The following is a 56906-nucleotide window of genomic DNA, read 5'->3' as shown; positions in this document are numbered from 1 at the left end:
CGTCGAAGGCTTCGTTGAATAACCATTGCAGCGTGCTGGCCAGGGTCGGGATTTCATCCAGTGTCAGCACCAGGTAATCCGGCAGAGCCGTCGCCAGGGCGTTGCCTGCGCCCCCGTCGAAGTCCAGGGACGCGCAGACCAGCTGTGCCTCGCTGTCCTCTGTGGCCAGCAGGCGGTGACGATACGGCCGGGGAAAAAAGATCAGCGTCGGTTCGGTGATGTGCAGCTCACGGTCGTCCGCAAGCCTTAAGGACAGCGCCCCCGCCTGGAGCAAATGCAAATGTCCGCAGGCCTGGTGGCCATCGAACGCCGTCGCGCCGCAAAACGTACCGCTGTGAAAGGTCCCGGCATTGACGCCGAAATGCGCAAGCAAGGTGGACAGGCGATCCATAAGGGCCTCAGGCAACAGTTTTGGACGATCTGTCGCATATCTTCGACGATTTGCACCCAATACACCAAGTCAATTCTCTAGCATTCATTCCGTACCCAGCGCATCTCGCGCATCGACTACGGAGAATCACCATGCCACGCATTTCCCCTCTCAGCCTCGAACACGCCACCGACACCACCCGCCCATTGCTCGACGGTGTGCAGAAAAAAATCGGCTTCCTGCCCAACGTGTTCCGGGTCTTGGCCCACGCCCCCGCGGTATTGGCCTCCTACCTGCAGAATTCGGCGGCATTGGGCAAGACGTCCTTGAGCGCCACGCAGAAGGAAGCGATCTTCCTCGCGACCTCCCAGGTCAACGGCTGCGACTACTGCCTGGCGGCGCACACGCTGTTTGCCGGCAAGGCAGGGCTTTCCAGCGAGGAGATCCTCAGTGCCCGTGAAGGCCAGCTAGATGCCTACGCGCTGCTCGCCCGGCAAATCACCGAGAGTCGTGGGCACTTGAACCGCGAGCAGATCGCCGCGGCCCGCGCCGCTGGGATCGATGACGCGAAAATCATCGAAGTGATCGCCCATGTCGCTTCGCAAACGCTGACCAACTACCTGAACAACGTCGCCCTGACCGAGATCGACTTTCCGGCTATCGGCGCCTGAACCCTTCTGCTGCAGAGGAAACATTTCATGAAGACGGTAACCCTGTACACCACCGACACCTGCCCGTACTGCCGCAGCGCCAAGGCACTGCTGGCCGGCAAAGGCGTGACACCGCAGGAGATCGACGTTCAGCGCACCCCTGGCAAACTCGAAGAAATGCTCAGCCGCAGCGGCCGGCGCAGCGTGCCGCAGATTTTCTTCGACAACATGCACATCGGCGGCTTCGACGACCTGGCCAAACTGGAGCGCCAGGGCGCCCTGATGTCCATGCTGGCCTGACCCTCTGATTGTAGGGAGCGAGCATACTCCGGGCGGCGTTCCGACGATGGTCGTCAACGATGACGCGGGGAGCCTGACACCCCGCGGTGCTCTCAGGTTTTTCGCGAGCATGCTCGCTCCTACAGAGGGACCGACATCTCAGTCATCCTCGTGCAACTTGATACCACGTGCATGCAACAGCGGTGGCACCACCAGCACCAACAGCGTCAGGGCCATGAAAGCCGCCGAAATGGGCTGGGTCAGGAATATCGTCCAGTCGCCCTCGCTGATCGACAAGGCATTGCGCAACTGCTTCTCGGCCATCGGGCCGAGCAGCATGCCGACGATCACTGGCGCGACCGGGAAGTCGAAACGCCGCATCAGCACTCCAGCCCAACCGATGGCCAGCATCAGCAGCAGGTCGAAGGAAGAATGGCGCATGCCGTAGACGCCGATGGTGGCGAACACCAGGATTCCGGCGTTGAGGTAAGGCCGGGGGATCTGCAGCAGCTTGACCCACAGGCCCACCAACGGCAGGTTCAATACCAGCAGGATGACGTTGCCGATGTACAGCGAAGCCACCAGGGTCCAGACCAGGTCGGCCGAGGTTTCAAAGAGCATCGGCCCAGGTTGCAGGTTGTAGTTCTGGAACGCCGCCAACAGGATCGCCGCCGTGGCGGACGTCGGGATGCCCAGGGTCAGCAATGGCACCAGCGAGCCGGTGGCGCTCGCGTTGTTGGCCGCTTCCGGGCCGGCCACGCCTTCGATGGCGCCCTCGCCTTTGTTGGCCGAAAACTCTTTCGGGTATTTGCTCAGCTTGCGTTCGGCGGAATAGGACAGAAAGGTCGGGATCTCCGCGCCGCCAGCCGGAATCGAGCCGAACGGGAAACCGATCAGCGTGCCCCGCAGCCACGCAGGCACCGAGCGTTTCCAGTCGGCGCGGGTCATCCACAACGACGTCAGGCGGTGCCGCCCTTCGGCTTGCTCCTGCTGATAGAGCAGGCTGTACAGCGCCTCCCCCACCGCAAACAAGCCGACCGCCACCAGCACCACCTCGATGCCATCCACCAGTTCCGGAACGCCGAGGGTGTAGCGGGCAATGCCCGACGTCGAGTCGAGGCCGATCAGGCCGATGGTCAATCCGATCCCCAGTGACGCAAAGCCACGCAGCATGGAAGCACCGAGCACCGCCGACACCGTGGTGAAGGACAGCACCAGGATCGCGAAATATTCCGTCGGCCCGAAATTCAGCGCCAGCCTGGCCACCACCGGTGCGAACAGGGTCAACAGGACGGTGGCAATGGTGCCGGCAACGAAGGAGCCGATGGCCGCCGTGGCCAGCGCCGGCCCTGCCCGGCCATTGCGCGCCATGAGGTTGCCTTCCAGCGCCGTGACCATGGACGAGGACTCACCCGGCGTATTGAGCAGGATCGAGGTGGTGGAGCCGCCGAACTGCGCACCGTAGTAGATCCCGGCGAACATGATCAGGGCGCCGGTGGGATCGACCTTGGCGGTGATCGGCAGCAGCAGGGCCACCGTCAGCGCCGGCCCGATGCCCGGCAGTACGCCAATGGCCGTGCCCAGCAGGCAGCCGATGAAGCCCCACAGCAGATTGATCGGCGTCAGCGCCGCGGAAAAACCCATCGCCAGGCTGGCGAGAATGTCCATGCTGTCGATCTCCTTGGATCAGATCCAGGCGTTGACCAGCGGCGGCAGGGAAACCCCCAGCCCGGCGTTGAACAACCAGTAGATCGGCAGGGTCAAGGCCATGCCGATGGCCAGGTCGCGCAGCGGATGACGACTGCCAAAGCCCCGCGCCGAACAGGCAAACAGCAACCCGGCCGCCAGCACGAAACCGATGACGTTGATCAGCACGGCCACACCGATCAACCCTGCGGTGACCCAGGCCGCACCAGCCTTGCCGCCCGCCACGGTGTGGGCTTGTTGGTTATCCAGTTCGCGAAAACCGCCACTCACCGCCTGATAACTCAACAACACGCCCACCGCCCCCAGAAACCCCGCGACCACCCAGGGGTAGACATAGGCCGGCAGAATCACGAAGCCCATCTCAGGAGGAAAGCGCCAGGCACCCACCGCCAGCACCAGGCTGAGGACAATCAGGCCAATGCCGATGGCGAGTTGGGCAGGCACCCCTTTGCGCGATCCGGCCATTTCAAAGCAACCCGACCTTGACCAGCATCGCGCGCAACCGCACGTGTTCTTCGTCGACGAACTTGCCGAAATCGTCACCGGTCAGCACGCTCTCTGTCCAGGCGTTGGTCTTGATGTTGTCCTGCCAGACTTTGCTCCGGGAAGCGGCCACCACCGCGTCAGTCACTTCCTTGCGCTGCTCGGGCGTGAGGCCCGCGGCGCCATAGACACCCCGCCAGTTGCCGATAACCACGTCGTAGCCACTTTCCTTGAGGGTGGGGGCATCGATCCCGGGCACGCGCTCGGGGGCACCGATGGCGAGCACGCGGAACTGGCCATTCTTGATGTATTGACCCAGTTCGGCGTAACCGCCGGTGATCACCTTGATCTGGCCGCCCAGGGCCTGGGCAACGATTTCACCGCCACCACCGGTGGCGATGTAATTCACCTTGTTGACCGGAACATCCAGCTTGCCGGCCAGTTCGGCGATGCCGATATGGTCGATCGAACCTTTGGAACCACCGCCCCAGGTAACGCTGGTCGGCTTGGCCTTGAAGTCCTTGATCAGGTCATCGAGGGTCTTGTATGGCGAATCCTTGCGCACCGCGAGCACGTTGTACTCGGTGAACAAACGGGCGATCGGCGTCACGTCCTTCAAGCTGATCTGCGGTTTGTTCTGCTCGATGCCCGCAACCATGATCGCCCCGACCACCAGCAACGCATTCGGGTCGCCCTTGGTGCTGTTGGCAAACTGCGCCAAGCCCAGCGTACCGCCCGCGCCCCCCTTGTTCTCGAACGTGACGGATTTGGCAACGTTGGCCTCGATCAGGGCTTTGCCGAGCACCCGCGCCGTCTGGTCATAACCGCCGCCCACGGAACCGGGGGCCATGAATTTGACGGTATCCAGCGCCTGCGCGGGGGTGGCGATTGCTACAGCGACAAGGCCCGCAGCCAGGCAATGGCCGACGCGACGAAGCAAAGCGGACATGGTGTCTCTCCCTTCAGCATTGTTTTTATAGGTGTCATCTGCGAGTAAGCGTAGAACATGGTTGCGACCAGGGCCTGTCGAGCCTGGCGAGCCTGCGTCACAGACTGAAACATTCTTTTGGTCGGGGGGTGATCCAGTGCCCAAAATGCGCCAACTATCCTGAGAAACATCGACCCGCGACCTCGGCAACTGGAGAACCTGTCATGAACTACATGCTCAAGGGCGTTGGCGTGGCATTGTTGTTGGCGGCCACTGCGGCATCCGCCCATCACGGCTGGAGCGAGTATGACGCCAGCAAACCCTTGCAACTGAGCGGCACCATAGAAGCGTCCGGTTACTCCCACCCCCACGGTTTCATCAACCTCAAGACGGCTGACAAGACCTGGAATGTGGTGCTCGCACCGCCCTCGCGCATGGAAAACCGAGGGCTGCCGAAGGACCTGCTGGCGGTCGGCACCCAAGCCAGCGTGGTCGGTTACCAGAACCGCAACAAACCCGATGAATTACGCGCAGAACGCATCACGATCGGCGACAAGACCATCGAGTTGCGCTGATGGAAGGCAATCGGGGCTGGCTGGACTGGCTCAATGACTCGTCGCTTGGCTCAGCCATGCGCGGTGACTTGTGGCTGTATCCGCTGGTGGAGGTGGTGCACATCCTCGGCTTCGCGATACTGGTCGGTTCGGTGGTGATGTTCGACCTGCGGGTGCTTGGCGTATCGCACAATATCCAGGTGACGGCCCTGGCCCGCCATCTCCTGCCATGGTCGGTTGCGGCATTGCTGTTGGTCGTTCCGGCCGGGCTGATGATGTTCAGCGCCCATCCTCACGACTTCGCTTCCAATGACATATTCATTCTCAAGCTGTGCCTGATTGCCACGGCGGGTCTGAACGCCGTGCTATTCCATCTTGGCGTCTACCGTTCCGTGACGGCGTGGGATGCCGGCGACCCGGCACCGGCCGTGGCCAAACTGCAGGCATTGTTCTCGATCGCGCTCTGGGTCAGCGTGATCCTCTGCGGCCGGTTGCTGGCCTATACCTGAAGGATCGCGCTGGTTCTGCACCGTTGCACGTCTGATCAAAAAAGCCTCGACAACCTGAGTCATGACCTAACCTCAAAGGCTGAGTGACACACAACCAGTCGAGCACTCCGATGCGCCATGCCTTGAGTTTGCTGATTCTCATCGCTTTACTGTTCGGGCCGAACGCCGCAAAGCTGTCGGCGGCCCAACCGCTGCAACCTCCTTCCGCATCTGCAACACCTGCCTCCGCCAGCGTTTCCGAAAGTGATCTGGACGCGCTGATGGGCCAACTCGGCAATCTAAAGCAGCAGGTCTCCCTGGCCACCAACTACAGTCAACTGGAGGGCCCGCAGGATCTGGTTCAGGCGCTGATCCGCGAAATTGACCGGCTCACGGCGCTGTTATTGCCCGAACAGACTCAGTTGCAGGCGCAACTGGGTGTACTGGGGCCGACGCCTTTGGCCGATGTAGGGCCCGAGAAAGCCGAAATTGCCAATCAGCGAATAGCCCTCAACGAGCAAAAGAACCGCGTCGACTCCAGGCTCAATACCCTGGCCACCCTCAAGGCCAGCGCCGCCGAACTGCTGATCCAGATTGCCGCCATTCGCCGCAGCTTGCTGGAAACCGAAGTGACCCAGCGGACCCGCAGCGTGCTCAATCCCTGGTTCTGGGCCACGTTGTTCAATCCGCCAGAGCATGACCGGCAAAAATTCAACGCATTCCTCCAACAGATCGGCGCCACGCTTGGCGCCACCTGGCGACCGGGCGAACGCCTGTTGACCAGCTTGTTACTCGTCATGGCCCTGGTTTTCTGGATCTTCGGTCGGCGGGTGGCCGAGCGCGGGCTGACCTGGTTGTGTATTCACCGGATGCCGGAAGGACGCCTGCGACGCAGCACCCTTGCGCTGTCCTCGGTGGTGGCCACGGTCCTGTCTGCCTGGATCGCCCTGCAGTTGCTGTTCTTTACCGTCACCCGCGAGCTGCCCCTGACGCCGCAACTCGCCGGGTTTTCCCAGGATTTCGAAAAGATCGTCTATACCTGCGTGCTGATTACCGGCCTGAGTCGCGCACTGCTATCCACGCAGCACCCTTCATGGCGCCTGCCAGCCTTTGCCGATCCGCTCGCCCTGGCGATCAAGCCCTACCCCACACGCCTGGCCCTGGCATTGCTTGTGCTGGTGTCGCTGGCGCAGATAACCAATGTCACCGGCATGACCCCAGGGCTGGTGATCTCGGTCCGTGGCCTGGTCGCACTGATCGTCTCGGCCATGATCGCCATGCTGCTGTTACGCGTTAACAAAACCCGCCGGGACATGGTTGCGGCGGGCATTGCCCCCGAAGCCGGGCGGACGTTGGCCGGGGTGATCTATGCCTTCGCCAGCATCGCGATCGCGATTTCCCTCCTGGCCCTGCTCACCGGCTACATATCGCTCTCGCGGTTCATCACCTACGAACTGGTGTGGTTTTTCATCATATTCGCCGGCTTCTATCTGCTGACCCAGCTGTTCAAGGACAGCTGCGAACACCTGTTTTCCCCCCGCCATTCCACCGGCAAGACCCTCAAGCAGCTGCTGGGCATTGGCGATACGCGTCTGGAACAGATTTCGGTCATCCTGTCCGGCGCCGGTCGCGCCGCCCTGTTGCTGATAGCGCTGATCACCTTGATGGTGGGCGGGATCGGCTCGACGCTCGAACAATTGGCCACCAACATCCTCGCCATGCTCGGCGGCGACGGCCTGCGCAAACTGAACATCGTCCCGGCCAACCTGTTGCATGCCGTGCTCGCCGTGGTCATCGGCCTCTACCTGGTTCGCTCGCTGCGGCGCTGGCTGGACGATGAGCTGCTGCCCAAAACCGAAATGGACCCAGGCATGTGCGCCTCGCTGAGCACGCTGTTCTCCAACATCGGCTATGCCTTGGTGCTCCTGTTGACCCTGTCCTCTCTGGGCGTCAAGTGGACCAACCTGGCCTGGATCGTCAGCGCCCTGTCGGTGGGGATCGGTTTCGGCCTGCAGGAGATCGTGAAGAACTTTGTCTCCGGCATCATCCTCTTGACCGAACGCCCGGTGAAAGTCGGCGACCTGATCAGCATCAGCGGGGTCGAAGGCGACATCCGCCGGATCAACGTGCGCGCCACCGAAATACAGCTGGCCGACCGTTCGATCGTGATCGTGCCCAACTCGCAATTGATCTCGCAGAACCTGCGCAACGTCACCCTGGGCGGCAGCGCCCAGGGGGTGGCAACACTGGAATTGATGTTCCCGCTGGACATCGACCCCGAGCAAGTGCGCAACCTGCTGTACGAGACCTTCAGCGAGCACGAGACCATTCTGGAAAAGCCGGCGCCGGTGGTGCGCTTCAGCCAACTCAAGCCGGAAGGCATTACCCTGACCGTTACCGGTTACGTCAACAGCCCGCGCATGGTCACCGCGATCAAGAGCGAGCTGTTGTTCGAGATTCTCAAGCGGCTGAGTGCCGCCGGGATAGAGCTGGCGAAACCGCCAACAGCGTAACGCGAATGCCTTTGTAGGAGCTGCCGAGTGAAACGAGGCTGCGATCTTTTGATTTTGCATTTAACAATCAAAAGATCGCAGCCTCGTTTCACTCGTCAGCTCCTACGGGTTGATCAGTGAGCGATGCACACCGATTTCAGCTCGGTATAAGCCTCGATCACCGCACGCCCGAACTCGCGGCCCATGCCCGATTGCTTGACGCCACCGAACGGCATCGCCGGGTCGAGCAATACGTGGGCGTTGACCCACACCGTACCGGCTTCGATGCGCGGCACCAGGTTCATGGCCTTGCCCAGGTCGTTGGTCCACAGGCTGGCGGCCAGCCCGTAGCGGTTGTCGTTGGCCAGCGCGATGACGGCATCTTCATCGTCGAACGGCATTACGCCCAGCACCGGGCCGAACACCTCCTCGCGCGCCACGGCCATGCTGTGGTCGATGTCGGCGAGGATGGTCGGCTGAACAAAGAAACCCTCGCCTTCCAGCAACTCGCCGCCCGCCACCACCCGCGCACCTTCCTGGCGGGCCAGCTCAATGTGCTTGAGCACGCTCTGCTGTTGCTTGCGCGACACCAGTGGGTTGATCGCCGCCTCGCAGTTCATGCCCGCGCCAATCGGCATCGCCGAGACCGCCGCCGCCAGGGCTTCGACGAACTTGTCGTGGATCGAGCGATGCACGTAGAAGCGCGAAGCCGCCGCGCACACCTGGCCATTGTTCAGCAAGCCACCGAGGATCGCACCCTGCACGGCTTTTTCGATGTCGGCATCGGCGAGCACGATCATCGGGTTCTTGCCGCCCAGCTCCAGGGAGAAACGTGTCATGTTTTCCATGCACGCCACGCCGACGCTCTTGCCCACGGCGGTGGACCCGGTGAACGACACCTTGCTCACCAGCGGGTGCGCGGTCAGCACGCCGCCGACGGAGGCACCGCCGCCGGTCACCACGTTGAACACACCCGCCGGAATGCCCGCTTCGAGGGCCAGTTCGGCCAGGCGCATGGCGGTCAATGGGGTTTCCATCGCCGGCTTGATGATCACCGTGCAACCGGTGGCCAGCGCCGGCATCAGTTTCCAAGCGGCGATCAGCAGCGGGAAGTTCCACGGCACGATACCCACCACGACGCCCACCGGCTCACGCTTGGTGAACGCGGTGAACTTGGCGCCCGGCGGCAGCGGGATCGACACATCGAAGGTCTGCCCTTCGATCTTGGTCGCCCAGCCGGACATGTAGCGCATGAACTCCACCGTGGCGTTCAGGTCCAGCGCGCGGGCCATGTTGATCGACTTGCCCTGGCTCAGGGTTTCCAGCTGCGCCAGCTCTTCGGCATGCTCCTCCACCAGGCGGGTGAAGTTCAGCAGGATGCGCTCGCGGTCCGCTGGACGCAGGCCCGACCACACGCCGGACTTGAAAGCCCGGTGCGACGATTGCACGGCGCGCTCGACGATCTCCAGGGGTGCGTCGAGGGTTTCGCACAGGGTTTGCCCGGTGGCCGGGTTGACCACGGTAATCTTCTGACCTTCGGCAAACACCCACTGGCCATCGATAAAGCAGCCGTGTTGGCGATCGAGGAATGCAGCAACCTGCGGCAGGATTTCAACGTTGCTCATGAATCACCTTTCAATTCAGATGGACGAGCCGGCTTGCCGGCGAAAGCGTCAATTAGTGTTGTTCTTTGAGGAAGCACACCACCGCCTGGCGATCATCCGCCGAGGCCATGCCCATGTAGGGCATGTAGGTGCCAGGCACATAGGCCTGGGGTTGCGTGATCAGTTGCGCGATGTTCTCGGCTTGCCAGTCGATGTTCTTGTTGCGCATGGCTTGCGAGTAGTTGAAGCCTTCCAGCGAGCCGGACTTGCGCCCCACCACGCCTGCCAGGTTCGGCCCCATCATGCCCGTCGTGCCTTTGCTCACCGCATGGCACACCCCGCATTCATTGGCGAACACTTCGGCGCCACGCTGCTGCAGCGGTGCGCAATCGGCGGCAATAGCAGCCTGCGCCAGAGTGACGGACAACACAGCAACGAGGGACAAACGCAGGGTGGTGAACATAAGAAAACGACCTTGAAAATCCACGCATTCGCTGGCAAAGCGAACGCCAACACTGAAAGTGCCGAGGCAATGGGCTTCGGCAGGTTGAGAGCGATTGTCGGTGGTCGCCGGCTAGCAGGTTTTGCCCTGCCTGCCAGTTGTGTTGGCGGTTCTGCCAAAGTGCCGGGTGGGTGCGATCAGCGATAGCAAAGCCTGATCCAAAGTTCTGCCTATACTGCAATCCAGCCGCCCTGATTACCTGCGCTGAGGAACTGCTGGATGAATGTGACCGACTATTTCGATCGAGCCAGAATCATCAACATCGCGTCAAGAAAGGATCGCCGCGTAGAAACGGTACAAGAATTCGCGCGCAACGGCTTTCCCTTTGATCACGAAAAAGTCAGCTTTTTCCAGGCGGTGACGCCCAGTGAAGACAACGGATTTCCAAGTATCGGCGCCAGGGGCTGCTTCATGAGTCACCTGGGGATTCTGGAAGAGGCGATACGCCTGAACGTGAAAAACATATTGATCCTGGAGGATGACATACAGTTTTCCAAACGCATTTCCCACTATGGAAAACAGGCCATCGAGTCCCTGCAAGGCATGGAGTGGGACATCGCCTACTTTGGCCATCCGTTCGAAGGCGACTCAAGCTCGCCCACCTGGAAAGCGGTCGACCAGCCCATACACTTGTCGCATTTCTATGCGGTAAACGGTAAATGCATTACCCGGTTGCGCGATTTCCTGCTGCAGATCCTGGAGCGCCCGCCAGGCCATCCAGACGGTGGGCCGATGCACTATGACGCCGCCCTCAATACGCTTATTCATTCGAACAAAGACGTTCAGGCCTACTATTTCACCTGGAACCTGGGCTACCAAAGGCCCTCGCGCACGGACTTGCATGCGCTGTCCTTGTTCGACAGGACGCCTGTCCTGCGCGATGTCATGGGCATGCTCAGGAAGTTGAAGGCCATGAACCTGAGAAGAATTCGATAGTGTCCCGCCCCGCCTCTCTCTAGCTGGAAAAAATCCCACACGCCCCTCTCAATCAGTGCACCCAGGTGTGCACTGTCACCCCGCCGTGCAATCTGGCAAGCACAACCAACTCTTTGGCACCGTGGCAACAAGGCGCAAAAAATCCCGGCATTAGTATCTGGAAGGACCGCAACCCTGCGCTCAAGAACAAGAACGGATGCCACACCATGCTCAAGTCCCCCTTGCTTCGCCTCTCGACCCTGGCGCTGCTGATCAGTGCCGGCCAGGCGAGCGCCTACGAACTCTACGCCAGTGACGACAGTCATCTGAACGCCACCCTGGAAGCGGTTTTCGGCGTCTTCCACAGCCAGGAAAACTACGCCCTGTCGGGTCGTCTCGATGAAGGTTCGTCGTCCTGGCGCGAGGGCTACATCAAGTACGGCCTGAGTTTCGACCAGAGCCTGGCGGGGGTCGGCACCGCCTACGGCGCGGCCAACCTGCTCAGCTCCGGCACCTGGGGCGACGGTGATGCCGCCGGCTTCACCGACGGTTCGGAACGCACCACCAAGTTCGAAGACGCCTACCTCGGCTGGCGCTCGAGCGATCTGTTTCCCGTGCTGGGTGCGGACGGCATCGACCTGTCTTTCGGCCGCCAGAACATCGTGGTCGGCGACGGTTTCCTGATCAACGGCGACGCGCTGAACCTGGGCAAGGGCCTGGCCGACGGCGAGTTCAATCGCGGTGGCGCCTACTGGCTGGCGGCGCGCAAGGCCTTCGATGAGACCGCGGTGCTGCGTATCGGCGGCAAGGAAGGCTGGCGCAGTGACCTGATGTGGTTGAAATCCAACAACCGCGCCCAGGCCAAGACCGAAATGTACGTCGGCACCCTGGAGCACGTGTCCGAGGCCGGTACCGTCGGCCTGACCTACATCGACACCACCGACATCGACGAGCAGTACGCCTCCCCCGTGCAACTCGAGCGCGATGGCATGAAGACCTACAGCCTGCGCGCCACCGGCAACGCCGGGGTCAAGGACCTGTTCCTTTCCGGTGAATACGCCAAGCAGGACAAACCCCACACCGCCACCGAAGACGCCTGGTACCTGGAAGCCGGCTGGACCTTTTCCGAGGCACCCTGGACGCCGTATGCCGGCTACCGCTACAGCCGATTCTCGGAAGGCTACGACACATTGTTCTACGGCTTCAGCCGCGGCTTCGGCACCTGGTTCCAGGGTGAAGTGGCAGGCAACTATGCCGGCCCGTTCAACACCAACTCACGCATCCAGCAACTCAAGTTCACCGTCTCGCCCCTGGAGAACCTGACCGTCGGCGCGATGTACTTCAACTTCGACACCATCGACCGCGACCTGGGCAACACCGACGGCCACGAAGTCGACCTGTACGCCGAATGGCACCTCAACGACCACCTCACGGTGATGCCGCTGATCGGGCTGTTCCAGCCGGACAAGAGCGCCGACCAGGGTGGCACGCAGCTGGGCAACAACGACAAGAACCTCTACAGCCAGGTGATTTTCGCCAGCGCTTTCTAAGTCATGCCGGGGCAGTGGCGCATCCGCTGCCCCCGCGGAAAAAGGCTTTTCCCATGCACAGAAGATTCCTCACGATCCAGAGCAAGATAGCCCTGCTCGCCGGCCTCTGCCTGGTGCTGGTGGTGGGCTTGCTGATGGGCCTGTCCCTTTACCAGACGCACAAGAGCAGCCAGCAAGTGGCCCGGGCCAGCAGCGACATGCTCGCCGACGCGGCCCGGGAACACATGCAGGCCCTGGGTAAAGTGCAGGCCATGCAAGTGCAACGCACCTTCATGCAGACCCACGAATTCGGCCAGGGATTGTCGCGGTATCTGTTGTACCTCAGGCAACTCCAGCATCAGGGCCATCTGACCCGCCCACAACTGCGCCAGGAGCTGAGCACCCAGCTTCAACAGGCCCTGATCGACAAGCCCGACCTGCTCGGGCTTTACGTCATTTTTGAGCCCGACGCGCTGGACGGTGCCGACTCGGGCTTCGCCGACAAGCCGGACCTGGGCAGCAACGAGACCGGACGTTTCTCCCTGTACTGGGTGCAAGGCAAACCCGGCGAATTGCAAGCGGTGATCGGCGATGAAGGCCTGCTGGCCAACACCGAACCAGGCCCCAGCGGCGCACCCTATAACGCTTTCTATATCTGCGCCCGCGACAGCCGCCAGGCCTGTGTGCTGGAGCCCTACTTCGACGAGGCGTCCGGCAGTCGCAAACTGGTGACCAGCGTCGCCTTCCCGTTGCTGGAAAACGGCAAGGTCATCGCCGTGGTCGGGCTCGACATCAACCTCGCCGCCTTGCAAAAGAACAGCGAAACCAGCGCGCTGCAACTGTTCGACGGCCATGGCCAGATCAGCATCGTCAGCCCCCGTGGCGTGATCTCCGCCAACAGCCAGGATGTCAGTCGCCTCGGGCAACCGATGGACAATGCCCAGGTGATGGAGGCCTTGCGCCAGGGCCAGCCGGAAGTGTTTGAAGACCCGCAGCAGATCAACGTCCTTGAACCGCTGCCACCGATTGCCGGTGCTGCGCCCTGGGGCGTGCTGGTGGGCGTGCCCAAAGACGTATTGCTGGCACCGGTCGCCACCCTGCAAAAGCAATTCGACGCCCAAGCCGTGCAAAGCACTGCGCTGGAACTGCTGCTCGGTGGCGGCTCGGCCCTGCTGGGCCTGTTGCTGATCGGCTACACGGCACGACGCATCACCCGGCCGCTGCAGATGCTGACCCGGGTCATGGAGGATATCTCCCTTGGCGAAGGCGACCTGACCCGGCGCCTGCAAGTGCAGTCACAGGATGAAATCGGCCAGTTGGCCACGGCGTTCAACCGCTTTGTCGAGCGCATTCACCAGTCGATTCGCGAAGTGTCGTCGGCAGCCCTGGGCGTCAACGAAGGTGCCCGCCGGGTGCTGGAGGCCTCCCATTCGTCGCTGAGCAATTTCGACGATCAATCGAGCCGCACCAACAGTGTCGCCGCCGCCATCAATCAGTTGGGCGCCGCTGCGCAAGAGATCGCGCATAACGCCTCCGATGCCTCACACCAGGCCTCCAGTGCACGGCAACAGGCCGAGGACGGTCGCCAGGTTGTGCAACGCACCATTGAAGTGATGCACGAACTGTCTGGGAAAATCAGCACGTCGTGCGCCAACATCGAAGTGCTCAACGACAAGACCGTGAACATCGGGCAAATCCTCGAAGTGATCAAGGGCATCTCCCAGCAGACCAACCTGCTGGCGCTCAACGCCGCCATCGAAGCAGCCCGGGCCGGTGAAGCCGGCCGCGGCTTTGCGGTGGTCGCCGACGAGGTGCGCAGCCTGGCCGGTCGCACCCAGTCTTCGGCGCTGGAGATCCAGCAGATGATCGAAGAGCTGCAAACAGGTGCCCGCGACTCGGTCACCACCATGACCGAAAGCCAACAGCACAGCGAAGAAAGCGTCAGCATCGCCAACCTCGCCGGCAGCCGCTTGAGCAGCGTGACCCAACGCATCGGCGAGATTGACAACGTCAACCAGTCCGTCGCCGCCGCTACCGAAGAGCAGACCGCCGTGGTGGAAGCTTTGAACGTCGACATCACCCGGATCAACACGCTGAACCAGCAAGGGGTGGAGAATTTGCAGGCGACGTTGCGGGCTTGTACTGAGCTTGAGCAGCAGGCGGCGCGGCTCAACCAACTGGTGGGAAGTTTCAGGATCTAAGCCTTTTGAGTGCTGATACACCGCCTTCGCGAGCAAGCCCGCTCCCACATTGGATTTCTGCGGTACGCAAATTTGTGTTCACCAGAGACTCCCTGTGGGAGCGAGCCTGCTCGCGATGAGACCAAAACATCCAGCATCACTGGCGTCTGACACTCAGTTTTCCAAGGCAAGTTATAGGGGCCTGGAGTGTTCTAGATTTCGGGGAAATCCATTCTGTAACCCGCCCCCGGGGCACCTTCATGCAACGCCGACTGAATTCGGGAATACAAGGCATTCGCCTCCGCGGTTGTGATTGACCGTGAACAGTCACGCAGTACAACGCGCAGTAGCACATTCTCCTGATCCGGCAATAATCCGAGTCGTTCAATGGCCTGGTCGGGCAAATCCGAGGACTGCCAACGCCCCTTGACCTGCATTTCTTCGATCCAGTCAGAACAGTCGCCAGCAGCCTGCAACATCCTTTCGGTCAACACCTCCTCGCTCAATCCCGGTGTTACAGCGAGCGAAGTATCACGAGCAATCGAAGGCAAACGCGATACGGCGCTCCACGGTTTCAGGTCGTGCATCTGCGCCTGTACTCGTTCGTTCTGGTCGCGCAGCAATCGAATGTCCGGTATGCCTTTGCGCAGCATAGTCAGTCGATCCAACCCCATCCCCAGCGCCAGTCCTCCATGTTGCAAAGGATCTATCTTGAGTCGCTCCAACAATGACGTCGCAATACGACCGCACTCCAGCACCTCGACCGGTGCGCCGTCATTCAACACATTCACCTCGATTCCCCCTTCCGTGTAGTGGTGCGGGCTATCGCTGAAGATCCAAGGCTTGTCAGGTACGGCCGATTTGAGGATATCGCCGACCAGACGCAACAAGTGTTCATGCTTCGCCAGTTCCGGATCACCGAGCACCCAGATATCCATCTGATGCGGTTCCGCACAATGCCAACGGTCCCGGCTATCGCGGCGGAAAGTGATTCCGGGTGCGGCCAGCAATATCGTCTCCCCCGGTTGCCGGACCTGAGCGGCACGCTGAAGCGCCGCCGGAATTTGACTGGTGGTTTGGGTGCGCAACAAAGAACATTCGTCGACCCAACGGGTGTGGGCACTTCCGAGGGTGATTTCTGTTGGGTCATAACCGAGCAAACCGTAGTTTTCCTCGGCGGACACAATCCGCGGCCCAGTCAGTATTTGAGCTTGGGGCCAGTCTCTTTCGGTCAGCCCCTGAAGGATCTCCTTAAGTAATATCCGAACCGCGTGATCGGGTGAGGCGGCTTCTGTTAGATCGACCTGCAACAGGGCTTGATGTACAGACGCGTCCGTAAGATATTTCTTTGATTCCTGCACTAAATAACCCCTTTTCCAAAATTTAATAACGCCCCCCCAAAAAAGAGAACCCACAAGACAAGCTAACTACTTCAGATCATCAAGCACAATCTAAAATCGACGACAATTGACATTTTCAGAATAGGACTACAGACACTACTTACACAAATAACCCGAAGGGCAACCGTATTAGCATTCTGAAAACTCAATGGCAGAAACCCCAACAAAACCCCTGGAAAAACAAACAGAATGTAGAAAATATAAAAACGAGAAATAACCTGCCAGAGGTCGGATGCATCAAAGGACCCGAAAGAAAAATAGGTCAGCAAGTAGAAAGTGACGCAGTAAATCAAGGCAACAAGCGAATATGCCAAAAACTGCGCTGACATAAACACCAGCTTCGCGTCTGGCGTGTAAACGAAGGACCTGATATAACCACTTTCCCTCCTCCCTACAATGTAAAAAGAAAATCCAAAAAAAGCGACACTTGAAGAAATATATGCATAAAACCAGGATGTACTTCCAATGTAGCTCACCCCCGAAGGAGATAAAACATCTCTAGAATAAGCGAGCAAATAATAGGTCGCCACTGGAGAAACAATCATCCAAAATAGCGCAACAGGTTCCTTTAACTGCTCCTTTATAAATAGTCCTGCGAGCGCCAGGGATCTTGACATGGTACAAATTGGCATATCTATCTCCTTTTATGGAAATGACACCATCGCATTTTTTCGCTCAGCGAGGCTGACCAGCATTTGAATTGCCCAACCTCAAGCAAATCAATACTGTACTTGCACAACGGGACTTAAGCCGTAATCCGACAATATTTCTTTGAATTCAACCATTGAGATATTTTTATAATTCTTTAGCTTCGTCAGCGCCGCCAACAAAGAAGGCAAGCGCATCCTTGACACCTCCTTCCTTGAGACAACCAAACTACAAGCTGAAAAATTCAGCATTTCATAGCTTTGTATATTTATCATTATAAAACCCCTCACAAACGGCCTTTTTGGAAAACACCACTAGCACTCAGTGACGCCTTTATATCTAGTAGCTACTGGACTCGAACGCAAGAGCCCGAATTTTTACGTGTAGGAGAATTCACTCAACCTCACGGGAAATTTCGTGCAAAGTCCGGGAGTGCTCTTTTTGTTGATTTAAAATTTAAAAAAACATGACTCAATTAATATCTTTTTAAAATCCTTAAAAAGTCGCCACATAGATTTCACAAAACAGAAACAACCTCAGCGGCGCTGAGTTGAACAACCTGTAGGACGGAGTAAGAAATTTCTTGATTTTTCCATAAATCTTTATTGAAGCTGCCTTTATCCAGTCGAAAAAAAGCGACAGACGGTAACCTTGATGACCGCTTGGCACGGATTCCAAGCCTATGACGGCAGCACCGGAACGCCTGCGAGGCAGCAGGATGCAATCCAAGTAGGCTCGCAAAGAACTCTCCTGCAACCACCGAACCCAGAAGAATTCTGGCATCCACAATCAACCACATGGCATGCCTGCAACATGCCCTGATGCACCCCGGGCGTAGTATCAAAGCCGACCTCAGGGTACCCCCACGAACCTTTAGCGGGTGCCGTTGAGCGGCAGTGCGCAGTGCAACGCCTGCCCCCTCCATTTCTCACAAAAACAATAAATCGACCTTCGGGTCGCGGGAGATTTCTGTGCTCAAGAAAAGTGCGTTGGGCTGGCCAAAGATTGCCGGCCTTGGAATTGCGTTGGTGGTGGCCGGGCAGTTTTCCGGCTGGAACTTTGGTTTGGCGGCCGGTGGCTGGCTGAACATGCTGATCGCCACCTTGATGATGGCGCTGCTGTGCGGTGGGCTGGCGTTATGCGTGGCGGAATTGTCCACCGCATTGCCCAGCGCGGGTGGTGTGTTCGTGTATGCGCAAAGTGCGTTCGGGCCGTTCGTGGGTTACCTGGTCGGGGTGGCGTGCGCGCTGGCCTTGACCATCGGCACCGGGGCCGCGGCAACGTTCATTTGTGCCTATACCGAGTCGATATTCGGTCTTGGCGGCTGGCCGGTGAAGGTCGCCCTGTTTGCGGTGATCATTGGCATTCACCTGCGCGGCGTGGGCGAGGCCATGGGCCTGACGTTCATTGCCGGCGTGATTGCAGTCGTGGCCCTGTTGACGTTCGGCGTGGCCATGGCACCGCACGTGGAACTGGCCAACCTGCTGGTGTTGCCGGCCAATGTCGCTACTCCCGTCAGCCCCGGCGGCATCTTCGCCTGCGTGCCGTTCGCGATCTGGCTGTTCATCACCGTCGAGCAGACCGGGTCGGCAGCGGAAGAAGCTGCAAACCCTGGCCGCAGCATGCCCCGTGGCATTCTGGCGGCCATTGGCACGTTGTTGGTCACCGCACTGGTGGTACTGGTCTGCGCACCGGGCGCCGGCGGTGTTGAACTGGTGGGCTCGGCGGACGACCCGCTGTACGCCGCGATGTCCAGCAACAGTGCGTTCGGTGAAGGCTCGTGGCTGGCCAAGGTGATTGGCTGCGGCGGCGTGTTCGGCTTGATCGCCACCTTCTTCTCCCTGGTGTACGCAGCCTCCCGGCAATTGTTCGCGATGGCTCGCGACGGCTTGTTCCCGCAGTGGCTGGGCAAGACCGGCAAGCGCGGCACGCCGTATCCGGCACTGCTGCTGATCGGCGCCATCGGCTTGCCGTTGTCCGCGATCGATCCGGCCACGGTGATGCTCGCGGTCGTGCTGCTGCTCAATGTCTGCTACCTGTTCATCTTCGGCGCATACCTGCGCATCAAGCGCAGCCAGCCCGACCTGCCACGGCCATTCCGCCTGCTCGGCGGCAAGCTGGTCGCCTGGCTGGGCCTGGCCCTGACGCTGATGGTCGTCGCCGCCTGCTTCCAGCTCGACGTGAGCATGCTGATCGCCCTCGGCGTGACCTTTACCCTGTGCATTTTCAACTTCCTGCTGCGCACTCGCCGCACCGCCCCCATCGAGGTTCCAGACCATGCCTGAACAAACCCTTTTGCAACGCCGTCACCGCGTACTCGGCAGCGCCTCGCCGCTGTTCTACGACAAGCCCTTGCACCTGGTGCGCGGCGAAGGCGTGTGGCTGTTCGACGTCGACGGTCGCCGCTACCTCGACGTCTACAACAACGTGCCTTGCGTCGGTCACTGCAATCCCCACGTGACCGACGCCATGCACCGCCAGGCCACCACGCTGAACATCCACACCCGCTACCTCGATGAACAAGTGGTGCGCTATGCCGAACGCTTGACCGCGACCTTCGGCCAACCGCTGGATACCGCGATGTTCACCTGCACCGGCACCGAGGCCAACGAACTGGCGCTGCGCCTGGCACGCTACGCCAGCGGCGGCACCGGCATTATCGTCAGCGATTACAACTATCACGGTAATTCCGCATCGCTGGCGCAGGTCACCACCGCCCTGCCCTCGCCGGAACCCTTCGCGGCCCATGCCCGCGCCGTGCCGATTCCGTGCCTGTACCGGGCACCGGCGGGCACCAGCGAGGCGCGACTGGCCGAGCAGTACGCAGCCAACATCGCGGCCGCCATCGCCTCGATGCAAGCCCAGGGCATTCGTCCCGCCGCGCTGCTGATCGACACCTTGTTCGCCAACGAAGGCTTGCCCCGGGTGCCGGCCAGTTTCGTTGCCAAGGCCGCCGAGTTGATTCGCGCCGCCGGTGGCCTGTTCATCGCCGATGAAGTGCAATCGGGTTTCGGCCGTACTGGCGATCACCTGTGGGGTCACCAGGCCCACGGCGTCGTGCCGGACATCGTCACCCTCGGCAAACCCATGGGCAACGGCTATCCGCTGGCCGGGTTGATCACCCACAAGGCGCTGGTCGAGTCGTTCGGGCGCAACGCCATGTACTTCAACACCTTCGGCGGCTCGCCCGTAGCAGCGGCGATCGGCATGGCGGTGCTGGACGAGATTGAACAAAAGCAGCTGCTGCAAAACGCACAAACCGTCGGCGCTTATGTGCAGCAGCGTTTGCAGGTACTGGCAGGCAAGCATTCGATCATCGGCGACGTGCGCGGCAAGGGCCTGTTCTTCGCCATGGAGTTGGTGCGCGATCACGCCAGCAAGGAACCGGCCGGACTGGAGGCGCGCAAGGTGGTCAACGACATGCGCGACAACGGCGTGCTGATCAGCAAGATCGGCGCCGGTGACAACATACTCAAGTTGCGCCCGCCGCTGGTGTTCAGCCGCGATCATGCCGACGTGTTCGTCGACACCCTGGACCACGCCCTGAGCGCGATTTGAGGCCCCTGCCATGACTGACTTCCACACGTTGAACCACGATCAGCAAGTCGTCCGATTACACGACCTGGCGCGCCATGCCCTGCGACACTGGGACGGCGACTTCGGCGACATCGAACTGGTGAAATTCCGCGAGAACGCGGTGTTCTCTGCCCGCCGCCACGACGGCCAGCGGGTGGCCCTGCGCATCCATCGCAACGGCTATCATTGCGAAGCGGCGTTGCGTTCCGAATTGCAATGGATGGAAGCCCTGGAAAGCGCCGGGATTACGGTGCCGCAGATCATCCGCGCCCGGGACCTGCGTCATTTAATCGAAGTGAGCCATGCCGACATCGGCGAACGCCATGTCGACATGCTCGCCTGGTTGCCGGGCACCACCGCCGGCACCTCAGAGGCCGGGGTACAGGCCGATACCGACATCGACTTCCTGTTTGCCGAGGCTGGGGCGCTTGCGGCGCGCATTCATGTGCATTCGACAGAGTGGCAGCAGCCGGACGAGTTTGTCCGGCACGCCTGGGATGAGGAAGGCTTGATCGGCGCCAATCCGTTCTGGGGGCGCTTCTGGGAGCTGCAACAGCTGAGCGATGAACAACGCGACCTGTTGCAGCAAGCCCGGCGTGCGGCGCGCAAGGACCTGCGCCAATACGGCCGGCACCTGGGTAACTTCGGCATGATCCACGCCGACCTCGTCCCGGAAAACCTGCTGATCGAAGGCCCGCGCCTGCGCTTGATCGACTTCGATGACGCGGGGTTCGGCTGGCATATGTTCGAGCTGGCGACCGCGCTGTATTTCTGCGTGGATGATCCGCGCTATGAGCACATCAAAGCGGCGCTGCTGGAGGGGTATCACAGGGTCAAACCCTTGACCGAGGCGGATCGCAAGACGCTGGCGTTGTTCCTGATGCTGCGTGGTACCACGTACCTGGGCTGGATTCACACCCGCCAGGGCACGCCGACGGCGCTTGAAATGGCGCCGATGTTGATAGAGCGCGCGTGCGGGTTGGCGCGCGAATATCTCCACCAGTAACAGCCCCCCCGCTGATCGTTCCCACGCTCTGCGTGGGAATGCCTCAACGGACGCTCTGCGTTCGGCTCTGGAAGGGACGCAGAGCGTCCCGGGCTGCATTCCCACGCGGAGCGTGGGAACGATCAATTGTCAGCAATGCGCGCCAGCGTGTTCCAGGCGATGGAACAACCGGTTGAAATACACCAGGCTATCGCGCGGTTCGCGCACGCCCACCTTGTCCAGCTCCACGAACATCACCGAGTGCGAGCCCACTTCCTTGCACTCGGTGATACGCCCTTCCAGCTGCACCAGAGCATCACGCAGCACCGGCACATCGGCGGCGCCGTCGTCCCACAGGTCCCAGGCAAAACGCTCGGCCATCGGCACCTGGGTCATGCCGGCGAAGTGACGGGCCAGTTCTTCCTGTTCGCCACACAGCACGTTGACGCACAGGCGGCCATTGCTGCGGAAAACGTCGTGGGTGGCGCTGTTGCGGTTGACGCACACCAGTACCGTGGGCGGCGAGTCGGTCACCGAGCACACGGCGCTGGCAGTGATGCCGCAGCGCCCGCCCGGGCCGTTGGTGGTGATGATGTTCACCGCAGCAGGCAGCTGCGCCATGGCGTTGCGAAAGTCGATTTGCTGCTGGCTCAGGTCGGCCATGTCGATGCCCCTTCCTTCAGGAGGACCGCTCTGAAGCGGCCCGTAGGTGATGGAACAAGACTAAGGCTGTGGGCACGGCGCAACCATTCCTGCGATCCCCATGGCGAGGTTAGGTTTCCGCTAGTCGACTAGGTGGTTTCTTTATCGCAAGGGCCCGCGACAGTGGGTATCCTGCTTACAGGCTGGACAAAACACAGCCGATGCGTGCCGCGCGTTCGCGTGCGAAAACAATAATTAGAAATTTCGTGGCAGCCCCTGATGGAAACCCGCAAACCGATTGTTTACATCGTTGACGACGACAAAGACCTGCGCACCTCGCTGGCCTGGCTGCTGGAGTCGGTCAGCGTGCAGGCGCAGTGCTTCGCTGGCGCCGAAGAGTTCCTCAGCCAGTACGACCCCAGGCAGCCCGCCTGCCTGGTGCTGGATGTGCGCATGCCGGAAACCAGCGGTTTCCAGCTGCAGGAGATCCTCAACCAGCGCGGCAGCACCTTGCCGACCATTTTCGTCTCGGCCCATGGCGACATTCCGATGTCGGTCACGGCGATGAAGAACGGCGCCCTGGACTTCGTCGAGAAGCCCTACAACCCGCAGCAGATGATCGACCGCATCCAGGCCGCGCTCAAGACCGCCGTGCACGCCCAGGCCGATCAGCAGCAGCGCCAGAACCTGCAGGGCAAGCTGGCGCTGCTGACCAGCCGCGAGCGTGAAGTGTTGATGCTGGTGATCGATGGCAAGGCCAGCAAGGTGATCGCCCGGGAGCTCAACATCAGCGTGAAGACCGTTGACGTGCACCGCACCAAGATCAAGGAAAAGATGGGCGTGAGCAGCATTGCCATGCTGGTGCGCGAGGTGTTGCACCTGCCGGTGGACGAGCCGGCGCGGCATTGATCTACACCCCGGCGCCGCCTTCTGTAGGAGCCGGCTTGCTGGCGAAGGCGTCGGATCAGTCACCGAAGATGTTGGATGACCCACCGCTATCGCTGGCAAGCCAGCTCCTACAGGGGATGTGTTGTATCAGTGCTGGCTATAGCGCTTGCGATAAGCACCCGGCGACACGCCAAAACGCGATTTGAACGCCGACGAGAAGTAGCTGGAATCGGAAAAACCCCAGGCGTAACACAGCGCCGACAGCTTCTGTTCGACATCGGCCCGGCGCAGGTTTTCCGCGCAGAAGTCCAGGCGCCGGTGCTTGATGTATTGCGCCACCACCAGGCCGCGCTTGGAGAACATCCGGTACAGGCCGCGCACGGAAATCCCCACCTCGCGGGCGATCAGTTCAGGGCACAGTTCTTCGTCGCTCAGGTGCGCGTCGATGAAGGCGATGATCTTGCGGAACTGCCGCTCATGGGGATCGGCAACGCTGTCACGGGCGCTGATCCCCGGCAGCAGCAGGCTGGCCAGGGCGTCGAGCACGGCCTCGCTTTCCTGCATGTCCAGCCCTTCCTGCTGGCGAGTTTCCAGTATGAGCTTGTTGGCCATCGCGGCCAGAGGGCTGTTGGCGCCGATGCGCGTGGCGCAGTTCACCGCATTGAAGTGCGAACCCCGCTCCACCACCTGACGCGGCAGAATCAGCGACAGTTGGCGCGAGTCATCGTTGTAGGTCATGTCGCTCGGACGGCTGGCGTCGATCAGGGCGATGTCGCCACAGCCCAGTCGCGTGCGGTTGTCGCCCTGTTCAAGGTGCGAGCTGCCGCGCAGCTGGAACACCGCGTAATAGTGGCCGTCGCTGCTGGTGCTGACGTCCTTGCTGGTGCGATACAGATGCACATGCGCCATGTCGACCACACTGAGGTTGATCGCGCCGCTGCGAAATTCCGTCAGTTGGCCGTAGAAGTCGCTGTCCAGCGCCCTGGCGTCAAAACGCCCGCAGGCCTGGTTCACCTGGCTCAACCAACTTTCGAACGCCTCATTGCGCACCGTCGATGCTGTAGTCATGTCCGCAAAGCCTCACAGTTTTGTTGTTATTCTCGACCGCTTCGCCGAGCGGTTCGGTAAATAGTGTTTCGTACTCCAGCCATCCCCTCCCTTGGCGGCCGCCGGGCCTCATTCAACAGACTCCGGCGTCGGCTTTCCAGCGTGCAAAGCGATTAAATGTCCAATACCAGACGAGCGGAAAGTGCCCGTGAAACGCAGGCGCAAATCTGCTGGTTGGAGGCCTTTTCCTTGTTGGAAAGGCAGTTGTCGCGGTGCTCCGGCACGCCTTCCAGCACTTCGACGATGCAGGTGCCGCAGATGCCTTCGCGGCACTCGGTGTCGATGTCGCAACCGTGGGCCTGCAAGACGTCCACCAGGCTGGTGTTGGCCGGCACTTGCAGCACTACGCCGGAACTGGCCAGCTGCACTTCGAAACTGCCGGCCGGAGCGCTGTTGGCCGCCGGATCCGCAGCGAAGTGTTCAAGGTGAATGGCCTCATCGGCGCGACTGCGCGAAGCCACTTCCACCACTTTGTTCATGAACGGTGCCGGGCCGCAGGTGTAGACGTGGGCCGTCGGGTTGGCGCGATCCAGGCATGCGCTCAACGCAGCGTCCAGATCGCCCGGTTCGACGCCGTAGTGGAACTCTACGTGATCGGCGAAATGCGTTGCCAGCAGTTCGGTAAACGCGGCGTACTGCGCCGAGCGGGCGAAGTAATGCAGGCGATACGGCTGACCGCTTTCCGCCAGTCGATAGGCCATGCTCAACAGGGGCGTCACGCCAATGCCGGCGGCGAACAGCACATGTTCGCGGGCATCCGGATCGAGGCGGAACAGGTTGCGCGGCGCGCCCATTTCCAGCTCCATCCCCTCTTGCACTTGCTCATGCAAGGCCTGCGAACCACCGCGCGACTGCGGCTCTTTTTTCACCGCCACCAGGTAGGCGCGGCGATCCTGTGGGGGGCTGCACAGCGAGTACTGGCGGGTCACCCCGGTCGGCCCGGTCAGGTCGACGTGGGCACCCGGTTCATAGGTGTCGAGCGGCTGGCCGTCACTGCGCACGAGGCGAAAGGAACGGATATCCTGCGCTTCTTCGACGATCCTTTCGATTTTCACCTTCATCATGGCATCACCTGAATACTGTTATTTTGGGTACTGCATCCTGTAGGAGCGAGCATGCTCGCGATGAACCTGAGGTCGCCACGGGGTGTCAGGTTTCCCGTGTCATCGTTGACGACCATCGCGAGCGTGCTCGCTCCTACAGGGGGCATTTTTCTGTGGCTTAGCGCATGAACAGGCCGCCGTTGACGTCCAGGCACGCGCCGGTGACGGACGTTGCGTTGTCGGCGATCAACAACAGCACGCTGTCGGCGATGAACGCCGGGTCGCCGAGGGTGCCGGCCGGGATCATTTTCAGGATCTGTTCCAGACGCTCCGGGGCCACGGTTTCACGCACGACCGGCAAGTCCAGCGGACCTGGCGAAATGCTGTTGACCGTCACCCCTTGCGGCGCCAGTTCACGGGCAAAGACTTTGGTCAGCGTCGCCACGCCGCCCTTGGCCGCGGCGTAATGCGCGCCGGTGGCGGTGCCGCCGTTCTGCCCGGCCAGGGAAGCGATGTTGACGATGCGACCAAAGCCGCGCTCGGCGAAGTGCGCACCGAACACCTGGCAGGCGACGAAGGTGCCGCGCAGGTTGATCGCCATCGAGTCATCGAACTCTTCGGGCGTGATGTCCATCAGCGCCGCGACTTTCGACACCCCGGCGTTGTTCACCAGGATGTCGCAGCCGCCCCAGTGCTCGACCAGCACGTCGCGGGCATGCTGGAAATCAGTCTTGCTGCGTACATCCAGCTCAATGGCGATAGCGCTGGCACCGCTGGCATCCAGTTCGGCAGCCAGTCGCCGCACGCCATCGAGGCGCACATCGGCCAGGGCGACGCGATAACCCGCCCCGTGCAGACGGCGGGCGATGCACTCGCCCAGTCCGCGCGAGGCACCTGTTACAAGGGCTACTCGACTCATGATGTTGCCCTCAAAGGAGGAAGCCGAGCGCGCTCAGGCTGTCGGTGGAGTTGATCAGCCGTACCACTTTGCGCTCCAGGGTCGGCACGCCATCGGTGAAGCGGATGCGGTGGTTCAGGTCGGCCACGAACGGTGTGTGCACGCCGCGTTTGTAGGCGTACAGCAGCTGCGCCGAGTTGACTTCGACGATGTCGCCGGCGGCTTCGACCAGGCGGAAACGCGAGACCGTGCGAATGGTTTTCGCCGCATCCACCGCCGACGGCGAGTAACCGGCGGTCAGGCGTTCGATGCGCAGCTCACGCATGCGTGCGTCGTCGTAGGCGTAGTTCAGCGTCGCCTCGAAGTCTTCGGTGTCCGGGTCGATCGGCACGATGTACTTGCCGCTTTCGCTCCACAAGGTCGCCCACTCGGCATAGTGCTTGTGGTCGAGCAGCTCGGCTTCGCGCCAGATGAATTCGATAGCCTGGGCCAGCGGGCCGGAAAAACCGTTCAGGGTGTCGTGATTGCTCATTGGCTCATCATCCTTTTCCACATGTCGTAGGCTCCGCGCATGCCGCCCTCGTCGGTGGCGTGGCTGACCTTGTCGCCGTTTTCAGCGGTGATTTCGCGGTTCAGGCCGCGGTTGACCAGGATTGGCGCATCGACGCCGGCGTACGAGCCACGCTGCACGCGGTCCCAGGCTTCGGCATCGTCAGGGCTGCCGAAACCGAACGGGCCCTGGAAGTGTTCGTGAATGCGCATGCGTTCGCGGTTGGCGATTTCCGGGCCGCCGTCCATGCCCAGGGCAACGTGACGGATCTCGGTTTCAGTGACCGATACCGGACGCAGCACGCGAAAGAACGACATCGACATGGCCACGTTGGGGAACAGGTTCAGGTTGAAACCGGCGCCGTGCAGCGAGCGCACGATGCGACGCACCTGATCGGCCGGCAGGGTCTTCGACAGTTCTTCGGTGACGTGGGCGAAACGCTCTTGCAATTGTTCGGTGCCGTCGTCGTGATCGAGGTCGACGTGCTCCGGCACCATCACCATCACGCTGTGGCCGTTGCCCAGGGAGTGAGTGACGGCCTGCTCGTCGGTCATGAACGACAGCATCTCCGAGGTTTCTTCATCCACCGACGACATGAACGACTTGTGCACGATCGGGAAGTGGTAACCGTCAGTGGTGTTTTCCAGCTGGATCTTCCAGTTGCCCTTGAAGCTGAACTTGTGTTCGCCCTGGGTCTTGATCGGGTAACCGGCGCCCTGCTTCATGAACAGGTCCATCCAGTGTTTGGCGCCACCGAGGAAATCTTCCAGCGGTTCGATCTGGTCGTTGTAGCTGGCGAAGATCATCCCGGCGTAGCTCTCGACGCGCAGGCTGGTCAGCGGCAGTTCGGATTTTTCCAGGATGCCTTCATAACCATCCGGATACGGCAGCGCACGCAGCTTGCCGTCCAGGCCGTAGGACCAGCTGTGGTACGGGCAGGTGAAACCGGTAGCGTTGCCCTTGTGCTTTTCACACACGGTGGCACCGCGGTGCCGGCAACGGTTTTCCAGCACGTTGATGTTGTTCTTCTTGTCGCGAACGACGATCACCGGGCGACGGCCAATGGTAGCGGTCTTGAAGTCGCCGCTGTTGCGCACTTCGCTTTCGTGGGCGACCCACACCCAGGTGCGGTAGAAAATTTTCTCGAGCTCGGCTTCGAACAGCGCCGGGTCGTTGTACAGCGAGACGTCGACGCGGTCATGCTGGACCAGGTCTTCGGGGCTTTTCGACGTTGCGATCAGCCGGTATTCATGAGTGCTCATGCGGTTCTCCTCATGGCTTCTTGTTAGATTTAAAGGGTTGAGGCTTGCAGTTGCGCACCAAAGGCGCAGACCAGTTCGTCCTGACCTTTGCGACCGACAATCTGCAGGCCGACTTTCAGCCCGCCGCAATCGAGTTCCACCGGTACCGTCAGCGCCGGATGGCCACTGAGGTTGAAAGGACGCGCCAGCGGGGTCATGCCGGCCACGGCCTTACTGGCGCTACGCGCTTCGCTCAGCGTGGGTGGGAGGCTCGGCAGTGTCGGCAACAGCAGCACGGCGAAGTCTTCCAGCGCTGCATCCACTTGTTGGGTAAAGCGAGTACGCACGATTTCGGCCTCTGCGAGCTCTTCACGAGTAGTGCGGCTGGCTGCGAGCAGACGGGTTTCCACATCGGCGCCGATCAGGCCCTTGCCGGTCAGGTGGCCGAACGCTGCCCAGTTTTCGAAATTGATCACGGTCAGGCCGGCGGCGAACGCCGCTTCGAATTCGCTCAATTTCAGGTGGCTGCGGCGCCAGCCCGCGCGGTCGGCAGCAGCACCGAGGCTGGCCTGCAGGTGCGCGTCGCAGGCCACGTCGAGGAAGCCGACTTTGGCGCCGTCACCTGGCAAACCTTGCAGGTTGAAACCTGGGCAAATCACCTGCATGGCGGCGATCAGGTCGTCCATGGTCCTGGCGAACGGCCCCACGCAATCGAGGCTGGAGGCCAGCGGATGCGCGCCGATACGACTGACACGGCCGTAGGTCGGCTTGAGCCCGGCAACCCCGCAGCACGCAGCAGGGACTCGCACCGAACCACCGGTGTCGGTGCCGATCGCGATGTCCGCCAGGCCCGCCGCGACGGCAGAAGCCGAGCCGCTGGAGGAACCGCCGGGCACCCGATCAGGTGCTTGAGGATTCACCGGCGTGCCAGTCCAGTCGTTGATGCCGGTAACACCAAACGCCAGCTCATGCAGGTTGGTCTTGCCGACGATCTGCCAACCCGCGTTGAGAATCGCGTCCACCACTTCGGCGTTTTTCGTCGCCGCCGGTGCGTCGGCGAAGGCGCGGCTACCGGAGCGGGTCGGATAACCGGCGATGTCGATGGAGTCCTTGATGGCTACGCGCTTGCCATTGCCACCGAGGAGAAATTCGCTGATGAAAGTACTCATGCACCCTTCTCCTCTTTGTACAAATAAGTGCTGAACAAGCGTTGCGTGCGAAAATGCGCGATCCGCCAGACGCCGTCGACACAGCGGAAATCGATGTTCAGGCGAGTGCCGAACAGTTCGCTGCGCTGATCGGCGTAGGTGGAAATCTGCTGCATGATCCACTGCCCCTGCGCCGTGCTGCCGTCGACCACGATCGACTCGCTGGTGAGGTAATGCAGGTTCAACTGGAAGTGATCCGACGGCGGCAGGTAACCGCCGACAAACGCCGCCACGGCCTCGCGTCCACGATGCTGGCCGAAGGTCTGCGCGGTCTCGCGCCCCACGCCTTCCCAGATCGCATCGACGCAGAACAGCTCCGCCAGTTCGCTGACCTGGGTCGGCGCCCGCGGCACGTCGCAGAGGTCCATGTAGCGCGCCATCAAGCGACGCACAGCGCTTTCCCCTTCGAGCGTCGCCAGACGCAGCAGCAAGGCCTCGTCCATGGCTTACACCCTGGCCGCGTCAGGGATGGTCAGCGGACGACCGATGCGCGCTTCGACCTTGGCGTAGCGCCACAGGCTGTATTCGTTCACAGGCGTTGTGCGGAACAGGTTGCAGGCGTCGATCACCGACTGGTGGCAGTCGACGTCGGCCATGATGTACACGGTCCAGGGCGAGGTGGTCGACGGGCCGACCATCAAGCGGTCGTCATCCATGGCTCCGAGCACGGTGATGCCGGGCATCGCGCCGAGATCCGCCATCATCCGGCTGAAGCCCTTCCATACGCTCAGGCCTTCGCCGGTAGGCAGGTCGAAAAAGTTCTGGGTGATGCCGATGCAGAAGACGACGCGCAACGGTTCTTGAGTGGTTTGAGTCATGTGTGTTGATCCTTGTAAATGAAGCTCTGAAATAAAGTGTTCAGATGTAGCCCGGGAACGGCGCAACGCCGAGGAACACCGAACCGGCGCCGTCATACAGTCCTTCGCTGAGGAACGCGTGCTGGGTCACCACCATCGAGTCGCGCAGGTAACGCTGCAGCGGATGGCGCAGGTAAATGGCGGTGGTACCGGCCAGGCCGTAGGCGCTCTGCACCACCTCGGCGCCGGCCTGGGACACGTGAATGGCGGACAAGCGCAACAGGCTGGTCTGCTCCGGGGTGACCGGATTGCCGGCGAGGATCGAGTGCCATACCTGTTCGGTCGCGCTGTAGAAGAAGCCGCGAGCGGCGCTGAGCTTGGCTTCGGCCTTGGCGATTTCGATGCGCACATAAGCGCGGTCGGACAGTTTCGGCGCACCGGTGATGCCACCGCCACCCGCCATGCGACTGATTTCATCGAGGGCAGCGCGGGCAAGGCCCAGGTTGACCACCGCCAGCACTTGCGCGGCGTAGGCAATCGAGGGATAGCGGAACAGCGGCTCGTCGATGGTCGCGACACCGCCACGGATGAAGGTCCAGCGCTCGTCGACGCGCTTGTCGGACACCCGCAGGTCGTGGCTGCCGGTGCCTTTGAGGCCGACTACGTCCCAGTTCTCGATGATCTCTACCTGCTCCGGGCGGAACACGGCGGTGCGCGGCTTGCCGCCTGCAGCACCGATGCCCACGCCCAGCAAGTCCGCGCCCTTGCAGCCGCTGGCAAATTTCCAGGTGCCGTTGACCTGATAGCCGCCCTCTACCGACTCGGCCGGTTGCAGTGGAAACAGGCCGCCGGCGAACACCAGGTCCGGGCTATCGGCATAGAGTTCAGCCAGGGTTTCGCGTGGCAACGCCGCGAGGTAGACACCGGCACTGCCAAAACTGGCCACCCAGCCAGCGGAGCCGTCGGCTTCGGAGATGCGTTCGATCATGTGCAGAAACTTCGCCGGCGCCAGGGCGTCGCCGCCGTAGCATTTCGGCGTGGCGGCGCGGTAGATGCCCACCTGCTTGAAGCGTTCGATCATGTCCCGTGGCACATGGGAAACGCTGTCGAATTCGTTGCGACGTTGGCGCACTTCTTCCAGCACCTGCGCAAAGGCCGGGCTGTCGACGACATTCTCGTCAACACCGATCGGTGCGTCTTGTTGCACGACCGCTGAACGCAGCATGGGCTTTCTCCGTTTTGCTTATTGTTAGTGGGGGCCACACCGCACCGCTGTCTGTAGGAGCTGCCGAAGGCTGCGATCTTTTGATTTTGTTTTTGGATCAAGATCAAAAGATCGCAGCCTTCGGCAGCTCCTACAGATAAAGGCGTGGTCACCCTTGCATTGCGGTCCAGTGTAAAAACCGGATGCCGGCGCAACTATTGGTGCGTGCAGCCCCCCGCCTAAAGAAATCCCCTAGATCCACACCGGTTACCTCTGAGCGCATGCCGCTGTGCGAGCAGGTATAAAACGCCATACTGCAAATCTCTGCCGCCAGGGGCCGTGTGATGTACCAGCCAAAACCGAACGACTTCCATGCGCTGATCGAAGCCATGCCGCTGTGCATCATTCTTCACGATGCGCAGACCAAGGAAATTCTCTGGGCCAACGCTGCCGCCCTGGCGGCGCTGGGTTTTACCCTGGAGGAACTGACGCCGCTCAAGGCCCCGGACATGACCCGCGACGCACCGAAGTACCGGCGCTCGGTGGGCCTGCGCTGGCTGGAAGGTGCTGCGCGCACCGGCCAGGGCGCCATCGAGTGGTGCTATCGCTCCAAGCAAGGGGTGGAAATTCTTTCCGAGGCCGTGGCGACCCTGGTGCACCTGGACGGTCGGGATGTGTTGATGGTGCAGTTCCGCGACATCTCCAAAGAGGACAAGGTCAAGCGTGACCTCAAGCGTTTCGAAAGCCGGCTCAAGGCCTTCATGCAGGATCTGGCCGAAGGTGTGGCGGTACTCGGTCCCGAGGGCGATATCGGTTTTATCAGCGACTCCGGCGCGCACTTGCTCGGCAGTGAAGTCCACCCGTTGATGGGCCAGAACTTCCTGGCCTGGTGCGACGAGGCCTCGCGCCAGCGGCTGCTGCAAAAATTCGCCCATGAGACGCCGGAACACACGCCCTTCAACGTGCATTACCAAGTGCGGCGGCGGGACGGGGAATGGCGCTGGCATGACGCAACGTGCCGTTATATAGAGATTGAAGATGACCTGGTCGGCCATCTGCTGCTGTTCCGCGACGTCACCGAGCAGGTGCAGGCCGAAGACGCGCGGCGGGTCAGCGAGCAGAAACTCGAATACCTGGCGCGCTACAACGCCATGGGTGAAATGGCCGTGGCCATCGCCCATGAACTGAGCCAACCGCTGGCCGCCACGCGCAACTTCATCGAGGGCGCGGTGATTCGCCTGGGCAATGCAGCTGACGCCGATCAAGGCGTCACCTGGGGTTTGCAGAGCGCTGTGCGGCAGATCGAGCACGCCTCGGTGATCATCAAGAGCGTGCGCGATTACGTCGTTAAACTGGAGCAAAGCGAAGAGCTGATCGACCTCAACGAACTGCTGCGCGAAACCCGCTACTTCATCAGCCTGCGGGCCGACCCGAGCCAGGTGCGCGTGGAAGTCGTGACCTCGCCCGCGCCGCTGCAGGTGAGTTGCGAGAAGGTATTGATCGGCCAGGTGATCCTCAACCTGGCGTTCAATGCGATCGAAGAAATGGCCGACCTGCCGCTCGAACGTCGGATTCTGCGCATTCATGCCAGCGCCGCCGACGGCGTTGCGCTGGTGCGCATCGAGGACAACGGCCGCGGCATCCAGGCCGAGGCGCAAGAGAAGCTGTTCGACGGCTTCTTCTCGTCCAAGGTCAGCGGCAACGGCATTGGTCTGGCGCTGTGCAAGAACATCATCGGCCGTCACCGGGGCGATATCTGGGCGCAAAACCTGGAACCCTGTGGTGCGGTGTTCAGCTTTTCCCTCCCCCTGATCCCCCCCGCACTCTGATCCCCCCCGACACTGGCACAGATACACAAACACTTGGCAGGCAGGGCAATTCCCGCGATTGCCGGGCGAGGCACTATTCGATGGTCAGAATCTGCCCACTCACCCGCGATCCGCGTTACCAACATTTCAGGAAGTTCCCCTTATGCGAACAAACAGGATCTCCGTACAGTCAGCGCTAGGCCTGAGCCTGCTTGTACTCGGCTTGAACAGTGCCCGCGCGGATTTGCCCGCCGACACCGGCATCGGCCAGACCACCCTGGCCTTCCCCGCTGAACCGCACCGGGCATTCGTCGTCGATGTCGAGTTCGAAAGCTTCGTCGCCGGACGTGTCACCGTGGTCGACCCCGACCAGAAACGCGTGCTCGGCATGGTCCCGACCGGCTTTGCCGCGCCTTCGGCCCTGAGCCATGACGGCAAGCTGATCTACAGCGCCGACATCTGGTATTCGCGCGGCACCCGCGGCACCCGCACCGACGTGTTGACCGCGTGGGACAGTTCGACCCTGTCGCCGGCCTGGGAAGTATTGATCCCGAACAAGCGCGCCGAATCGCTGACCCAGCGCTACGGCCTGAAGACCAGCGGCGATGACCGTTTCGTCTACGTCTACAACTTCACCCCGTCGACCTCAGTCACTGTGGTCGACACCCAGACCAAAGCGGTTGCCTCGGAAATCGCGATTCCCGGTTGCGTGCTCAACTACCCGGTGGGCAAGCGTCGCTTCGCCTCGCTGTGCGGCGACGGCAGCCTGCAGGTGGTGACCCTCAACGATCAAGGCCAGGAAACCGCGCGCAACCGCACGCCGTTCTTTGACCCGAACGCGGAAAAACTGGTGGAGCGCGCGGTCAACGTCGGCGACACCTACTACTTCACCACCACTACCGGCACCGTGCGCGCCGTGGATTTCTCCGCTGACGCGCCGAAAATCCTGCCGAGCTGGTCGCTGGTCACCGACGAAGAGAAGAAAGCCGGTTGGGCCCCGGGCGGCTGGCAGCTGATGGCGGTCGCGCCGAAGCTGAACCGCTTGTACGTGCTGATGCACGACGCCCACGAACCGATGAAGTGGGAAGACCCGAGTCCCTTGATCTGGGCCTTCGATCTGAAGACTGGAAAGAAAATCGCCACCCTGGAAGCACCGGTACCGGTGTGGAGCATGCAGGCCACCGGCGACGACAAGCCACTGCTGCTGGGCACCGACGTTGAAGGCGGCTTGCAGATCTTCGACCTCAAGACCAACCAGCACACCGGCAGCATGGCCAAGGTCGCAAAAACCGCGACTCAGGTCATGAGCTACTAACAGAGATCCGGCCATGCAATCAGATCCGATCTTCATCATTGCCAGCGCCATCGCCATTGCGGTGCTGCTGGCCAGTGCCGCGACCCACAAGGTGCGAGCGCCAGCGCGCTTTCGCAAACAACTTGCCGATTATCAACTGCTGCCCGACGCGCTGGTGCGCCCGAGCGCGCGGTTGATCCCGCTGCTGGAACTGGCCATTGCGTTCGCGTTGCTGGTGCCGGTCAGCCGCCCCTGGGCAGCGTTGAGCGCGGCCAGCCTGCTGGCGCTGTACGCCACCGCCATCGGCATCAACCTGTGGCGTGGGCGTCGCGACATCGATTGCGGTTGTGCAGGGCCCGACCAGGCACAACCGCTGCGCCCTGTGCTGCTGCTGCGCAACAGCGTGCTGGTGGCGCTGGCATTGCTGGCAAGCGTAGCGCCGGTAGTGCGCGACATGACTGTGTTCGATGGCTTCGTGACCCTGGCTTCGGCCGCCGTCGCGCTGCTCATCTACGCCGCGGCCGATGGCCTGGCGGCGAACTCCCCTCTTCTGCTCAAATTGATTGGTAGGTAATCACAATGGAAGGCTTGATCGTTTCCAACGTTCTGCTCTGGGTATTGCTGGTGGCCGTGGCGTTCGTCGTCATGGGCCTGGTCCGTCAGATTGGCGTGTTGCACGGCCGTCTGGCCCCGGCCGGCGCGCTGATGATGGACAAAGGCGTGGCCGTCAACGAAGCCGCACCGCAAGTGACCGCTGCCGATCGTAATGGCCGCCCGGTGAACTTCGGTTATGCCGGCGAGAAATCGCAACTGCTGTTCTTCCTCTCGCCGACTTGCCCGATCTGCAAATCCCTGCTGCCGGCGATCAAATCCATCGCCAAGGAACAAGCCAGCACGCTGGACGTGGTGTTCGTCAGCGATGGCGACATGGACGCCCAGCAAGCGCTGATCCGCGAGCACAAACTCGAAGACGCCACTTATGTAGTCGGCCCGGAAGTGGGCATGACCTACCAGATCGGCAAGCTGCCGTACGCTGCCCTGATCGACAAGTCCGGCACCCTGCGCGCCAAAGGCCTGGTCAACTCCCGCGAGCACCTGGACAGTCTGTTCGAGGTCGAGCACCTCAAGCACGCGACGCTGCAGCAATATCTCAATGCGCAACCCCACGACCACGCTCATGACCATAGCCACGGCCATAGCCACTGATAAGGCAGGGAGACCTTCATGAAACTGCTGGATCTGTTATTCGAACGCTCCTCGCGCCGTGTTGCCGACACGACTTCGCGCCGCAAACTGCTGGCTCGCATGGGCTCGCTGATCGTCGCCGGTGCCGCCCTTCCCGTGCTGCTGCCGCTGGATCGCACCAGCAAGGCGCTGGCCGCCACTGACCCGAAAGCCGGTGATCCGGGTGATCCAAACAGCTGTGACTACTGGCGCTACTGCTCCATCGACGGCTTTCTGTGCAGCTGCTGCGGCGGTTCGGTGACGTCCTGCCCACCGGGCACCGAAGCCTCGCAAGTGACCTGGATCGGCACCTGCCGCAACCCGGCCGACGGCAAGGACTACATCATTTCGTACAACGACTGCTGCGGTAAACAAAGCTGCGCCCAGTGCGCCTGCACCCGTAACGACAGTGAAGAACCGGCCTACCGCCCGTTCAACAACAACGATGTGAACTGGTGCCTGGCCGCCAAGTCGCACATCTATCACTGCACCGTTTCGATCATCCGCGGCGTGGCGGTCTGACACGCACCACCGCCGGCTGCCCTGGCACCGGCATCGGTCCCCTGAAGGAGCGAGCATGCTCGCGAAAAATGTCCAGACAACGCGCACATCCAGACAGGGCGCGTAATCGTTGACGTCCATCGCGAGCATGCTCGCTCCTACAGGCCCCCCTCCAAGGAGACATCTGATGCGCAAGTTGCTGGTCCTCGGTCTCGTCTGCGCCCTGACCACCCCGCTCGCCCAGGCCCGGGCCATCCCCGACCCGACGCAGCGCCACGCGCCGGGCAACGAGGAACTGCAAAAGCCCATCGCCGAAGCCGGCTACAGCGTGGGCGTTAACTATCAGTTGCAATGCGCCGGTTGCCATCTGGGCAACGGCATGGGCTCTGCGGCCAATGACACCCCGAGAATGACGGGATTTGTCGGCAACTTCCTGAAAGTCCCGGGCGGCCGTGAATTCCTGGTGCGCGTGCCAGGCATGTCGCAATCGGCGTTGAACAACGCGCAGCTGGCCGACCTGCTCAACTGGCTGATGCGCGAGGATGGCATGGCCGGCAAAAGCCGACCCGCCGATTACCAGCCCTACAGTGCCGACGAAGTGGCGGCGTTGCGCGCCAAAACCATGCTCAACCTGCCAGGCACTCGCGCTGAACTAATCAGCAAGATGCGCGCCCAAGGCATCGCCATCGAAGACGGGATGAATAACTGACAGCGCTGCCCATGCGCTGCTCACCCATGCTTCCCTGCCCAGGCAATCCAGGTACTACCGATGGTCGTATCACCCTCCCAAAAGCAGGCCGCCCGGTGCCTGCGTGCATGCCGCAGACTAAACTTCGTCCATTGCGTGAATGAATCCACACTGCTGCTAAAGTGATAGCACGGGATGCCGCGTTCTCCCCAGCTTTGCGAATTTCGGTGGACGGTGGATTTCTCGACTATAAGTAGCTTGCCGTTGAGGCTAAAGCTCTGAAACGAAGGTGGTTTTGACCTGGATCGCGTTCGGGTTGGGCGCGAGGGGGCAGCAAAAATGGGATCTGATCATGATTTTTGAGCCGAGCAGTAGCCGTTCCGTACTCCAGCGAAGAAGCAGTACCAGTATCTTTATCCAGGCAGGCCTCGATAGCCTCGCTGTCACCGGTGTCGCGTGGTACCTGATTGTTTATCACATAGGTTTCATCACCCAGGCTTATGTGATCATGGTCCTGTTGCTGCTGGGGGCGCTTGCGGTCGTCTACGACCACTACGCGATTTATCGAAGCAATGTCGTGTTTGCCGTCAAGGCCTTCAAACTGTTCAAGGCGTGGACCGCCGCCTTTTGTTTTCTCGTCGCCATGGCCTTTCTTACGAAACAAAGCGAACAGTACTCACGCTTGCTGGTCGGTGAGTTGTTCGTCATCGGGTATTTTGCCCAACTGCTTTTGCACCTCGCGACCCGTGAACTGCAAAAAAAATTCCTGGCCCACCCCACCCAACGGGACAACGCGCTGATCATCGGCTCGGGAGAGCTGGCGGACTTCCTGCACCAGAAAATCAGCAACAATCCCTGGCTGGGTGAACGGGTAGTCGGCTCCGTGTTGATCGGGGCGGCCGACGACCGGGGCAAGGATGGTTCGGAAAACCCCAACCGCCTGGCGATACTGGGTCATATTTGCGATCTTGACGACCTGGTCGTCCAGCATTCGATCCGCACCGTCTACTTCGTCACGCCACTGGACGGCTCCCAGGTGATCAAGGATGTGTATCTGAAGCTGTTCGACAAGCACATCTCGGTCAACTGGGTGCCAGACATCTTTTCCCTGCGCTTGATCAACCACAGCGTTCGCGAGATCGCCGGCATTCCCGTGCTGACCTTGTCCGAGACGCCACTGATGGGCATGCGCCTGCTGCTCAAGAACCTTGAAGACCGCGTGCTGGCGTTTCTGCTTTTGCTGATTGCGGCGCCAGTGCTGGCCATCGTGGCCATTGCCATCAAGCTCGACAGCCCGGGGCCGGTATTCTTTCGCCAGCAACGGATGGGCTGGAGTGGCGGACCGTTTCGCATCTGGAAGTTCAGGAGCATGGTGGTCCATCAGCCCGAAGACGGTGTAGTCAAGCAAGCACAAAAGAATGATCCGCGCATGACCCGGGTCGGCGCCTTCATTCGACGCACCAGCCTGGATGAGCTACCGCAGTTGTTCAATGTACTGATGGGTGAAATGTCCCTGGTCGGGCCGCGTCCGCATGCCATCCAGCACGACGCGCAGTATTCACCCGACATCGCCGACTACTTTGCCCGCCACAACATCAAGCCAGGCATTACTGGCCTGGCTCAAGTGCGTGGCTATCGCGGTGAAACCAAAGACATCGAACAGATGATTCGCCGGGTGGATTCGGACATCGAATACATCAACAACTGGTCCCTGTGGCTCGACTTCGTCATCCTTGCCCGGACAGTGACGGCCTTCTCCGGCAAACATGCCTACTAGTCATACCTTGATTGCATGAGCCGCCCGGTAACGCTGACGACCAGCGTTACCGGGTTAAGCACGAGGCTGCAAAAGCATCAGGCCGGGAACAGGTCGAGGGTGCGCTCAACCTCATCGGGATCGATCCGGAAACCTTCGCCGTCGGGGGAGCCCACCACAAAACCGAAGTTTTGCCGGTCGCGATCCGTCAGGTATTTGAAGAAGCAGACGAAACGGTCAGGGGGTTGCAGGACCAGCAGTGAGCCGCCGGGTGCAAGGACATTGACGCCGTGTATGAGCTGACTGCCTTCGATGCCGATCACGGTCCTGGCGCCGGCACAAGCCGCGACGATGGTCGCCACATCGGATTTCGAGGGGTCGATGATGCGAAAGCCGCGGCGCTCGCGCAGACGTTCAGCCAACTCCAGTTCATTGCGCAACAAACGCAACTCACCCTTGTTGCCCCGCAGCACGAACACCCCTGGGTGAGAATTGACGTTGACATGGGACAACAACTTTTCCGACATTGCGCGAAAGCGCAGGTGCTTGTGGCGGTTCTGGCTGATGTCGTCAAAGATCACCAGTTCACGAAAAAAAGCGTTGCGCATACGCAGCGGATTCATGCCCAGCCACTTTTCATAACCGGGGGCGTGAAGTATCCCGTGCCGGGTTGCGCTGACTTCGGTTTCAGCGAGTTCCGTGGTCACCGGAACCCCGAGCTGGCTCGCCATGGGATAGGTGATGCAATCATCCACCATCCACGATCCAAACCACTTGTTGCCGCCCACGGTGCAATACATCGCGGCGCGATCGATTTCGTGTTCTATGCGAATCTTCGGCAACCAACCGGCCCTGGGCGATAACCAGGATTTGGCATCACCTTTGTAAAGCGCGCCGTCGATCAGCCAGGCGTCCTTGAGCAGAAAGGCGCGAGTCGGGCCGTGCTGCACGAGACCGTTGCCCTCCATGGTGCGACGGGGATGTTCGAAGGGATAAAACTGCCATCCCGTCACGCGTTCAAGCTGGTTGGGCAGGTAAAAAGCCGGGGGTGCAATCGATTCATCGGGGGGAGCCACGTTCCAGGTTTTCACCGCGACACTCTGCAGGTCCAGCGGTGCTTTCCTGGCAACTTTCTCCTTGAACATGTGTTTATACGCAGCAAAACTCCATTTCGCCCCAGCGCCGCTCACCAACATATTCGATTGCGACATAAGGATTACCACTCTAATGCGTTTAAATACAATTAGCGCTTGTCGTCCTTGTGCGCACTATCAAACTCCAGTCAATTACAAATGATATTTTCCATGACAGGCGGTGCCTTCAGATGACCGTATCGAGCGCGTAAAGTCTCGAGCAGTTGTTCCGGTGGCGCCTTGGCGCAATGAAGATAGACCTTGCTGAGACCGCCAAATCCCATTTCGCGATAGCGCTCGGCAATGTCCTCATCACTTTGCCCGTCCGGCAAACCCAGATGCAGGGTGAGTTTTTTACCCTCTACGGCAAACAAGGGTGTTTCCCAAAGAAATTGCGCGACGCCCACCTTGGGCAGCCGGACAAACAAATAGCCGTGGTTATTCAGGGTATCGACATCGCCGCCACGCCTTCTTTTCCATTCCAGCAAGCCGTCGTCCGGGCGCGCCAGGCAAGTGCCGATATCGTAATAATCAAAGCCGTTTTCCAGCGCCCATTCCAGCGCCATGAAGGTGGTGATCGAGTTGATTTCCCTAAGCTTTTTCGCATCCGAATAGACTGTTTCGGGGTAGCCGAAACGGATCGTGCTCCAGTAGCGCTTGCCCGCGCGGGTAATCACGCAGCCAAGGTGACAGGCGACCACCTCGTCTTCCAGCAGCACCAGGTCCAGGCGGCCGGCGGTTTTGGCCACCCTTCGCACCTCCTGCTGCTCAATCTGCGAAGCAGAAGTACCATGCCTTGCACTGGCATAGGGTTGCAGCATGCCTTGGTCGGCGCTTTCGATTTCATCGTCGTTCAACGCCTGTTTAAGGCGATAGCGCAAACGGTTCTTGCGAAGATTGCGCCGCAGCTCAGAGTTATATCTTGCGGTGATGTCCTCGATCGAGCGGCCCAGGGGAACTACGGCGCTGAGATATTGCGGCACACAGAGTGCGCCCGGCGTCGGTATTTCACTGACGAACACCGTTATGCCTGATTTATTCGCCTTAAGTTGCTGATTGGCTACCTGAGGTTCAGCACCCATGAGAACTTTCACGAATTCACGCTGTGCCTTACGCCCCATATAGAGAATGTCGTAAGGACTCTCTTCGCGCAGCTTGAACCTGACAAATTCCCAGCGCCAAAAACAGGCTCGACCGGCAATATCGCGCAGCCAGGCATGGGCTTTCCTCAGTTCAAAGCGTACCGACGGCGTAATCAACTGACGCAACAGTGCCTTTACATATTCTTTCATTTGGCATTAACACTAAATGATTAAGGAAGATTATTCGAAAGTTCGAATCAAGGAATAACGAACTGAATTCAGGCTTCAACACGATGGTGGCCGGCGTCAAACTTTCGTCGCCATACGCATCAAAGGCGAAACAAATCATTACCGCGTCAGCAAGTCGTCGCTTACATGAGCAGTAAAGATGCTACGCCGGAGTTTTGCAAGATATTACGGTGCCAAGCCTGTTCCTGCGGCACGCACCTCACCCCCGAGTCGGTACCGGGCAGGCAAGCGTTCTCAATATGAACAGAGGGTTACCGACCACATAACGGCTGAACAGCCGCTTGGGTTCACTGAGCAGCCTGAATACCCACTCGCAACCCAGGCCTCGCACCCATTGCGGAGCGCGACTCACCTTGCCGCCGAGAAAGTCCAGGATCGCCCCGCCACACACGATCAGGCAGGGCACGCCGCTGGCCGCCAGCCGGGCGGCAACGATTTCCTGCTTGGGCATGCCCATGCCCAACACCACCAGTTCCGGCTGATGTTGCCGGGCAAGTTCAAGGTAGGTCTGCACATCGTCGAAACCATGGTGGACAGACACGACATTGACTGCCAATGCCGTTTGGCAATGCTTTGCCGCATGGGCCAGGAAAGGCTCTTGCGTGCCCCATAACGCCACGCGCCGTCCTTTATAGGCCGACAGTAACTTGGGGATGAAGTCCGTGCCGTTCATGTTCAACCCCGGCTCCCTGCCCATTCGTCGAAACAGGATCGACATGCCGGAGCCATCGCGCAGCAACACGTCGGCGGCGGACAGTGCCTGGTAGTAGGCATCGTCCCTGGCAACCAGGTTCATCGCATGGGCGTTGACGAACCCGAGCACCGTTGCCCGTTGCGGCCAGGCCAATGCCTCGATCAAGCGCTGCTCTTGATCGCTATCGGCGATGACCTTGAGTGACTGGATGATCGTTTGCCAGTTGTGCTGCCAGGCTAATGCACGCATCAGGAGTCATCTCGCTTGGAGCGCACCCATTCAACCTGGCGTTTAACCAGGAAGCCCAGGTACAGGGGGATTTTCTTCAGTGCGTATAACGGTGCATACAGCAACGCGGAAAACGCGATGATGGCGCGACCGAACTGACTCCACGCCAGCAAGATGGTGATCATCAACATGACCACCCCCACCGATGCGATCAATGCCGGCAGCCACGCACCGAACAGCAGCAACACCAACCAGGACAGGACAAACGCCGCGCCCAACAACAACGTCAGCAACGCCAGTGGCGGCACCAATAGATCCAGGGTCATGGCCAGCAGGTTGAAGTTGCGTCGGGCAAGCGACTCCACCAGTAATTTGGGCGCGTCACCCAGGATCACGCCCAGGTGACCATGCTCCCAACGCGTACGCTGGGTCGTGAGGCCTTCGTCACTGCGGGGGAAATAGCTGGTCACCAGGGCATCGGGGCAAAACATCGGTGGCTTGCCGCTACGACAGAAATCCAGGCCCATTTTCAGGTCTTCGACAATGTGACCACTGGCAAGCGTGATCAAGGGCAGGTCCCGCCAGACGAACGCCATGCCCGTGCCCATCAGCTGACAGGGCAGCCCCAGCCGGGCCCAGCCTTGCGGTCGCACCCGATTTTTCACGCACCAGGCAAACTCGGCGATCTGCACCTTCAGCCCCGCACCCGCTGGCGCACGCATCAGGTCAAGCGCCTGGGTCGGCCGCCCCGAGTCGATGCACTGAATGGCCAGGCGTTCGATGAAGCCCTCGTTCACCTGGCAATCGGCATCGACAATGATCAGCACTTCCGGCGCATCGCTGGCCAGGTGACGCGCGCCAAAATCCAGTGCATAGCCCTTGCCACGCTGCTGGGCATTGCTGCGCTCCACCACCTCGGCGCCGGCCGCCCGCGCCATCGCGGCGGTGTCGTCCGAGCAGTTGTCGGCGACCACCAACAGGCGGTCGCCCTCCTGCAGTTGCGGGCGCAGGCAATTCAAGGTGGCCTGGATAATCGAGGACTCATTATGGGCCGGCACCAGCACCGCGACCCGAGGTCGCGGGCGTTGTGCGAGTGCTTGCGCACGCACCGGCAAGCCCGCCAGCAGCACCTGCACGAACAGCACCAGTACCGGCAGGAGGATGATCGCCAGCGGTACGCCGAGTAGCCAATTGAGGAATGTGATCATGCTTGCGCCTTGAACAGGTGAGCCAACTTGGTCGCTTCGGTATCGATATCATGGCGCTCCAGCACACGCTGATAAGCCGCTTCGCCCATGCGCTGCAACTGCTCGACCGGCTGCGCCAGGCAGTCCGCCAGCGCCACCGCCAACTCTTCCACCGCGCCCGCGGGAAACAGCCAGCCGTTCTCACCCTGGCGCACCAGCTCGGGAATGCCCGCCACATACGTGGTCAGCACCGGCCGGCGCAACGCCATGGCTTCCATGATGACCACCGGCAAGCCTTCGGCGAAGCTGGGCAACACCAGGGCCCGCGCGGCGAGAATTTCCATGCGCACCTGTTCGCTGCTGATCCAGCCGGTGATTCGCACACGCGATTGCAGGCCGTGCCGGGCAATCAATTCTTCGATCTGCGGGCGCATTTCGCCGTCGCCAGCCAGGACCAGCTCGAATGCCACGCCTTGTTCGGCCAAGCGGCGAGCGGCCTCCAGCAACAGCAATTGGCCCTTCTGCTCACACAGGCGCCCCACGCAAACCAACCGCGGCGCGGACGGCACCGCCACTGCGGGCACATCGTGAAAGGCCCGCTCCAGGCCACAATGCACAACCTTGACCCGAGCCCAATGCGCCGGGTCGACCCAGCGATACAACTGGCTGCGCCCATAGGCACTGATGGCCGCGACAAACGCCGAGCGCCGGACTTTCTCGCCCAGGTGAATGAACTGCGGTTTGTCGAACTCTTCCGGACCGTGCACGGTAAAACTGTACGTAGGCCCGCCCAGTGCGTTGGCCAGCATCACCACTTCGGTCGAGTTGGTGCCGAAATGGGCATGCACGTGCCGGGCACCGAACGCCTGCATCCAGGACAGCACGCGGCAAGCTTCGAGCAAATAGACCAGATGGTACGGCCAGGAACGATCGGCGCGCCGCCCCATGCGCAGCGCCAGCCAAAGCGTCGAAAAGAACCGCCGCGGTTGGGTACGCAGCACCTGCAGCGCAGGTCGCAGCAGCGCTTTGACGCCACCCGCCAGCACGTATTGGGTCTTGCTGCGTTCGGACTCGTCCTCGGCGTCCACCAATTCGGCATCCCAGCCTCGCAACGCGATGCGTTGGACCTCAAAGCCCTGGCGCTCCAGCGCCAGGATCTCGCGACGAATGAAGCTATGGCTGACCTTCGGGTATTGATTGATGAAATAAGCGATACGCATGGGCACCCGGCTTGAATGTCGTCGAAGTTGTTACTGCAGGTACCCCCACAGTAGTCCAGTAACCGGTCACGTCAATTCACTGCGTAGCTGCCTTTCAGCACCTGGTCGATCCTGGTGAAGGTATCGTCCAGCAGCTCATAGCGCCGGCGATACATGGCGCGTTTTTTTGAAGCAATGGTTTCCAGCGGCTTTCTGGACGAAGCCATGGGGATTTCAAAAAAGTCTTCGCGCGCAGACGGTGTCGCCCCGTGCTCAAGCCAGATCGAATCATAATTGGCGGCCAGCTCCTGGGCTTTGTGCGCACCAAAATACGGGTGGCGATGATGACGATAGACATCCCCTACCGCGTAGATTTTTCCGACGCCGATATGGCTGGCGATGTACTTGATCACTTCAATCAGAAAGCTCCTGGGTCGCAGGCCTTCGAAGTCCTTGGTGACATCCCGGTAGATGGCCAGCGATCTTTCGCTCTCGATGCCTTTATGGATGCCCTGCACGGCACCGATGAAAATGCACAGCTCACCCTCCGTGCAACACAAGGTGAAGGCGATCGAGGCAATGCGCAGATCGCCCTGGAACAAATTCAGCACCAACTCGCCTTCACGCATGAACCAGAACGGGCGGTCCAATACCAACGTGCAACCTTCGGACCACGCCGTCAGGTCGCTCAGGACCAGGCTGTCGTCGCGCCCGAACAGCAGTAATTGCGGGCAGCTTTTCGTGACCACCTCGTAATGCGAGGCCATCACGCCCAGTTTGTCCTGGGAGTTCCAGCTTTTGCTGATGTAGGGCCAGTGGATGACGCCCAGGCAATCGCCACCGAGTCTCTCGATGCCGGTATCGCCCAGCGCGTTGGACATGCGCCCGAAAAACAGATTCAACTCGGTCCAGTTCTTGCCCACCAATAGCACAAACTTCAGTTTGTTCTTCAATGCCCTCAGGGAATAGCCAGCGTGCACGGAGAAGACGCTTTTGACGATCATCCAATAGTCCATCGAAGTCTCACTTGTATTCGATCAATGCGGATTTGCCGGCACCGAACCTGTTCAAAAGAAACTTGACCTGCCCGAACATCTCGGGAAATTTGCCCAGCACGAGGAAGAACGCCAGTAACCAGTTTTGCCGCGCAGGGCCAGCGCCCCGCCGGGCCAGGCGCGCGACCTGCAGCGGATAGATCAACAGCAGCAGCAACCCGGGCCAGCCCAGCAGCAGCGTGGCAATGACCGTTGCCAGCGGTACGCCCAAGCCCCAGAACCAGGCCCGTCGCGACTCACGGCGCCAATGGCGCTCCGGTGCGCCGCCATGTAGAAACGCGCCCTCGGCGAAGGCATAGCCGCCACGCAAGGTGCGCCGCCACCATTGGCCGAAGCGGGTCATGCTCGCATCGTGCAAAGTCATTTCCGCAGGCAAGCGCCAGACCTTCCAGCCCTTGGCTCGCAGTCGCACGCAGAGCTCCGGTTCTTCCCCGGCAATCAGATCCGGGCGATACCCGCCCGCAGTAGCGAAGGCGTCCGCGCGCATCAGTGCATCGCCACCACAGGCGCTGGTCGCGCCAGTTGGCGTATCCCATTCGAGGTCGCACATCAGGTTATAAATGGAACGCTGCGGAAAACGTTCCCGGCGCCGCCCGCAAACCACCGCCACCTCAGGCCGGGCCTCAAGAAAGGCCTGTGCATGGGGTAGCCAACTGGCGACCACCTCGCAATCACCGTCGACGAACTGCACATGACGCATCGATGGCAACAGCCGTTGCAGCCGGGCGAAACCTTCATTGCGTGCACGTGCGGCCGTGAAGGCAATGCTCATGTCCAGTTCAACCACCTCGACACCAAGCCTTTGCGCCATCTGTACCGAACCGTCGGTGGAGCCCGAGTCGACATAGACGATCTGCTGCGCCGCACCGACCAGCGAAGCCAGGCAGCGCTCGAGTCGCTGGCCCTCATTGCGACCGATGACAACGACCCCAACCCCCGTCGTCACCGCGTTCATGAGCATTGCTCGGCATCGGCGAGCTTGCGCTGCTTGATGGTCGCCGGCACGCCGACCGCCACCGAATTGTCAGGCACATCGGTCAACACCACGGCATTGGCGCCGATCACCACATTGTTGCCGATGCGGATATTGCCCAGCACCTTGGCGCCGGTACCGATGTCGACGTTGTTGCCCATCACCGGGGCGATCGGCTCCTTCACGTTCTTGAGCCCGACGACTACGCCGTTGCGGATCCGGCAGTCATCGCCGAACTGCGCATAACCACTGATCACGATGCCGCCGAAATGATCGATGACGAAGTTGCGCCCGACCACCACCTCACACGGCAGCTCGATGCCCGTTACGATCTGCACCAGCTTGAACAGCACTTTGTAGATAAAGGACAGCAATTTGCGCAGCAGCGCCGGGCGCACGCCGTAGCGCCAGCGCCCGAAGCGATACACCAGCATCACCCAGAAACCCTGGGCGCCCCAATCACCCTCGTATGCTCGCAAGTCCGCACGTATGTTTTCGAACATGGACTGACCTACCGTGTGGGTTGGCTACCGAGTTTGGTTTTACGCAACAGTGCCCAGGTCACACGTGTGTGTTGCCAACACGCCTTGATGGCGGCCCGACCGCGACCTTTCAACAAAGCCTTGAGCCCCAGGATCAGGTCACACAGGCATACCAGCAGCATGTGCAAGGCCAACCCCGGCAAACCGTGATGCTTGCGGAAGTACAACAGCTCGCTTTCGATTTGCAGGGTCTGCAGCTGTCGGCCGTCCATGTTCAGTTTGTCGACCGACTTGGCACTTTCGCCCCCGATATGCACCACCGACGTATGGGGGTAGTAGACCACCTTCCAGCCCGCCTCCTTGACGCGCCGGCAGTGATCGACTTCCTCGTAGTAGAGGAAATAGCGCGGATCGAACAAGCCGACCTTGTCGATCACTTCACGGCGGATCAGGTAATAGCAGCCGGGTACCCAGTCACACTCGCGCACCGAGGCATGATCCCAGTCCAGGTCGTCGACCAGTTTCACCCAAGGGAAAAAGCGCTCAAGCCCGGCCGTCACGAGGAAGACATTCAGCGGCGTCGGAAAATAACGGCAGGACGGTTGCATCTCGCCGTCCCGACCGACCAGGCGTACACCGAGGATCCCACAATCGGGATGAGTCTCCATGTACTCCAGGGTCTTGGCCAAGGTGTCGTCGGACACAAACGCGTCGGTGTTGAGCAGCAACGCGTACTTGCCCTGCAGGTGTTCAACCAGCTGATTATTGGCCCGGCCAAAGCCGACATTGTCTTTATTGGCCAGCAATACGGCCTCGGGACAAATATCGCCCAGGCAATCGAGCGAGTTGTCCGCCGAAGCGTTGTCCACCACCAGGTAGCGTGCGTGGTCGGTACTCTTGGACTGGCGCAGCGCATTGAACATGGGCTGCAACAGACCCGCCGTGTTGTAGTTGACGACGAGCACATCCAGCGGCGCGCTACTCATTGGCTTTCTCGCCAAAGAAATACTGCGCCCTCATGGCCTTGAGCTTGGGCTCGTAGTCCGGGTCGAAGTGAGTGCCGCGCTGGCGGATGAGTTCCATCCACGGATAGGCTTCGCAACGTTCTTCGATTTTCTTGATCAGGTCTTCAACGGTGCAGAGCACCTTCGCCGGGTTCCCCCCCACCACGACACCGGGCGGAACATCCCGGGTGACCACGGCACCGGCGGCGACGATTGAGTTCGGACCGATTTTGCGGCCTGGCATGATGATGGACTGATAACCGATAAAACAGTTGTCGAATATATCGACCGCACCGACGGAGTCGAGCGTTTTACCGGCGCTGAGCTCGAATACGCCAATGAGCCCGTCGTGCCCGAATATCGTGCAGTCGGACAAGCCAACGTTGTTGCCGATGCGCAGCAGCGAAGGGTCGGGGATGTTGGCACCGGGATTGATCCATACGCCTTTGCCGACCGAATGTATGCCCCCCCAGCGCGCCAGGTAGTCCGCCCATTCATAGCCGGTGGGGTGGCAAAATCTCTTGAATAAACCCTTCCCCCGACCCGTTTTATTGACGTAGTAACGTATTGCACGCTTTGCTAGCCCAATCATCCTGTCAGCCTCACAAATTTCAGCGTTGACATCGGTACCAAGACCAGATGCACCATGGTTGTTGTTTTTGTGGCACCCCTAGTTGCTTGCTCTCCCTAAGGCTGTTTCACTCAAGAATACCTGCCTGCCGCAGGGCCCATTTGATGGTTGAGGTAATCCGCCAACCGCAGCGTCAGCTGCAACAGCGGCATGGTTGGATTGCTCGCGCCGGCCGTTGCAAACACACTGCTGCCAGCGACGTACAGGTTATGGGTGCCGAACACTTTGCTGTTCTCATCGACCACCCCGAATTCAGGGGAGCTGGCCATCCGCGTAGTGCCCATGTGATGGGCATGCGGCACGACTTTGAGCGGCAGGGAAACGTCATACACCGCTTCCTCCAACTTGACATAGCCAAGCCCTTCTTCGGCAAAACACTTTGCCACCTCCAGGCCGATGCTTTTTATGGTCTCCCTGTCTTCAGGGGCGAGCTCCCAATGGACGTTGGCCGTTCTCATCCCCAGGTCATCGTGTTCTTGCGTCAACGAGACGCGACTCTTGCGGTTGGGAAACTGCTCGATCATCGTGCCGAGCTCCCCGTCACCGGGACAGTTGAACTTGGTAATGAACTCGATCTTGTGCGCAATGCCTGCCTTGCACGCCAGGTTCTCGAAAAAACCCTTGACTGCCGCCATGCGCCCATAGGTTTCCACCGCCGACACCAAGGACGCGGTGACATTGCCTTTACCGGAATGATGCTCGATCACAAACGCATCCTTGGTATAGAACTGCCTGGCCTCCCGACTTTCACCCTCGTTGAGGATGAAGGTACCGAGGGCGATGTTCAGGTGTTCCATGAAGCATCGACCGACCAGGCCATCCTCGGTGATAACGCCGGCAGCGGCCAATGACTTGCTGTTGAGCAACTGCCTGGCATTTTCGATCGCACCGGTGGCCAGGATGAATTGCTTGGCCGAGACACGCTCTTGCTTGCGTTCGTAATCGGACACTACGACCGCGGTGATGCGGCCGGTGTTGCTGTCGAAATCCAGGTCGACGCAATTGCAGTTGATGAAGACGTCCAGGCCCTCGGTCTCCTCGAGTTCCTTGGCATACTTTTGTGCAAATCGGGTCGGCGGACTGAGCAGGAAACGGTCGGCTTCGAATTCGTCGCTGTTGAAGGCCGCGTTGACGGTCTTGAATCCCGAGTCCAGCGGCAAGTCCAGAATGGCCATGGCCGCGGGCAGATTGCGTTCCATCTCGGAAAACGCGATGGGCCAACCGGGCAAGTTTACCGGTGGGGACAGGGTAAAGTCGGAAGGCTCGAAGGGGCGGCAACGACCGGCCCAATGATTGGAGGTGCCACCCAGATAGCGCAGCCGGGTTTCTTCAGCGAAGACATCCAGCCCCGTGGAGGGACACTTGTAGAGGTTTTGCGAATACGCGGCATATTCGCGCCCCCCGCCCTCCAGAAGCACTACACGCCAGCCATTGCCAGCCAAACGCAAGGCCAGCGTAATGCCGGCCGGGCCTGCACCAACGATGCAGAAATCATAGTGATCGCGCAGGTCTTTCTGCGTTTGGTAGTCCTTGATCATATGTGCAGTTACCGGAAATGCGCGGCAGGTAATACCCACCCGTTGATCACGACAAACTCCGATTTCCCTGCAGTAGGCCGAACCCCACCCCCGGTAAATTTCATCGCCAGCCCCCCCAGGCTTAACAGGGCAAATGCCCGAATGAGTCCTCTGCGACTGATGACAGAGGTATTCAACACGCGTTCACTCATCACTCACGACTCCACTGGATCGAGATTTGCATCCGAGATTCAAAGGGTGCTTCAACGTCAAGAAAAACCGGTCAGGCGCTTAAATCGAACAGCCACTTGAAAACGACCAGCACCAGCTCCCCGCACAACGCCCCTACCACCAGCATAGGCAACACAATCAGCTCGCGCTTGATATCAAGAATACCCACGCGACGATTGACATACACAACCAACACCAAGGTCGGCAACGTATGCAGCGCGACGCCCCAGATCGCCCAATCGACCCCACCGAAAGCCAGTAACAGCGGGACCAGCACCCATAACGACACCACACGGATGATGTTGTCGATGGCCTGGTACTTGGTAAGTCCCAGGGCGATCCAGATTTGATTGGCCACGATGTAGCGCATCACGAAAAACGACGTCGAGAGCACGGCCATCATGTGGCCAGCCTGGGCGTAACGGTCGTCGTACAACACTTTGATGATGAGCGGACTGGTGACCCAGAGGAACCCGCAAAGAAACAGCAACGCAACGTCGACCATCATCTTGAAGCGGTAATACAACCTGCGCAGGCGCTCAAAGTCATTGGTTCTGGCGGCTTCGCCGAAGGCTGGCAGGGCCACGGCCCCGACCACTTTCAACACGCCGGTCTGCAAAGCGCCAAGAATCAGTACGGCAATCGAATACACACCCATTTCGAAGACTGTCATGCTGCCGCCGAAAATGATCCGGTCACCCTGCATGGACAGTACGCCCACGGCCGAAGACAACAGGATCCAGCGACCGAAGACCATCAGCTCGTGGAGTGCGGCGCGTTCCCAGCGCAGGCTGTTGGAGGGCCCTTCGAACCAGAAATGCCCAAGCAACGTGCTGACCAGGGCCGTGACCAGGCCGGCCGCCACCAGCGACCAGATGGAATGGGTGAAGTAACCGATGACCAGCATCACCAGCAGGCCGACGACCTGGGAGACGAACTCGGCGATCACCACTTTCTTTTGCTGGAAGGCGCGAACGGCCAGGTCGACTTTGGTCGACTGGAACCCATAGATGATCGCGGTAACACCGGTCCAGGCCAACACCATCGGCAGCTCGGGCGCAGCGTAGGTGGAGTTGTGCGACCAGAAATCGATGACTTGCGAATACCAGGCAGCGGCTGCCAGCAACAGCGTAAAGGCGAACAGTATGAAGCCGCGCACGATCTGCACGGTCCAGAGGGTATTGAGGAAGTGCGGGTCGTCTCCACGGGGACTCTGCAAGATGTTCTGGCGCAACCCCACATCGGAGAGCAGGTGCAGAACGAACAAGACGGTGGTAGCGATGGCGATGATACCGAACATTTCCGGCATCAGCAGGCGGGTCATCACCAGGTTGCCGCCCAGGCGTATCGCTTGCGAAGTGACCAGCGCCCCCAGGTTCCATGCCCCAGCAGATATCGCTCGACGACGAAGGCTGAACGTTGGCGATATGTTAACTGAAGGCATAACATCAATCCCCGTATTGAACGACTCGAAAGGTACTATAGTCGCTATTAGGCAAACCACTAGCCATTAGCCATCGCTCTCTCATCAAATAAATCGGTAGCCCATGCCTGAGCACTTTCGCGCGTTAGTCGTCATCCTGGTCCTTGCCGGTATCGTCTTCGCTTTTGCACGGCGACCGGCGGCAGATTTGATCCCCATGAGTGATTTCACCCGTCGGCGCAACCTTTGGTTTGGATTGACGCTGGTGGCCTTTTTTTCCTACAGCTTCTGGGTATACGCCGGCGTTGCCGCAATCATTCTGATAGCCACGCGACAGCGGGAGCGCAATCCCCTGGCGTTGTTCTTCATGCTGTTGTTTCTCATTCCACCCGCCAATGCGCAGGTCCCCGGCTTCGGCCTGGTCAACTATCTGTTTGACCTGAACCATGTACGCCTATTGTCACTGTGTGTGCTACTCCCGGCTTTTCTGGCCTTGCGCGGGAAGCCGGATACGTTGCCCTTCGGGCGTATCTGGCCGGACAAGCTGCTGCTTGCCTTTCTCCTCCTGACCGCTGCGCTTTCGCTACGCCAGACCACGCCCACGGATACATTGCGTCAATCGCTCAATCTGTTCGTCGATGTTTTTTTGCCTTACTACGTTGCCAGCCGGGCGCTGAAGAATGTCAGCGACTTCAAGGATGCGCTGTTGGCCTTTCTACTTGCCGCCATGCTGCTGTCGATAATCGGTCTTTTCGAATTTACCCGCCGATGGCTGCTGTATAACGCGCTGACGGATGCCATGGGCGTGCAATGGGAAATTTCCACTTATCTGAGCCGTGGCGGCTCGCTGCGCGCCAGCGTGACCACTGGCCAGGCTATTGCGCTGGGTTATGTGATCGCCGTGGCCATCGGTTTCTATCTGTTCCTGCAGGAGGGCGTTCACAGCAAAATGCAGCGACGCCTTGGCGCCCTGCTGCTCGCCGGCGGATTGTTTGCGCCCCTGTCGCGCGGCCCGTGGATCGGTGCCGCCGTCATGATCGTCATGTTCATCGGCACCGGCCGATATGCGGTCAGGCGCCTGATGCTCCTCGGGTTCGCCGCCGTGCTCGCCCTGCCGCTGCTGGCCATCGTGCCCGGCGGACAAAAAATCATTGACCTGCTGCCCTTCATCGGCTCGGTGGAAGCCGAGAACATCACCTACCGCCAGCGCTTGATCGATAACTCGCTGATCGTGATCCAGCGCAATTTGTGGCTGGGTTCCTTCGATTACCGCAGCACCCCCGAAATGCAGTCAATGATCCAGGGCCAGGGCATCATCGACATCGTCAACACCTATATCGCCGTCGCCCTGCAAATGGGCGTTATCGGGCTGACGCTGTTCGTGGGCTTTTTCGCCACGATTGCGCTTGGCATTCGCAAGGCGATGCGTTCGTTTCCCAAGCAGGACGATGAGTCACGAAGGCTCGGACGCGCCTTGCTGGCGACACTGGCGGGAATACTGGTGACCATCATCACCGTCAGCAGCATTACAGTCATCCCCGTGGTGTATTGGTCGGTGGCCGGGCTGGGCGTGTCCTATGCTCAGATGGCCCGCAGGCTCAAGCGCGCACAGACAGCAAGCAGCAAGAGTACCCTCCTACAGACCTGGTAACGCTCATGACGTGTTTTTTTTACCGCATGCCTCTGCTGTCATTCTTTCTCCTGTTTGTTGTCATTTGGCCATTGAGTACCCGGGCGGCGGAGTGGGTCGCCAGCGTGGATGAACGCAGCGGCCTGCCCCAGGTCACGCGTGGTGGCAGCCCTGCCATGGCCTCTCAATTCGTCTTTTGGGGTGGCAACTGGGACTGGGCGGATTTCACCCCCTCGCTCAAGGTGATCTCGCCCTTTGTCTACGCCATGGAGGGCAAGAGCCAGAAACTCGATTTCGATGCGACCGGGCAGATTCGCAAGCAAGACGAGCAGACGTTGAGCATCAACCTTGTGCTGGATGCCCGCAGCCTCAAGACGAACGTGATGGGCGGGGGTATCGTCTTCAACTTCGACCCGGCCCTTGCCGAAGCAATGGGTGAGCCGGTGTTGCTGCCTGGCAACCGCGGCTGGACCTGGGGCAATGCCCAGGGGCGGCGCATCGAGATGCGCTTCGAACCCGCGCTGGCGAGGGTGTATTTTGAACCGGGTGATCGTTCCCAGATACGCGCTTTCCTTTACAAGGACCGGATCCAGCCCGGTCGAGAACACTTCACGGCCACGTTCAGCGTGGCTGGCGACGTGGCGCTGGGGCCGACCGCCGCAGAACGCTTTGGCGTAACGGACCCGAAAAGCTGGCCGAGCGACCGACTGGACTGGAAAACCGCACCGGTCGACCTGTCCTTTCTCAATGCCCCGGAAAAACCTGCAGGCAAGCGTGGATTCGTCAAGGCTGTCGGCGAGCAACTGCTGTTTGCCGACAACACCCCGGCACGCTTCTGGGGCACCAACCTGTCGGCCTATACGTTATTTCAAACACCCGACGATGCGATCAAGCTGCAGGCCAAGCGTCTCTCCGCCCTGGGTTTCAATCTGGTGCGACTGCACCACCATGATTCGTGGTGGGTCCTCCCCAACATCTTCGGTGACGGCAGGAAAGTGCATGATACCCAGCGCCTGAGCGAAGAATCCCTGAAGAAGCTCGACTTGTGGATCAAGTGCCTCAAGGATGAGGGCATCTATGTATGGCTCGACATGCACGTTCAACGCGCCCTCTGGGCGAACGACAACATCTTTGCCTTCGATGAATTGCCGAAGAACGAGTATGGCATCGCCGACCTCAAGGGCTACGCCTACGTAAACGAGACGATCCAGCGGGCCATGAAACGCTTTGCCAAGGATTATCTGAGCCACGTGAACAGCTTCACGGGCCTGGCCTACAAGGACGACCCGGCGGTTGCCGCCGTTCTGATCACCAACGAAAACGACATCACCCAACACTTTGGCAACGCCCTGTTGCCCGACAAGTCCGTGCCCAAGCACAACGAGCTGTACATGAAGGCTGCCAAGGCCTTCGCCAAACAGCACGACCTGCCTGAAGACCAGACCTGGCGATCCTGGGAGCCTGGCCCGGCCAAGCTGTTCCTCAACGACCTGGAACGGCGCTTCAACGTAGACATGATCGAGTCGTTGCGCGAGACCGGAGTGAAAGTGCCGATTGCCACGACCAGCAGTTGGGGCGGCAATGGTCTGAGCGCCCTGCCCGCCCTGACTGCCGGGGATGTAGTCGACGTGCATATCTACGGTGGCCCGGGGACCCTTGAGAAAAACCCGCTGACCAGCGCCAGCCTGGTGGACTGGATTGGTGCCGGCCAGGTCGTCGGCAAACCCCTGACCGTCACCGAATGGAACAACGAACCCTTCCCGATAGCCGACCGCCACTCGCTGCCTCTGTACATGGCCGGCACGGCCAGCCATCAGGGCTGGGATGCGCTGATGCAATATGCCTACAGCCAGGAAAAACTCACCGAGCAATCGCAATCAGCCGGCAACTGGCACGCCTACAACGATCCGGCCATGCTGGCCACCCTGCCCGCCGCCGCCCTGCTTTATCGCCGCGGCGACGTTCACGAAGCCAAGACCACCTATGTCTTCGCGCCGACGCCAGAGACCCTGTTCAACCAACGTATTACACCCGACAGCTCGGCCCTGCTGCGCACCGCCATGGAGAAAGGCAAGCTGCAAATCGCCATGCCACAGACACCACAACTGCCCTGGTTGCAACCGGGCATCATCGCCAGGAATGCACAGGTGTTCCACGACCCGGCACAGTCTCTATTGGACGCCACGGCCAGCGAATCCACCACGGACACCGGTGAACTCAAGCGCAACTGGGAACAAGGCCTCTACACCATCGATACGCCTCGCACCCAGGCGGCCACCGGCTGGATCGGCGGCAAGTCGATCCAGCTGGGCAATATCCAGGTGCAACTCAAGACTGCCTACGCCAGCGTCGTGGTGCAAAGCCTGGACAGCGTGCCCGTCGGCAAGTCCGCAGACCTGCTGATTTCCCTGGGCAGCAGGGCTATCCCCAAGGACAACGACGAGACGCCTTTCCATGTCGAGCCTCTGGAGGGCACGCTGTCCATCCAGGCCCCACCGGGCTTGACGCTGTTCACCCAGGGCGGCCCCCTTGGGCAACTGGGGAAACTGCCTGCCACCTACCTGGATGGCCGCTACACCATCAAATTTGACGGCCTGCAGGCGTCCAATTGGTTATTCCTGAAAAAAGCATCGCAAGCGAGTGAACCTCTGAAGTGACGGCAAAGACCTTTTAAAGGACGGGTCAGCCGCCTTGCGCTGACACCGCATCGATATCAAGGAGAGCGGCATGAAATTCCTGGTGATTGGCGGCGCAGGCTACATCGGTTCACACATGGTCAAGCAGTTGCTTGGCGCGGGGCACGAACTGGTGGTGGCGGACAACTTTTCCACGGGCTATCGCAGCGCGTTGCTGGGCGGAACACTGGTCGAGCTCGACATCGCCGACGCCCAGGCGCTGGATGCCTTGTTCGCCAGCCACCACTTCGATGCCGTGTTCCACTTCGCCTCTTTCATACAGGTGGGCGAATCCGTCACCGAACCGGCCAAGTATTACCAGAACAACCTGGCGGCCACCCTGACACTGCTCAAGGCCATGGTTCGCGCCGGGGTCAAACGCTTCATTTTCTCCTCGACCGCCGCCGTTTATGGCGACCCGCAATACGTGCCCATCGATGAAGCGCACCCCAAGGCCGCGATCAACCCCTATGGTCGCACCAAGTGGATGGTGGAGCAGATGCTGGAAGATTTCGACCGCGCCTATGGGCTCAAGTCGGTCTGCCTGCGCTACTTCAACGCCGCCGGCGCGGACCCTGACGGGCAACTGGGGGAACGCCATGAACCGGAAACCCACCTGCTGCCGCTGATCCTGCAGGCCGCTTCCGGACGGCGCAAAACCATCACTGTCTATGGCTTTGACTACGACACGCCGGACGGCACCTGTATCCGCGACTACGTCCACGTTTGTGACCTGGTTGCCGCGCACGCCCTGGCCGTGGACTATTTATTGGCGGGGGGTAGCAGCACGGCGTTCAACCTGGGCAATGGCCAGGGCTTCTCGGTGCAACAAGTGATCGACACCGCGCGCCGCGTAACCGGCCGGGACATCTACATCAGCGAAGCCTCACGCCGCGCTGGCGACCCGCCACGGTTGGTGGCGGATGCGTCCAGGGCCAACACACTGCTGGCTTGGCGACCGCAATACGCCAGGTTGGAACAGATCGTGGCGCATGCCTGGGAGTGGGAGAGGAAGTATCCCTGGCATTGAAGGCACTACTGTAGGAGCGAGCGGGCAGCGATCCGACTTCCCGGCGAAGAACGATAATGCGGACTACCAGATACACCGTAGCTCCTGGTGCGCGGGCAAGTCGGATCGCTGCCCGCTCGCTCCTACAGTAGATCAAGTACATCCGCCAGCGACGGGTCGGCTGTAAGGCCGCCATCGCTGGCAAGCCAGCTCCTACAGAAAAGCAGACTGGCGTACACCCGCTTTTCACCACTCATCAGGCCGAGCGTTAGCTCGCCTTCAGCTCTTGATCTTGATCTGCCGGCCCCTTCGGCAGGCTGAGTGGAGGTGTTCATCCGGGGGGTGGGCGCGTAGCGCCGTGGGGG

The 56906-nt window shown here is 60.5% G+C and carries 53 protein-coding genes and 2 pseudogenes (1 of these 55 running past the window's edge); 23 read left to right on the top strand and 32 right to left on the bottom strand.

All coding sequences use genetic code 11. The features are described 5' to 3' along the window. Nucleotides 1-391, bottom strand: partial view of an AraC family transcriptional regulator gene (locus QLG10_RS08450; protein WP_188265446.1) — the start only. Its footprint begins 422 nt before the window's first position; the window shows 391 of its 813 coding nt (coding positions 1-391); the start codon lies at nucleotides 389-391; the stop codon falls past the left edge of the window. Between the two features lie 131 nt (nucleotides 392-522). On the opposite strand from QLG10_RS08450, the gene QLG10_RS08445 reads away from it, so the two are divergent. The 3 genes and pseudogenes from QLG10_RS08445 to QLG10_RS08435 form a co-directional block, all read left to right on the top strand. Continuing rightward, nucleotides 523-1041 carry a carboxymuconolactone decarboxylase family protein gene (locus QLG10_RS08445; protein WP_110750607.1) on the top strand — a complete coding sequence of 173 codons (519 nt, stop codon included), beginning with the start codon at nucleotides 523-525 and terminating at the stop codon, nucleotides 1039-1041. Between the two features lie 27 nt (nucleotides 1042-1068). Next, a complete protein-coding gene (gene grxC, locus QLG10_RS08440; RefSeq protein WP_282486781.1) occupies nucleotides 1069-1320 on the top strand; it encodes a glutaredoxin 3 in 252 nt (83 codons plus the stop codon). 46 nt (nucleotides 1321-1366) lie between these two features. Then, nucleotides 1367-1444: pseudogene (locus QLG10_RS08435) on the top strand (outer membrane lipoprotein carrier protein LolA); the annotation flags it as partial. A gap of 14 nt (nucleotides 1445-1458) precedes the next feature. Here QLG10_RS08435 and QLG10_RS08430 read toward each other — a convergent pair. From QLG10_RS08430 to QLG10_RS08420, 3 genes are read right to left on the bottom strand one after another with little or no spacing between them, the layout of a single operon-like run. Then, nucleotides 1459-2967 (bottom strand): tripartite tricarboxylate transporter permease, encoded by a 1509-nt coding sequence (locus tag QLG10_RS08430; RefSeq protein WP_282486779.1) that lies wholly within the window; start codon nucleotides 2965-2967, stop codon nucleotides 1459-1461. An 18-nt stretch (nucleotides 2968-2985) separates the two neighbouring features. Further along, nucleotides 2986-3471 carry a tripartite tricarboxylate transporter TctB family protein gene (locus QLG10_RS08425; RefSeq protein WP_282486777.1) on the bottom strand — a complete coding sequence of 162 codons (486 nt, stop codon included), beginning with the start codon at nucleotides 3469-3471 and terminating at the stop codon, nucleotides 2986-2988. A gap of 1 nt (nucleotide 3472) precedes the next feature. Beyond that, nucleotides 3473-4438: a tripartite tricarboxylate transporter substrate-binding protein gene (locus QLG10_RS08420; RefSeq protein ID WP_282486775.1), complete on the bottom strand. Its 966-nt coding sequence runs from the start codon at nucleotides 4436-4438 to the stop codon at nucleotides 3473-3475. A gap of 203 nt (nucleotides 4439-4641) precedes the next feature. On the opposite strand from QLG10_RS08420, the gene QLG10_RS08415 reads away from it, so the two are divergent. From QLG10_RS08415 to QLG10_RS08405, 3 genes are all read left to right on the top strand, one after another. Beyond that, on the top strand, nucleotides 4642-4992 hold the full coding sequence (locus QLG10_RS08415; protein ID WP_282486773.1) for a DUF6152 family protein: 351 nt from the start codon (nucleotides 4642-4644) through the stop codon (nucleotides 4990-4992). Next, a complete protein-coding gene (locus QLG10_RS08410; protein ID WP_282486771.1) occupies nucleotides 4992-5480 on the top strand; it encodes a DUF6644 family protein in 489 nt (162 codons plus the stop codon). Before QLG10_RS08415 ends, QLG10_RS08410 begins: the two co-directional genes overlap by 1 nt. A gap of 110 nt (nucleotides 5481-5590) precedes the next feature. Next, the gene (locus QLG10_RS08405; protein WP_282486769.1) at nucleotides 5591-7972 is read left to right on the top strand and encodes a DUF3772 domain-containing protein; all 2382 of its coding nucleotides are present in this window, start codon (nucleotides 5591-5593) and stop codon (nucleotides 7970-7972) included. A 113-nt stretch (nucleotides 7973-8085) separates the two neighbouring features. Here the strand turns inward: QLG10_RS08405 and QLG10_RS08400 are convergent, their stop codons facing one another. Together QLG10_RS08400 and QLG10_RS08395 are read right to left on the bottom strand one after the other, a co-directional pair. Next, nucleotides 8086-9576 (bottom strand): aldehyde dehydrogenase family protein, encoded by a 1491-nt coding sequence (locus tag QLG10_RS08400; RefSeq protein WP_282486768.1) that lies wholly within the window; start codon nucleotides 9574-9576, stop codon nucleotides 8086-8088. Between the two features lie 52 nt (nucleotides 9577-9628). After that, nucleotides 9629-10018 (bottom strand): c-type cytochrome, encoded by a 390-nt coding sequence (locus QLG10_RS08395; RefSeq protein WP_110750625.1) that lies wholly within the window; start codon nucleotides 10016-10018, stop codon nucleotides 9629-9631. Between the two features lie 258 nt (nucleotides 10019-10276). Between QLG10_RS08395 and QLG10_RS08390 the strand changes: the two genes are divergently transcribed. From QLG10_RS08390 to QLG10_RS08380, 3 genes are all read left to right on the top strand, one after another. Next, nucleotides 10277-10993: a glycosyltransferase family 25 protein gene (locus QLG10_RS08390; RefSeq protein WP_110750627.1), complete on the top strand. Its 717-nt coding sequence runs from the start codon at nucleotides 10277-10279 to the stop codon at nucleotides 10991-10993. A 206-nt stretch (nucleotides 10994-11199) separates the two neighbouring features. Continuing rightward, complete coding sequence (locus QLG10_RS08385; RefSeq protein ID WP_282486765.1) at nucleotides 11200-12522, top strand: hypothetical protein; 1323 nt, start codon at nucleotides 11200-11202, stop codon at nucleotides 12520-12522. 53 nt (nucleotides 12523-12575) lie between these two features. Further along, nucleotides 12576-14702, top strand: a complete 2127-nt coding sequence (locus tag QLG10_RS08380) for a methyl-accepting chemotaxis protein (RefSeq protein WP_282486763.1) — start codon at nucleotides 12576-12578, stop codon at nucleotides 14700-14702. Between the two features lie 191 nt (nucleotides 14703-14893). Here the strand turns inward: QLG10_RS08380 and QLG10_RS08375 are convergent, their stop codons facing one another. After that, nucleotides 14894-16042 (bottom strand): hypothetical protein, encoded by a 1149-nt coding sequence (locus tag QLG10_RS08375; RefSeq protein ID WP_282486761.1) that lies wholly within the window; start codon nucleotides 16040-16042, stop codon nucleotides 14894-14896. Nucleotides 16043-16113: 71 nt separating this feature from the next. Further along, entirely contained in the window at nucleotides 16114-16713 is a 600-nt protein-coding gene (locus QLG10_RS08370; RefSeq protein WP_282486759.1) for an ABC transporter permease, read from the bottom strand. Nucleotides 16714-17700: 987 nt separating this feature from the next. Between QLG10_RS08370 and QLG10_RS08365 the strand changes: the two genes are divergently transcribed. Genes QLG10_RS08365 through QLG10_RS08355 form a run of 3 tightly spaced genes read left to right on the top strand, consistent with a single transcriptional unit; the run spans nucleotide 17701 to nucleotide 21311 of the window. Then, nucleotides 17701-19014, top strand: coding sequence for an amino acid permease (locus QLG10_RS08365; protein WP_282486757.1), 1314 nt, complete (start codon nucleotides 17701-17703; stop codon nucleotides 19012-19014). Continuing rightward, entirely contained in the window at nucleotides 19007-20287 is a 1281-nt protein-coding gene (locus QLG10_RS08360) for an aspartate aminotransferase family protein (protein ID WP_248679562.1), read from the top strand. The genes QLG10_RS08365 and QLG10_RS08360 overlap by 8 nt, the downstream gene beginning before the upstream one ends. A 10-nt stretch (nucleotides 20288-20297) precedes the next feature. Further along, on the top strand, nucleotides 20298-21311 hold the full coding sequence (locus QLG10_RS08355; protein WP_110750645.1) for a phosphotransferase: 1014 nt from the start codon (nucleotides 20298-20300) through the stop codon (nucleotides 21309-21311). A 129-nt stretch (nucleotides 21312-21440) separates the two neighbouring features. Here QLG10_RS08355 and hpaC read toward each other — a convergent pair whose 3' ends face one another. Beyond that, nucleotides 21441-21953, bottom strand: coding sequence for a 4-hydroxyphenylacetate 3-monooxygenase, reductase component (gene hpaC, locus QLG10_RS08350; RefSeq protein WP_110750647.1), 513 nt, complete (start codon nucleotides 21951-21953; stop codon nucleotides 21441-21443). Between the two features lie 258 nt (nucleotides 21954-22211). Between hpaC and QLG10_RS08345 the strand changes: the two genes are divergently transcribed. Next, nucleotides 22212-22841, top strand: coding sequence for a response regulator (locus QLG10_RS08345; RefSeq protein ID WP_008062087.1), 630 nt, complete (start codon nucleotides 22212-22214; stop codon nucleotides 22839-22841). A gap of 126 nt (nucleotides 22842-22967) precedes the next feature. Here the strand turns inward: QLG10_RS08345 and feaR are convergent, their stop codons facing one another. The 10 genes and pseudogenes from feaR to QLG10_RS08300 form a co-directional block, all read right to left on the bottom strand. Then, nucleotides 22968-23888: a transcriptional regulator FeaR gene (gene feaR, locus QLG10_RS08340; RefSeq protein ID WP_110750651.1), complete on the bottom strand. Its 921-nt coding sequence runs from the start codon at nucleotides 23886-23888 to the stop codon at nucleotides 22968-22970. A gap of 152 nt (nucleotides 23889-24040) precedes the next feature. Continuing rightward, nucleotides 24041-24991: a PDR/VanB family oxidoreductase gene (locus tag QLG10_RS08335; protein ID WP_110750652.1), complete on the bottom strand. Its 951-nt coding sequence runs from the start codon at nucleotides 24989-24991 to the stop codon at nucleotides 24041-24043. Between the two features lie 38 nt (nucleotides 24992-25029). Then, nucleotides 25030-25137 (bottom strand): annotated as a pseudogene (locus tag QLG10_RS29595) (outer membrane lipoprotein carrier protein LolA); the annotation flags it as partial. Nucleotides 25138-25148: 11 nt separating this feature from the next. Further along, nucleotides 25149-25889: an SDR family oxidoreductase gene (locus QLG10_RS08330; protein WP_110750654.1), complete on the bottom strand. Its 741-nt coding sequence runs from the start codon at nucleotides 25887-25889 to the stop codon at nucleotides 25149-25151. Nucleotides 25890-25899: 10 nt separating this feature from the next. After that, a complete protein-coding gene (locus tag QLG10_RS08325) occupies nucleotides 25900-26400 on the bottom strand; it encodes an aromatic-ring-hydroxylating dioxygenase subunit beta (protein WP_110750656.1) in 501 nt (166 codons plus the stop codon). Continuing rightward, entirely contained in the window at nucleotides 26397-27680 is a 1284-nt protein-coding gene (locus tag QLG10_RS08320; RefSeq protein WP_188264892.1) for an aromatic ring-hydroxylating dioxygenase subunit alpha, read from the bottom strand. The genes QLG10_RS08325 and QLG10_RS08320 overlap by 4 nt, the downstream gene beginning before the upstream one ends. A 29-nt stretch (nucleotides 27681-27709) precedes the next feature. Continuing rightward, nucleotides 27710-28828, bottom strand: a complete 1119-nt coding sequence (locus QLG10_RS08315) for an amidase (RefSeq protein ID WP_282486750.1) — start codon at nucleotides 28826-28828, stop codon at nucleotides 27710-27712. Then, nucleotides 28825-29310, bottom strand: coding sequence for a nuclear transport factor 2 family protein (locus QLG10_RS08310; RefSeq protein WP_188264890.1), 486 nt, complete (start codon nucleotides 29308-29310; stop codon nucleotides 28825-28827). Before QLG10_RS08310 ends, QLG10_RS08315 begins: the two co-directional genes overlap by 4 nt. Nucleotides 29311-29313: 3 nt before the next feature. After that, the gene (locus QLG10_RS08305) at nucleotides 29314-29685 is read right to left on the bottom strand and encodes a hypothetical protein (RefSeq protein ID WP_248679568.1); all 372 of its coding nucleotides are present in this window, start codon (nucleotides 29683-29685) and stop codon (nucleotides 29314-29316) included. A gap of 40 nt (nucleotides 29686-29725) precedes the next feature. Continuing rightward, complete coding sequence (locus QLG10_RS08300; RefSeq protein ID WP_282486745.1) at nucleotides 29726-30889, bottom strand: acyl-CoA dehydrogenase family protein; 1164 nt, start codon at nucleotides 30887-30889, stop codon at nucleotides 29726-29728. Between the two features lie 323 nt (nucleotides 30890-31212). On the opposite strand from QLG10_RS08300, the gene QLG10_RS08295 reads away from it, so the two are divergent. From QLG10_RS08295 to QLG10_RS08265, 7 genes are all read left to right on the top strand, one after another. Further along, the gene (locus QLG10_RS08295; RefSeq protein ID WP_282486743.1) at nucleotides 31213-32697 is read left to right on the top strand and encodes an ATP-binding protein; all 1485 of its coding nucleotides are present in this window, start codon (nucleotides 31213-31215) and stop codon (nucleotides 32695-32697) included. A 142-nt stretch (nucleotides 32698-32839) separates the two neighbouring features. After that, nucleotides 32840-33991, top strand: coding sequence for an amine dehydrogenase large subunit (locus QLG10_RS08290; protein ID WP_110750669.1), 1152 nt, complete (start codon nucleotides 32840-32842; stop codon nucleotides 33989-33991). A 13-nt stretch (nucleotides 33992-34004) separates the two neighbouring features. Continuing rightward, nucleotides 34005-34544 carry a MauE/DoxX family redox-associated membrane protein gene (locus QLG10_RS08285; protein ID WP_248678639.1) on the top strand — a complete coding sequence of 180 codons (540 nt, stop codon included), beginning with the start codon at nucleotides 34005-34007 and terminating at the stop codon, nucleotides 34542-34544. A 5-nt stretch (nucleotides 34545-34549) separates the two neighbouring features. Then, nucleotides 34550-35176 (top strand): methylamine dehydrogenase accessory protein MauD, encoded by a 627-nt coding sequence (gene mauD / locus QLG10_RS08280; protein WP_008062109.1) that lies wholly within the window; start codon nucleotides 34550-34552, stop codon nucleotides 35174-35176. An 18-nt stretch (nucleotides 35177-35194) separates the two neighbouring features. Beyond that, on the top strand, nucleotides 35195-35716 hold the full coding sequence (locus QLG10_RS08275; RefSeq protein ID WP_008062110.1) for a methylamine dehydrogenase light chain: 522 nt from the start codon (nucleotides 35195-35197) through the stop codon (nucleotides 35714-35716). Nucleotides 35717-35882: 166 nt separating this feature from the next. Beyond that, the gene (locus QLG10_RS08270; RefSeq protein WP_110750675.1) at nucleotides 35883-36404 is read left to right on the top strand and encodes a cytochrome C; all 522 of its coding nucleotides are present in this window, start codon (nucleotides 35883-35885) and stop codon (nucleotides 36402-36404) included. A gap of 331 nt (nucleotides 36405-36735) precedes the next feature. After that, entirely contained in the window at nucleotides 36736-38160 is a 1425-nt protein-coding gene (locus QLG10_RS08265; RefSeq protein WP_033039829.1) for an undecaprenyl-phosphate glucose phosphotransferase, read from the top strand. A gap of 77 nt (nucleotides 38161-38237) precedes the next feature. On the opposite strand, the gene QLG10_RS08260 is transcribed toward QLG10_RS08265, so the two are convergent. The 12 genes from QLG10_RS08260 to QLG10_RS08205 all read right to left on the bottom strand — a co-directional run bounded on the left by QLG10_RS08260 (nucleotide 38238) and on the right by QLG10_RS08205 (nucleotide 51248). After that, nucleotides 38238-39350 carry a glycosyltransferase 61 family protein gene (locus QLG10_RS08260; protein ID WP_282486729.1) on the bottom strand — a complete coding sequence of 371 codons (1113 nt, stop codon included), beginning with the start codon at nucleotides 39348-39350 and terminating at the stop codon, nucleotides 38238-38240. A gap of 71 nt (nucleotides 39351-39421) precedes the next feature. Then, on the bottom strand, nucleotides 39422-40564 hold the full coding sequence (locus tag QLG10_RS08255; RefSeq protein ID WP_110750679.1) for a hypothetical protein: 1143 nt from the start codon (nucleotides 40562-40564) through the stop codon (nucleotides 39422-39424). Between the two features lie 238 nt (nucleotides 40565-40802). Next, nucleotides 40803-41546, bottom strand: coding sequence for a WecB/TagA/CpsF family glycosyltransferase (locus QLG10_RS08250; protein WP_282486726.1), 744 nt, complete (start codon nucleotides 41544-41546; stop codon nucleotides 40803-40805). After that, complete coding sequence (locus QLG10_RS08245) at nucleotides 41546-42733, bottom strand: glycosyltransferase family 2 protein (RefSeq protein ID WP_188264885.1); 1188 nt, start codon at nucleotides 42731-42733, stop codon at nucleotides 41546-41548. Before QLG10_RS08245 ends, QLG10_RS08250 begins: the two co-directional genes overlap by 1 nt. Further along, nucleotides 42730-43932, bottom strand: coding sequence for a glycosyltransferase (locus tag QLG10_RS08240; protein WP_188264884.1), 1203 nt, complete (start codon nucleotides 43930-43932; stop codon nucleotides 42730-42732). Before QLG10_RS08240 ends, QLG10_RS08245 begins: the two co-directional genes overlap by 4 nt. Nucleotides 43933-44003: 71 nt before the next feature. Next, nucleotides 44004-44927, bottom strand: coding sequence for a DUF535 family protein (locus QLG10_RS08235; RefSeq protein ID WP_110750687.1), 924 nt, complete (start codon nucleotides 44925-44927; stop codon nucleotides 44004-44006). 7 nt (nucleotides 44928-44934) lie between these two features. Continuing rightward, a complete protein-coding gene (locus QLG10_RS08230; protein WP_110750868.1) occupies nucleotides 44935-45912 on the bottom strand; it encodes a glycosyltransferase in 978 nt (325 codons plus the stop codon). Between the two features lie 5 nt (nucleotides 45913-45917). Further along, nucleotides 45918-46442 (bottom strand): serine acetyltransferase, encoded by a 525-nt coding sequence (locus QLG10_RS08225; protein WP_110750689.1) that lies wholly within the window; start codon nucleotides 46440-46442, stop codon nucleotides 45918-45920. Between the two features lie 8 nt (nucleotides 46443-46450). Beyond that, nucleotides 46451-47407 carry a glycosyltransferase family 2 protein gene (locus QLG10_RS08220; RefSeq protein WP_110750690.1) on the bottom strand — a complete coding sequence of 319 codons (957 nt, stop codon included), beginning with the start codon at nucleotides 47405-47407 and terminating at the stop codon, nucleotides 46451-46453. Further along, nucleotides 47400-48017: an acyltransferase gene (locus QLG10_RS08215; protein WP_110750692.1), complete on the bottom strand. Its 618-nt coding sequence runs from the start codon at nucleotides 48015-48017 to the stop codon at nucleotides 47400-47402. Before QLG10_RS08215 ends, QLG10_RS08220 begins: the two co-directional genes overlap by 8 nt. 110 nt (nucleotides 48018-48127) lie before the next feature. Then, nucleotides 48128-49594, bottom strand: coding sequence for a GMC family oxidoreductase (locus QLG10_RS08210; RefSeq protein ID WP_110750694.1), 1467 nt, complete (start codon nucleotides 49592-49594; stop codon nucleotides 48128-48130). Between the two features lie 262 nt (nucleotides 49595-49856). Further along, on the bottom strand, nucleotides 49857-51248 hold the full coding sequence (locus QLG10_RS08205) for an oligosaccharide flippase family protein (protein ID WP_188264882.1): 1392 nt from the start codon (nucleotides 51246-51248) through the stop codon (nucleotides 49857-49859). Nucleotides 51249-51351: 103 nt separating this feature from the next. On the opposite strand from QLG10_RS08205, the gene QLG10_RS08200 reads away from it, so the two are divergent. From QLG10_RS08200 to galE, 3 genes are all read left to right on the top strand, one after another. Further along, a complete protein-coding gene (locus QLG10_RS08200) occupies nucleotides 51352-52878 on the top strand; it encodes an O-antigen ligase family protein (protein WP_282486716.1) in 1527 nt (508 codons plus the stop codon). 5 nt (nucleotides 52879-52883) lie between these two features. Beyond that, complete coding sequence (locus tag QLG10_RS08195; protein WP_282486714.1) at nucleotides 52884-55514, top strand: cellulase family glycosylhydrolase; 2631 nt, start codon at nucleotides 52884-52886, stop codon at nucleotides 55512-55514. Between the two features lie 70 nt (nucleotides 55515-55584). Beyond that, nucleotides 55585-56562, top strand: coding sequence for a UDP-glucose 4-epimerase GalE (gene galE / locus QLG10_RS08190; protein ID WP_188264879.1), 978 nt, complete (start codon nucleotides 55585-55587; stop codon nucleotides 56560-56562). A gap of 122 nt (nucleotides 56563-56684) precedes the next feature. Here galE and QLG10_RS08185 read toward each other — a convergent pair. After that, the coding region (locus QLG10_RS08185) for a hypothetical protein (protein ID WP_282486711.1) at nucleotides 56685-56906 on the bottom strand (222 nt) is incomplete at its 5' end.

This window comes from Pseudomonas sp. V98_8, assembly GCF_029967975.1.
GTDB classification, from domain to species: domain Bacteria; phylum Pseudomonadota; class Gammaproteobacteria; order Pseudomonadales; family Pseudomonadaceae; genus Aquipseudomonas; species Aquipseudomonas umsongensis.
This window is presented reverse-complemented; position numbering and strand designations above follow the sequence as displayed.

Bases quoted from the DNA above. Each gene is read 5' to 3' on its own strand.
- QLG10_RS08270 (WP_110750675.1), top strand. From the start codon at position 35,883: ATGCGCAAGTTGCTGGTCCTCGGTCTCGTCTGCGCCCTGACCACCCCG.
- QLG10_RS08290 (WP_110750669.1), top strand. From the start codon at position 32,840: ATGCGAACAAACAGGATCTCCGTACAGTCAGCGCTAGGCCTGAGCCTG.
- QLG10_RS08265 (WP_033039829.1), top strand. From the start codon at position 36,736: ATGATTTTTGAGCCGAGCAGTAGCCGTTCCGTACTCCAGCGAAGAAGC.
- QLG10_RS08345 (WP_008062087.1), top strand. From the start codon at position 22,212: ATGGAAACCCGCAAACCGATTGTTTACATCGTTGACGACGACAAAGAC.
- QLG10_RS08380 (WP_282486763.1), top strand. From the start codon at position 12,576: ATGCACAGAAGATTCCTCACGATCCAGAGCAAGATAGCCCTGCTCGCC.
- QLG10_RS08325 (WP_110750656.1), bottom strand. From the start codon at position 26,400: ATGAGCAATCACGACACCCTGAACGGTTTTTCCGGCCCGCTGGCCCAG.
- QLG10_RS08445 (WP_110750607.1), top strand. From the start codon at position 523: ATGCCACGCATTTCCCCTCTCAGCCTCGAACACGCCACCGACACCACC.
- QLG10_RS08370 (WP_282486759.1), bottom strand. From the start codon at position 16,713: ATGCCAATTTGTACCATGTCAAGATCCCTGGCGCTCGCAGGACTATTT.
- QLG10_RS08235 (WP_110750687.1), bottom strand. From the start codon at position 44,927: ATGGACTATTGGATGATCGTCAAAAGCGTCTTCTCCGTGCACGCTGGC.
- QLG10_RS08285 (WP_248678639.1), top strand. From the start codon at position 34,005: ATGCAATCAGATCCGATCTTCATCATTGCCAGCGCCATCGCCATTGCG.
- QLG10_RS08220 (WP_110750690.1), bottom strand. From the start codon at position 47,407: ATGAGTAGCGCGCCGCTGGATGTGCTCGTCGTCAACTACAACACGGCG.
- QLG10_RS08275 (WP_008062110.1), top strand. From the start codon at position 35,195: ATGAAACTGCTGGATCTGTTATTCGAACGCTCCTCGCGCCGTGTTGCC.
- QLG10_RS08295 (WP_282486743.1), top strand. From the start codon at position 31,213: ATGTACCAGCCAAAACCGAACGACTTCCATGCGCTGATCGAAGCCATG.
- QLG10_RS08420 (WP_282486775.1), bottom strand. From the start codon at position 4,438: ATGTCCGCTTTGCTTCGTCGCGTCGGCCATTGCCTGGCTGCGGGCCTT.
- QLG10_RS08400 (WP_282486768.1), bottom strand. From the start codon at position 9,576: ATGAGCAACGTTGAAATCCTGCCGCAGGTTGCTGCATTCCTCGATCGC.
- QLG10_RS08405 (WP_282486769.1), top strand. From the start codon at position 5,591: ATGCGCCATGCCTTGAGTTTGCTGATTCTCATCGCTTTACTGTTCGGG.
- QLG10_RS08300 (WP_282486745.1), bottom strand. From the start codon at position 30,889: ATGCTGCGTTCAGCGGTCGTGCAACAAGACGCACCGATCGGTGTTGAC.
- QLG10_RS08320 (WP_188264892.1), bottom strand. From the start codon at position 27,680: ATGAGCACTCATGAATACCGGCTGATCGCAACGTCGAAAAGCCCCGAA.
- QLG10_RS08215 (WP_110750692.1), bottom strand. From the start codon at position 48,017: ATGATTGGGCTAGCAAAGCGTGCAATACGTTACTACGTCAATAAAACG.
- QLG10_RS08305 (WP_248679568.1), bottom strand. From the start codon at position 29,685: ATGACTCAAACCACTCAAGAACCGTTGCGCGTCGTCTTCTGCATCGGC.
- grxC (WP_282486781.1), top strand. From the start codon at position 1,069: ATGAAGACGGTAACCCTGTACACCACCGACACCTGCCCGTACTGCCGC.
- QLG10_RS08245 (WP_188264885.1), bottom strand. From the start codon at position 42,733: ATGATCACATTCCTCAATTGGCTACTCGGCGTACCGCTGGCGATCATC.
- QLG10_RS08205 (WP_188264882.1), bottom strand. From the start codon at position 51,248: ATGCCTTCAGTTAACATATCGCCAACGTTCAGCCTTCGTCGTCGAGCG.
- QLG10_RS08355 (WP_110750645.1), top strand. From the start codon at position 20,298: ATGACTGACTTCCACACGTTGAACCACGATCAGCAAGTCGTCCGATTA.
- QLG10_RS08330 (WP_110750654.1), bottom strand. From the start codon at position 25,889: ATGAGTCGAGTAGCCCTTGTAACAGGTGCCTCGCGCGGACTGGGCGAG.
- QLG10_RS08425 (WP_282486777.1), bottom strand. From the start codon at position 3,471: ATGGCCGGATCGCGCAAAGGGGTGCCTGCCCAACTCGCCATCGGCATT.
- QLG10_RS08430 (WP_282486779.1), bottom strand. From the start codon at position 2,967: ATGGACATTCTCGCCAGCCTGGCGATGGGTTTTTCCGCGGCGCTGACG.
- QLG10_RS08255 (WP_110750679.1), bottom strand. From the start codon at position 40,564: ATGAAAGAATATGTAAAGGCACTGTTGCGTCAGTTGATTACGCCGTCG.
- QLG10_RS08390 (WP_110750627.1), top strand. From the start codon at position 10,277: ATGAATGTGACCGACTATTTCGATCGAGCCAGAATCATCAACATCGCG.
- QLG10_RS08210 (WP_110750694.1), bottom strand. From the start codon at position 49,594: ATGATCAAGGACTACCAAACGCAGAAAGACCTGCGCGATCACTATGAT.
- QLG10_RS08310 (WP_188264890.1), bottom strand. From the start codon at position 29,310: ATGGACGAGGCCTTGCTGCTGCGTCTGGCGACGCTCGAAGGGGAAAGC.
- QLG10_RS08395 (WP_110750625.1), bottom strand. From the start codon at position 10,018: ATGTTCACCACCCTGCGTTTGTCCCTCGTTGCTGTGTTGTCCGTCACT.
- QLG10_RS08195 (WP_282486714.1), top strand. From the start codon at position 52,884: ATGACGTGTTTTTTTTACCGCATGCCTCTGCTGTCATTCTTTCTCCTG.
- galE (WP_188264879.1), top strand. From the start codon at position 55,585: ATGAAATTCCTGGTGATTGGCGGCGCAGGCTACATCGGTTCACACATG.
- mauD (WP_008062109.1), top strand. From the start codon at position 34,550: ATGGAAGGCTTGATCGTTTCCAACGTTCTGCTCTGGGTATTGCTGGTG.
- QLG10_RS08225 (WP_110750689.1), bottom strand. From the start codon at position 46,442: ATGTTCGAAAACATACGTGCGGACTTGCGAGCATACGAGGGTGATTGG.
- QLG10_RS08415 (WP_282486773.1), top strand. From the start codon at position 4,642: ATGAACTACATGCTCAAGGGCGTTGGCGTGGCATTGTTGTTGGCGGCC.
- QLG10_RS08250 (WP_282486726.1), bottom strand. From the start codon at position 41,546: ATGCGTGCATTAGCCTGGCAGCACAACTGGCAAACGATCATCCAGTCA.
- hpaC (WP_110750647.1), bottom strand. From the start codon at position 21,953: ATGGCCGACCTGAGCCAGCAGCAAATCGACTTTCGCAACGCCATGGCG.
- QLG10_RS08385 (WP_282486765.1), top strand. From the start codon at position 11,200: ATGCTCAAGTCCCCCTTGCTTCGCCTCTCGACCCTGGCGCTGCTGATC.
- QLG10_RS08315 (WP_282486750.1), bottom strand. From the start codon at position 28,828: ATGAGTACTTTCATCAGCGAATTTCTCCTCGGTGGCAATGGCAAGCGC.
- feaR (WP_110750651.1), bottom strand. From the start codon at position 23,888: ATGACTACAGCATCGACGGTGCGCAATGAGGCGTTCGAAAGTTGGTTG.
- QLG10_RS08335 (WP_110750652.1), bottom strand. From the start codon at position 24,991: ATGATGAAGGTGAAAATCGAAAGGATCGTCGAAGAAGCGCAGGATATC.
- QLG10_RS08360 (WP_248679562.1), top strand. From the start codon at position 19,007: ATGCCTGAACAAACCCTTTTGCAACGCCGTCACCGCGTACTCGGCAGC.
- QLG10_RS08240 (WP_188264884.1), bottom strand. From the start codon at position 43,932: ATGCGTATCGCTTATTTCATCAATCAATACCCGAAGGTCAGCCATAGC.
- QLG10_RS08260 (WP_282486729.1), bottom strand. From the start codon at position 39,350: ATGTCGCAATCGAATATGTTGGTGAGCGGCGCTGGGGCGAAATGGAGT.
- QLG10_RS08200 (WP_282486716.1), top strand. From the start codon at position 51,352: ATGCCTGAGCACTTTCGCGCGTTAGTCGTCATCCTGGTCCTTGCCGGT.
- QLG10_RS08410 (WP_282486771.1), top strand. From the start codon at position 4,992: ATGGAAGGCAATCGGGGCTGGCTGGACTGGCTCAATGACTCGTCGCTT.